Below are 57,671 nucleotides of genomic sequence, written 5' to 3'. Positions count from 1 at the left end.
GATTGGCGTTGATATTCAGGGAAGATTCTCCTCGGATAGTCACTCGGGTGGACCCGCCGATACCGGAGGAAGAGTTGGTAATCTGGACACCCGCCACTCGGCCGCTGAGGGAGTTGATGACGTTGGTCTCTCTGGCTTCAGTGAATTGACTTCCGTCCACTGCTTGTACTGAGTAGCCCAATGCTTTGGTTTCTCTCTCCACACCCAAGGCAGTGACCACTACTTCATTGAGAGCTACGCCTTCAGATAAGGTGATATTGATGATGGAAGAAGCACCAACTGCAATCTCTTTGGTCTCAAATCCTACGAAGGAAAATACCAAAGTCTCGCCAATGCTGGCGGGAATGGCATAGGTTCCATCCACGTCAGTCACCGTGCCACGGCTGGTACCTTTGACCAGCACAGTCGCGCCGGGCATAGGTTCGTTTTTCACATCACTTACTTTTCCTGTGACCCGAGCTTGCTGGGCGAAGGAAAAATTGAGGACAAGCAGCATACATGCTGTCAGTATCCCCTGCCAAATGCTTTTTTGAGCAATCATGTTAAGGTAGAAGTTTGAAATAGGTAAACTTTTTGGTTAAAAATTTTACCAAAGCTATACACCCACTGTTCCCTCGGGATTACTCATCTTTTACCAAAAAATGAATTAATTCAATGTTAAAACACTAAAAAATAGCTCAAATAAACCCGAAAGGCATTTTTACAACATTAACTCATCTTAACACATGAATAAACAGTCTTTATTAAACCAATCCACCAATCCAAAAAGTGTAGAAATAGTAAACAAAAGCATTCATCAAATCAGACTGGATTTTGCATTTAGCTCTGCAAAAAAGTTTGACATAAAGCAAGGTCACCCAACTTTCTCCAGCAAATACACTCTGAGCATAGCCCTGGACACAAACCCCAGGCTGGAATACAGCCTTAAAGCAGGAGTATTATCCGGATAAAGGTGCAAAAACGGAGTTTTGCCTCGCTGCTGAATTCGCTGAAGGATAAAGGGCATGACTTTCCTCGAAATCCCTTGCCCCGCAAAATCAGGATGGGTACAGACTGCACTCACTTCGGTGAAGGGGCTCGGGCTCAATCTGGAACCCGCCATGGACACCAATTTCCCATTGGAGAAAAAGCCAAAATAATCTCCAAAATCAATCGTCTTGGACAAAAACGGACCCGGCTTGGTGAGTTGAGTCAGGGCCAACATCTCAGGGATGTGACTTTCATTTAGATGATGGATTTGAGAGTTTGGTTCGATCTGGGAAAAATCCCGCTCGCAGACCATCTGTAGCAGTTCATGATCGTTGTGAACAGCCCATTTTTCATCCAAAACCAAATGCCCTGGAGGAAAAAGGATTACCCGTTGGCCTGGCTCGAGGAAGTCGTATAGCTCATCCAGATTTTCAGGCTCATACGCAGGCATCCCGGCAAAAAATCCCATATCCTGATTGATCAGTCGAACTCGGTCCGTGCCAAAAGAAAGAATTTGGCTTCCCGTATTTAGGGCATTCCAGATGGGATTATCGAGGGGATGAGGCATGTTTTCGGAGAAATTCAGAAGGCTAAATGCAGAAAGCTGAATCTTAAGACTGCTGACTGCGAAAGTAAAAAGCTAAAACCAAAAAGCTGAATCTTGTTGAAAAAATTCATTATCAAATCAGGACAAGTCTATTTTTCCGGAGATAGTCTATTCTTGATTTTCTAAACCACACTAGTCACACTGAAGCACATAGCCTTGATGTTGGGTTTTTCTATGTTTTCTATGTGTCTTTTGTCGTTCTTTAATTTCATTAGCACTAGCTTCTTCGAGCCTCTGTGGCAAACCAACCTTTACAAGAGATTAAACCCTCCCTTGACCAGCACCACAGTAGTAGAATCAAGCGCTTTTTCAGGTTCGATCGCCAAATAATGCTTGCCTTTAGCACCGGGAATGACTTTTACTTTTTCCAACACAAATCCGCTTTCAGTCTTAGCTTTCTGGATCAAAATATAGCGATCCTGATCCACCTCGAGTACCGACTCCTCAGGCACGGCCAAAGACTCTTGCGGATCCAGCTGAATCCTCGCCTGTAAAAACATCCCCGGAGTCAGTTTGGACTCCTGCTTTTCATCTACCAGGTGCGCATGCACATTGATCTGGCGCTGGGCATTGATCGACTGTCCTACGACATAGATTTTGGCTTCCATGATTTCACCCGGCCTGTCAGGACTGGTAAACTCCACCTTTTGTCCGGGGTGAACGCTACTCGCATCTTTTTCAAACAGCACCAATTCCACATGAATATGCTCTCGACTTAACAGCGAAACGGCCTTGCCCGCGGCAGGCAGAAACTGCCCCGGCACCACAAAGACATCCTCCACAAACCCGCTGATCGGCGAGGAGACTGCTACTTTCGTTCTAATCGTCTCGGGCGTAAGCTGATCCGCATTGATCTGAATCAATGAAAGCTGCTTTTTCAAACTCTCGGACTTGGCCAGGGCAGATTGGTAATCGGCTTCTGCTTTCAGGAAATTTTTCTGTGCTGAAATCTGCTCCGACGCCAAGGTTCGCTGACGCTCAAATTCAGCTTTGAGGTAGTTTAGCTGGCTTTTGGTCTCCAGGTAATCCTGCTGCAATCGGATAAAATCAGGATTTTCCAACGTGAAAAGCACCTCGCCTTTTCGGACCGCCTGCCCTTCGAGCAATTTCAAATCCTGGACATAGCCTCCGTAATAGGCCGCAATCTCCCGCATGCCTTCGACAGGAATCTGAATCGAACCCTGTACGGAAATTTCTTCGGAAAATTCCCCCGTATGCAGTGGACCCCATTCCATTTTCATGGTGCGAAATTGTTCCTCCGTAAGGACAATGTCCCGTGAATCTTCCGGAGCTTCTGTCACCTGAATGCCGTTTTCAGAAGACTCATTTTTGGAACAAGACATCGCAACTACTAGCGCGATGACACCTGGAAGTATGATTGTATAGGGCTGAGAAGTCTTCATCAGAAAGCTAGGTAAAGTAGTTCGAGTTGATTGAGTTGATAGTCCAGCCGGGCCTGCAGGTATTGTAGCGTGATGGTCCGGGAGTTTTCTACGAGTTGGACATATTGGAGAAAATCGATCTCCCCCTCCTGAAAGGATCGGCTGGCTTGGTTGCGAAGTTGATCGGCAAGGACTCTGCCTTCAGTCTCATAATAGTAGATGATCTGCTGGTTTTGATCCAGTCGCTTTTGGATAGCGGCATAGTTGGTTTCCAATCGGGAGCGAAAATTTTCCGACTCCAGATCGATCTGTTCCTGCGTAATTTTTCCGGCTTTGATTTTGGCAGATTGTGATCCGAAAAAGAGCGGAATCCCTACGCCCACTTCAAATCCGGGATAGACTTTTGAACCAGCCGCCAAGTTGCTTCCCCGGAAAAGATCTACATTGAAATTGGGCAAGAGTGAATTTTGCTGGACTTTGGTCTGATAAAAGGCCTGCATTTTGGCAGCTTCAAAAAGGGAAAATCCGGGATGAGTTTCCAGGTCGGTGTTCACCGCGAGCTTGATTTCTTCGGTAGAAATTTCCACCTCACCCTCCAGCTGAAGCAGACTTCTGAGTTGTTCCAAGGCTGTGGATTTGCCACGTTGGGCTTCTGATTTTCGGATATTGATTTCCCGCAGTTTGCTATCCGCAGTGAGTTTTTCCAGAAGATTCGACTCTCCGGTTTCCAGTCTTCGGTTTGCTGCTTTGGCAAACGAACCATACAAACTGTCCAGGAAATTGTAATTTTTCTCCAATTCGGACCAATAGGCTGCTGTCACGAAAGCCGTACTCACTTCCTTTTTCAAGGCCCGCAAATCCATTGCTAGGCGGGCTTCTTCCTGCTGTTGCCCTGAGCGAAGAGCATTTTTTTGAGCCCCATAAACGGTCGGGAAAGCAAAGCTCTGATTGATACCCCAAACCCTATTGAATACGCCGTTTTCGGCGATATCATTTTGATCCTGACGGTGAAAAACCGTGGTTTTGGGTACATCCCAAGCCGAACGAGTCAAGGCAGTGGCTGATTCCAAGCGTTTTTGCGAAGCTAGAATACCCGGATTTTGCTTTTCGGCGAGCTGAAGTGCTTCCTCCAAGGTCATTGGGGTCCTTTGCTGTGCAAAAGAAACCGCAAAGGGACTGAGCAAAAACAAAATCAGGAATGACGCTACTTTGGGAGCTTTAAACCCTCCCTTTTTGTCGGAATTAAACAAGACATACAATACCGGCAAAACGACCAAGGTCAACAGGGTGGCTGAAATCAATCCACCCACGACGACTGTAGCCAAAGGCCGCTGCACTTCGGCCCCTGCCGAACCCGAAACTGCCATCGGCAAGAAGCCTAAAGCGGCAGCTGAAGCTGTCAGCAATACCGGACGAAGCCGCTCCTTTGCCCCCACGATGACCAAGTCCTTAATGGATGTGTACTTATCTTTCATGGATTTGAAATGTTCGATCATGACGATCCCGTTGAGCACCGCGATCCCAAAAAGCGCGATAAAGCCCACGCCAGCGGAAATACTGAACGGCATATCTCTCAACCAAAGCAGCAGGATACCTCCGATCGCCGAAAACGGAATCGCCGTGTAAATCATAAAAGCATCCCTACTTGAGGAAAAAGCAAAATACAAGAGCACGAAAATCAACACCAAGGCCACCGGAACGGCGATCAAAAGCCGATTTCGAGCTTGCTGCAGGTTTTCAAATTGCCCTCCATAGTCCACCCGATAGCCTTCTGGAATGGAAATCTGATTTTTGACTATGGCCTGAATATCGTCCACCACGGATTGTAAATCACGGTTTCGCACATTGACACCGACGACGACACGGCGCTGGGTATTGTCCCGGGAAATTTTTGCAGGGCCCTTGGTGTAGGTGATTTTGGCCAATTCAGAAAGTGGAACGCTTCCACCTGAGGGAAGCTGAATGGCTGCATTTTCAAGGTTTTCGATGTCTTTTCTGTAAGGTGCATCAAAGCGTACCACGAGATCAAACTGCTTTTCTCCTTCAAAGACTGTCCCCGCACTGAGCCCTGCAAAACCCATGGTCACCACTTGATTGAGGTCTTCGACATTCAGTCCAAACTTGGCGATTTTAGCCCGGTCGTACTCAATCTTCATCTGAGGAAGCCCATCCACTTTTTCCAAAATGATATCCGCAGCTCCTTCCACTCCCTGGATCGCTGCCTCAATTTCTTGGGCAGTTTTCAACAGTACCTCGAGATCTTCCCCAAAGACTTTGATCGCCAAGTCTGCCCGCACACCCGTGATGAGTTCATTGAAACGCATCTCAATCGGCTGGGTAAATTCATAATCCAAGCCCGGAATGGCTTCCAAAGCCTTTTTGAACTCTTCTGCCAATTCGTCTTTGGTCTCGACCGTCGTCCATTCACTCGGCGGATGCAAGGTCACGATCACGTCACTTTCCTCCATGGACATAGGATCGGTGGGAATTTCGGCAGCGCCGATTCGGGTCACCACTTGCTTTACCTCGGGAAACTTCATCAGAATCCGCTCAATCTCGGTGATGGTCTCCACCGTGTTGGTCAGTGTAGTTCCGGTTTTCAAAACCGGCTGAATCACAAAATCCCCTTCATCCAGCGTCGGCACAAATTCTGAACCCATGGAAGAAAAGAGCCAGAAAGCCCCAACCAAAATCAAACTTGCTGCTGTGAGTACTGCTTTGGTATGTTTCAATGCCCAATTGATCGTAGGCTCATAGATTTTATTAAGAAAATTGATCAGAAGCACCGACACATTCCGTGGTCCGGGAGCCTCGGATTTGAGAAAAAGAGAGGAAACAACCGGTACATAGGTCAAGCCCAAAATCATCGCACCGATCAAGGCAAAGCTGAACACTTCCGCCATAGGACGGAACATTTTCCCCTCTACACCTGAAAGTGACAGAATCGGAATGAATACAATGATGATGATGATCTGCCCAAAAATGGCCGAATGCATCATTTTGGATGCTCCGGTAAAGGAAATCTTGTCCTTTTCGGCTTGCTTTTCGCTTCGGGTAAGCCCAGCTAGAGTCGAGGAGGATTTGGTAAACTGGTAGGCGATGTATTCTACGATGATCACTGCCCCATCTATAATAATTCCGAAGTCAATCGCACCCAAACTCATCAGATTGGCATCAACTCCGAAGATGTACATCATCGAAAGGGCAAAAAGCAAACTCAAAGGAATCACCGAAGCGACCACCAAGCCGGATCGGAAATTGCCCAAAAGTAAGACCACCACAAACACTACGATCAGACAGCCCAACACCAAGTTTTCGGTAATGGTAAAGGTGGTTCGAGCGATCAATTCGGAGCGATCCAAAAATCCGTTGATAAATACGCCTTCCGGAAGTGTATTCTCCATTTCAGCAATTCGCTCTTTGACTCGGTCAATGGTGCCTTTACCATCTGCACCTTTGAGCATCATGACTTGTCCGAGGACTTTTTCCCCTTCGGCATTGGCTGTAATCGCTCCAAATCGGTTGGCATGGCCAAACTGAACTTTGGCAATATCCCGGATGTAAATCGGACTGCCGTTTCTTACTTCAAGAACGATATTTTCGATATCCTCCAGGGTTTTTACCTGACCTTCACCCCGGATAAAAAAACTCTCATTGGTCTTTTCGATATAGCTTCCTCCGGCAATGGAGTTGTTTTTGGCCAAGACTTCATAGACTTGAGCCAAATTCACATTCATGGCCTTGAGGCGCTCGGGATTGATGGCTACTTCATATTCCTTAAGAAAACCGCCCCAAGTATTAACCTCAATCACCCCCTCGATGCCGGAGAGGTTTCTCCGTACCACCCAATCCTGAATTGTACGAAGATCAGTGGTACTGTAACGGTCTTCATAACCCGGCTTGACATCGATGATGTATTGATAGATTTCTCCCAAGCCAGTCGAAATCGGCCCCATAAAAGGCTGTCCAAAACCCTCAGGAATTTTTTCCTCGGCAATTTTCAAGCGCTCGGCAATCAGCTGACGGGGCAAGTAGGTGCCCATATCTTCCTCGAAAACAATCGTCACTACCGAAAGGCCAAACTTGGAGATGGAGCGGATTTCCTTTACTCCCGGGAGGTTAGCCATTTCCAATTCGACGGGGTAAGTCAGGAATTTTTCCACATCCTCTGTTGCCAGGTTGCGGGAAGTGGTGATGACCTGCACCTGATTGTTGGTCACATCGGGCACCGCACCGATGGGCAGATGGGATAGGGCATAGATGCCAAAACCCGTCCATGCGGTGATAAAAATGAAAATGAGGAGTTTGTGGGAAATGCTCCACTGAATGATCCGATCCAGCATGAATCCTAGTCTAGGTGAGGGACAAATGTCCAAAACCCAGCTTAGGACTGCCTTAGGCGATTCTTAAGATTGGCTTAAGATTGGGAAGGAAAATCCAATCGAAAGGTGCTTCCTACGTCTTTTTTACTGACCACAGACAGCTTGATTTGAGATTCTTGCGCTAATTTTTTCACAATGGCCAAGCCCAATCCCGTGCCGGGAATCCCCTGATCCAAAGCTTCTTTTTCCCTAAAAAACGGATCAAAAATCTGCTCCAAATGCGCCTCTGCGATACCGGAACCCGAATCGGCAACTTCGATATAGGGGAAAGCTCCGGATTTGCCCACGCGAAGAAATATATCTGAATCCTCAGGAGAATATTTAATGGCATTGTGCAGCAAATTGTCCAAGATCATCTCCAAGGATTTCTCGTTGGTGGTGATATAGATCGGCAAGCTGACCTGAGATTGAAAAGTGATTTTCCGTTTTTGCTCAGAGGAAATCTGATCCGCTTTTTCCTCCAAAAAGGTAATCAACTCCAGCTCTTCTCTGACCAGATTCTTGGCATTTTCCACCCGTGCCAAAGCCAACAGCTGATCGATCATCGCACTCATCCGATCGATGGTACCGAGTGCCGTCTGGATTTTTTGCTCGTATTCTCCTGAGGTTCTTGGCTTGCGAATCAATACCTCCAAGGTACCTCGAAGTACCGAAAGCGGAGTCCGAAGTTCATGGGATGCATCCGAAGTAAACTGTTTTTCCCGCTTCATCGCCTGCTCCAATCGCCCAAGTAGGTCATTGATTGAGCGGGTGAGTTGTCCGATTTCATCCTCCAGTTCGGGCTCGGGTACTCGCTCGTTGAGGTTTTTTTGGGTGATCTGATTCGTTTTTTCGATGATTTCCTGAATCGGCTCAATACTTTTTCCGGCCAGATAGCGCATAGTCAGGTAGAGTGAGATCAAGATCATCGGATAAAAAACCAGCAACACATTCCGAAGATTATCCAGCAATTCGCGCGTATCATCGAATGACTTGGCTAATAACAAATACCCTTCGTGCTTTCCTGCATTGTAGAGTGGAATTTGCCTGGTCCGGACTTCACTCGCACCGATCTTTTGCGTCCAGGCTTCATTTTTCAGGGATTTTTCCGGGGAAAAGCTCAGGTGATTTTCGCGCAGGTTGGGCGATCGATCCTTGGATTTCCCCTCCAAATCTACGATTTCAATAAAAATCGGATTGAGCTGGATTTGGCTGTGTTCCATTTCCTCCCATTCGTCCATGTGGAGAAACCGGATTTCTCCATTGACCAGGAAAATCTGATCCTTGTGCTTATCTGTTTCGAGTTGGAGCTCGTAGTCGATGTTGCGTACCACAGTGAAGCTCGCCACGAGGTAAATCAATACAAAGACGATCAGGATGATCAGCGCCGTGACCCATGTCAGCCTTCTGGCGATCCGCTCTTTGTAGGCCGTCCTCATCCTTCCTTTGCCATGTAACCCACCCCTCGGATGGTTTGGATGTAGTCCTCATCCCGATTGAGATGTAGTTTTTTGCGCAGCGAATTGATAAAGACATCGATCACGCCGGTGTTGTAATCAAAGTGAATATCCCACACGCTTTCGATGATGCGGGTGCGACGACAAACCTTGTTTTTGTTCCTGACCAAGTACTCCAGCAAAGCAAACTCTTTTTGCGTCAGCTGCACTTCTTCTCCATCCCGCATGACCAAGTGCTTGTCTGGGAAAATCTGAATAGGTCCCAAGGTCAGTTTTTCCTCTGAGGAGGTCTTTCCACGTAGCTGCACCCGAATCCGCATCAGCAATTCCTCAAAGTGAAACGGCTTTTTGATGTAATCATTTGCCCCGGTCTGCAGACCGAAAATGGTCTCATCCAGCGTGTCTTTGGCGGTGAGAAAAATGATCGGAGTCTGGGGAAAGTCCTTTCGAAACTGACGGGTCAACTCGATGCCGCTGATCCCAGGCACCATCCAATCCAAGAGTAGCAAATCGTAATTCCCGGAAAGAGCAAGATCTAGTCCGACTTTTCCGTTGTCCGCCACATCCACGGCAAAAGCCTCCTCCTCCAATCCTTGCTTGAGGAAATTGGAAATTCCGGGTTCGTCTTCGACTACTAAGATTCGCATGGTGCAAGATAATTTTTTTCATCGCAGGGGTTTAAAAAAAGATTAGCCACAAAGACAGAAAGACGCTAAAGGTGTTCAGTTTTCAGTGGCAGTTGGCAAGGAAGCATGGGAGTAGGGAAGTTAGGAGGTATGGAAGTAATTGAAAAGTCAGACTACTAAAAAGATGCATTTCACTTAGACTAACACAGCGAATTGTCTACGTTCTACAGAGGGAAAAACTCTGTGAATCTGTGGCCATATCTTAAAAACCCTTCGCGCCTTCGTGGCAAAAGGAAAAAATCTTTGCGCCCTCATATTTCTCCTTTGAGAACTTTGCGGCAAAAAAAAGGCTCCCTGCAACCAGAAAGCCCTTTTCGAAAAATCGAACCTTACTTTTAAGCCATCTCAGCTTCTGCGACAGAAGCAACTTTTCTCGCTTTGCTTGGCTTTTTCTTTTTCTTCTTTTTGTTCAACCAAATCAGCGTACCGGTAATCGGCAAAGAAGTCGCGATCAAGCAACCCACAAACCACAAAAACTTGGTAAACTGCCCGAAAATCTCCCCGGTATGCAGCGCCTTCACGGATCTTCCGATCTGCTGACGAACAGGCAAATCTCCAAACAGATTGGCTTCTTTCACTTCTAAATTTTCAGGATTTAACTTCAGCTGATCCGCTCCAGCCCGGGCAAAGAAACCGGTTCGGGACTTGCTGATCGACACCTCTCCTCCCGGCTTTTCAGGCAAGGTAATCCGCACATTTCCGGCATAATTGAGGTTTTTGTTTGCTGCAAGCAGAATCTCATCCAAGGACAAAACGTAAGTGGGTTGAGCAGCCTCTTCCGAAGGTATTTCTTCTTTTTTTGCCTGTTCAGGACTTGGACCTTTCTTCTCTTCCTTTGGAGCTTGATAAGTATCCCAGGTCTTTTGCCAGCCCGTCTTATACCACTGGTAGGACCAAAATGGACCAGTCACCGCCATGATAAAGAGTGCTCCCAAGGAGTAAAACGCCAAGGTATTGTGTAGGTCATGATTGACTCGCTTCCAATTACCAGACCATTTCACTTTCAAACCCTGCTTCCAATTTTTGACTTTCTGAGGGACCCAGATTACCATACCGGTGATGACTCCCAAGAGAAAAAGTAAGGTAGCCACCCCGTTGATGAAGCGGCCCAATTCCTGATTGGTCATGCTTTCCAGGATCGGCTTTTCGATCTTGTCCAGAAGCAACCAACGATGTAGGGAAAACATGTAACCCATAAATTCCTCTGCGCTGGTTTTTTCGACATTATCAGCCAAAATATTACCTGAATAAGGATCTACAAAAAGAGTAGCCGGTCTTTCCTGACCCTCTTTTTTCACGGAAAACTGCACCGTTCTTCCCTCCTGCTGAAATACATTCACCCCGACAATCTGTCCATCCACTTGACTTTCTACCGAAATTTTCAGCTCATCCAGTGATTGTGGAGTTCCTTGTTTTTCCACAAAATATCGCTCTGAATCAAAAAATTCCCTGATTTCGGTATTGTACACATAAATCGTCCCACTCAGACAAACGGCAATCACAATCAGTCCACAGGTCAATCCTGCATAGAGGTGAATATCATTGAGAAACTTACGGACGGGCTTCCACATAGACTCTTATTTTTATCTGGAACAAATCTAAACAAGAGTTTTTTATTATTTAGAAATGATCTAAAAAAATATTTGAGTGGTAAAAAAATTTTACAAGATTTCCTGAAACCAGTTGTCCTTTTGCACCCCACTTGGACTTTTGCCAAAAAAAATCAGGATTATTCCATGATTAAGGAATACTTTAGAATTACCGTTACCAGGCTCAGGTAAAATGGCCTGATTTGGTATCTTTCTGCAAAATTCCAGTGTATAAAATGCCCATGAGAAAATGCCTCACCCAAGGAAAAGATTATCCAGGGCATTCTCCCGATGAAAGATCGGGACAGGCTAGGTGGCAAATGAAAATCAAATTATAAACAGATGAAATGCCCATGAGTAAATGCTTCTCACACAGGGGAATGATTATCCGGGGCATTCCATCTGGCCATTAAAAATCAAATTATAAACAGATGAAATGCCCATGAGTAAATGCTTCTCACACAGGGGGATGATTATCCGGGGCATTCCATCTGACCTTAAAAAATCAAATTATAAACAGATGAAATCCCACTCGCTTCTTTATTTGATTCTATGCTTTCTCACCTTTTCAGCCTGTAGTGAACAACATTCAGGACCTGATCCCCGACTCAATCAACCTGAAGATTTCAAGAAACTCCTTGATGCCCATGGAGATTGGGCGAAATGGATAAGCGCTAGATCATTTTCTTTCGCCATGGTCCATGAGACGACTTTGGAATGGGAAAACCATTATTTAGACCTTCAAACTGGAAAAGTAAGGATCGATGCGGATTTGTATCAGGCCGGAAATGATGGAGAAAAAGTCTGGGTAAGTCCCAACAGACAGTCTTTTCCAGGGCAGTCCGTTCGATTTTATCACAATCTCTACTCCACTTTCCTGAGCATCCCTTACGTACTCACAGATACCACGGTCACCGTGACTAAAATCCCCAACCGGGTTTTCAACGGAATTTCATTTGAAACGCTGGAAGCCAAGGTAAAAAACGGGGCACTGATCGGGCCATCAGACCGCTACACCTTACTGATCGATCCTGAGACTGGCCGATTGGCATGGGTATTATTTTCGGTGAAATTTTTTGACCGAAACAATCAGATTGAGGAAGCCTTGTATTACGAAGATTATCGGGATGCCAATGGATTGGTTTTCCCGAGGGTGATCACCGGATACCAGACCGAAAATGACTCCTCCAGACGAATCAGATATCAAACCAGTTTTTCAGATGTGTTTTTGGTAGAAAAATCACTCGAAAAAGATCTTTTTGAGATGCCAAAGACCGGAGTGACAACAAATTGAAGTGATTATTTGTGAAGTAGTTTGATTTGCACTTCGGTATGGAGTTGGGAATCATTTCCGCCCGAAAAAGTACCTTGAACAGGCAGGGTTCGCTTTGGATCCGGGTGAGTAGCCAAAGGGATATAGCTATGGTCTGTAAACAATCCCAAACTAGGATCCATCCCAACCCATCCGGCTCCGGGGAGATAGACCTCTAGCCATGCGTGCAGCTCGTGGCCGTCTTCCAAGTCGGGATTGAAGGCATAGCCCGAAACAAATCTCGTGGCCAGTCCCAATTCCCGAAGCATTTCCATTTGCATCAGAGCCAGGTCTCTGCAAGAGCCTTTCCGCTGTCCAAATGTAAATTCGGCGGGCCAGATACTTTCTTCATGCCGAATCTCATGGCTCCAATTTTGGTATATAACCTGAGTGAGGCGAACCAAAAAATCAACCAAACCTTGAGAAGAATCGCGGATTTCCAAAAGAAAATCCCGAAAGCCAGATCTTTCCTCTTCTTGCAAAAAAGGAATCAAAAAAGCTGTTTTTTCTTCATAATTGAATTGGAACAAGGGACTTTGCCACCCTCCATCCTCGAAGCTTTTATCCAGAATAAACCCAAAGGGATTGAATGATTGGAGTTTGAAAATCCATTCCCCACTGATTTCCAACAGACTCCATTCCCCGGTAAACCAGCATTGCTTATACCAATTACCCGCAAGATCTTGGCGAAAATTCAAGCCCTCGGGATGAGGCTGAACCCGAAATTTTTGATGTTCGATTCTAAAATAGGGTCTATGCTGCGGAACCAAATAGAGCTTGTGAATCCCCAAAGTCACAGGATCGGAATACGTGTACCGGGTATGATGCCAAATCTGAATCAGCATGATCAGGAGTCTTTTGAAAGGAACTCAAACTTTTCAAAGGCACCATTCAACACCTCTGAGGGCAACTCTGCGATGGCATTCTTGAGCCGATTGTTCCAAAAGGCAGAAACATGTTCGAGTTCTTTCTGCTTAAATCGCTTCTCTTGGGTAAAATACTCCCCGTCCTTCAGGACTACCGTGTCAATGGGATAATCCACATCGTTGGCAGAAATCCGGGTGGCATCAAAAGCCAAAAAGGCACATTTCAAAGCATATTCCAGGGAATCGTCGTAATGAAGTGAGCGCTTGAGTACCGGATGCCCAAAGCCCGTATTCCCGATGATGACGAACGGAGTACCTTTTCGTATCTCGATCCAATTTCCCTGTGGATAAAGCAGGTACATTTTGGGCTCCGGATCATCCTCCAATTGCCCTCCGATTATAGAAAACAGATTGAACTGAAAGCCCGCCTCTTCCAGGAAGTGTTTATCTTCCTTGGCTACGATTTTCACCTGATTCCCAAATTCATTGACTGCCTGATACAGCTTGGTAAAGGAATCGTCCTGCTTGGCGATTACTTCTGAAAAGTAGGTAATTGCTTTGTCCCTGACTGACCGAAGACCGGAAGTCATGATAAAAAACGAGTGTTTTTTTCGATTGACAGTATATACTTTTTTGGATGTGGTGGTCTCATTGCCGGAGGTAATCCGGGTATCCGAGAGGCCCACCAATCCTTGTTTGGTTTTGATGCCCAGGCAAAAGGTCATGGGTACGGGAGGGTTAGGTAATGAAATTGTCCTTAAGACGGAAATAAGTACTGTCTATCAGATCGGAAATATGGTTGATTTTCAGTTGAAGTGTATCCAAATATTCATGAAGGCCTACAGAAATTATATCATCGACATCTGAGTACTCCAACCGGGAACGAAGTTCGCCTATAGATTTTTCTGCGGAATTTTTGAATCCCTCCGAAGAACTACCCGAAATACAATGTAAGCACCGTTCGGCTTCCTTGAGGCAATAGTATATGGATCTTGGGAAATACTTGTTTAGAACCAAAAACTCAACTATTCCCGAAGGATCAATATTTCCATATAGCCTACGGTAAGTATTGAATCCTGTCACCGACTTGAGCAAAGCCATCCAATGGAGAAAGTCCAAAGGGGAACCCACTTCGATGGGAGAAGGCAGTAAAATATGGTATTTGACATCCAAAATCCGGGAAGTCTTGTCCGCCCGCTCCAACAATTGGCCCAATTGGCGAAAATACCAGCCCTCTGTTCTGGCCACCGTCGAATCTGCCAAGCCGTAAAGCAGCAAAATCTGGTTTTTCACCATTTCAAAAAACTGCCGGGGATCTTCCTTCTTCCATACCTTCTTTTCCATGCCTGTTTGCAGCATGTAATAGAGCTCATTGACTTTTTCCCAGGTTTCTTTGCTTAGATTTTCCCGAATGATCCGGGCATTTTCCCGTGCCTTATTGACCGAGGAAAGCATGGAATTGGGATTCTCTCCATCAAAAGTCAAAAAGTACATGACCTGATGGCGCTCATATCCTTGGTATTTTTTCAGATAAAGTTCCAAATCTCCCGTCGCCGCAACCAAGGGTTCCCATTGTTCCTTGAGATCCTGGGGTAGGTCTTGCATCAGATTGAAATTGACATCAATGAACCGGGCATAATTCTCTGCCCTTTCCAGGTATCGACCTAACCAGTATATGTGACTTGCTACTCTGCTCAGCATATTTCAAATCGTTAATTGTACAAAACCCAAGTATCCTTGCTCCCTCCTCCCTGTGAACTATTGACCACCAAGGAACCTTCCTTGAGCGCCACTCGAGTCAAGGCGCCCGGAATTACCTCAATCTCTTTTCCATAAAGAATGTACGGCCTGAGGTCTACATGCCTTCCTGCGATTCCATTCTCTGTCAGGCAGGGTACGGTTGAAAGAGAAAGAGTGGGTTGGGCAATGTAATTTTCCGGGTTTTCTGAAATCAGTTTTTTAAATCGCCCGTGTTCTTCTTTGGTGGATTTTGGTCCGATCAGCATCCCATAACCTCCTGCGGCATTGGTTTCTTTGACCACCAATTGATCAATATGATCCAGGACATACTTGCGGTCATTTTCCTCACGGCATAGGTAGGTGGGAACATTGTGTAGGATAGGCTCCTCACCCAAGTAATACTTGATGATTCGAGGGACATAGGCATAGACTGCCTTGTCATCCGCAACGCCGGTTCCGGGAGCGTTTGCAAAAGCCACATTCCCAGCTTTGTACGCCTCAAAAATTCCTGGCACCCCCAGCATGGATTTGGGATTGAAGGTAAGCGGATCAATAAATGCATCATCTATCCGTCGATAGATCACATCGATTTGTTCCAGCCCTTTGGTGGTCTGCATGTACACCTTTTTGTCTTTGACCAACAAGTCTACGCCATTGACCAATTCGACGCCCATTTGGAGCGCCAGGTAAGAATGTTCGAAATAAGCCGAATTGTAAATCCCCGGTGTCAATACCCCTACCACAGGTTTGGGTTTGTCGCTCAAAAACTGAAGCATCTTCAGCAGCTTCGCGGGATAATCCGAAACCGGCATTACCCCTTCGTCATTGAACAATTGGGGATACGCCCGCTTGATGATTTCACGGCTTTCGAGCATATAGCTGACTCCGGATGGACAGCGTAGATTATCCTCGAGAATATAATATTCCCCGTCCTTGTCCCGGACCAAATCCGTTCCGGTAATATGGCACCAGATTCCTTTGGGAGGAGTCAGCCCCATGCAAGGCTTCAAATAATCCTTAGAGTTCAAAATCAACTCAGGAGGCACGACCTTATCTTTTAGGATTTTCTGGTCATTATATACATCCTGTAAAAAAAGGTTGAGTGCATGGACGCGTTGCTTGAGTCCGGCCTCCAGCTTTTTCCACTCTGAATTGGGGAGAATTCTGGGAATGATGTCCAAATGGAGAATTTTCTCCAGCCCCTGATTGTCATGGTAGACATTGAAGGTCATCCCCATTGCCTTTTGAGTTTTGTTGGCTGAGAATTGGAGCTGATTCATTTTCTTGGAAGAAACTTTACTCAAAAACTGGTAAAACTCCCGATAATGTGGCCTAATTGCTCCCTCTTTGGTAAACATTTCATCGTAATGCTCCTGACTGGAATATCCTTCTGTTTTCATAGGCTTCTCATTTTTCTCACAGTAAGATAGAAAAGAAACCTGAAAATAAAATTTTATCAAAAATTTGAGTATTTACGATTCATTTATTCACCCGTAATCCCCATTTATTAAATAAAAATCAAAAAAATCGCAAATTTTTATGCATAACCTCCGATCAGATTATCCCCAACACTTCCCTGATTTTTTGCTCTTCAGACTCTGAATTGACCATAATCATCAGCTGATCACCTGATTTGAGTTCGGTCGATCCATTGGGAGTGATGTATTTCTGATTTCTGCTGACCAAAACGATTAAGGCGGTCTTTGGAAAACTCAAGTCGAGGATTTTTTTTCCGTCCACCACCGAATCTTGAGGAAGTACGATCTCTACCAAGGCATTTTTGAAGCCGTCAGACAGTTCGATATCCAGGAGACTTTTTCTTTTCAAACGCTCCGGAACTGCAAGGTGGAGCCATTTGGCCACTTTGGCCAAGGAAGTTGCCTGTAAAGACACCGAGGCAATCACGATAAAGAAGACGATGTTGAATATCTGATTGCTTTTGTCAATCCCGGCGATAAGCGGGAAAGTGGCAAATACGATCGGTACGGCCCCCCTCAGTCCTACCCAACTGATGAATAGCTTTTCTCGGGTATTGTATTTGAAAAAAATAAGCGACACCCATACCCCCAAGGGTCTGGCCACAAAGATCAGAAACATGGCAATCAGGAATCCAATCCCCACCACGGGCAGTACCTCACTGGGAAATACCAACAATCCCAAGGTAATAAACATGACGATCTGCATCAACCAAGCGACCCCATCAAAAAACCGGATGTAACTTTTGTAATGTAGAATACGGGACTGGTTCATGGTGATGCCGGCAAGATAAACAGCCAAGAATCCATTTCCCCCGATACGATCGGTCAACGCATAGATCATAGCCACCAATCCCAGCATCAAGACAGGATATAATCCTTCGTATTCCAAATTGATTTTATTGACCAGAAAAACGCATATTTTACCCAATCCATAACCCGCAAGTGCCCCCAAAATCATCTGTTTGAAAAACAAAGGCACCAAATCAACCGGCGTAAATCCTTCCAGACTAAGCCAAGTCGTCAGTCCAATGGTCAAAAAATAAGCCATGGGATCATTGCTCCCGGATTCCAACTCGAGAAGCGGACGAAGATTTCCTTTCAAACCGATGCTTTTGTTTCTGAGTATGGAAAAAACAGCCGCTGCATCGGTTGAGGACACAATTGCCCCCAATAGAATCCCTTCCTTGAGGGAGAAATCCCCCACCCAAGTGGCAAAAATCCCAACTGAAAGGGCGGTCAATAAGACACCCAAGGTGGAAAGTACGATTCCGGGGCCCATGACGGGCTTGATGGATTCCCACTTGGTATCCAATCCACCCGAAAAAAGGATGTATGTCAGGGCCACTACTCCCAAAAACTGGGCGGCAAAAGGATCATTAAAGGTGATTTTTCCCAGACCATCTGTGCCTGCCAACATTCCTACCCCAAGAAAAAGTAACAAGACGGGAATACCGGCTCTACCTGCTGTCTTGCTGGCGATAATGCTCATGATGAGCAAAAAGGAACTGATTAAAATGATATTTTCCGGGGTAATGAGCATGGTAAAAAGGTATATTAAAAGCGCTCTGGGATTCTAAAGCATTAAAAAGTTAAAAAATTACGAAAGGAATTTGGTTCCCTGTCTCTAAAAAAAAACAGGGCTGAGTTCCTATTTAGGAGCGTACCTCTTCCTGATTGAGAATAAATTGATCGATTACTCCCACAATCTCTTCGTAGGCATACATATCTGAAGGCTTTGAAATGAACAAGTTAGCATTCAGCTTCTCGGCAGCTTCCCGATCGGATTTTGATGAGGAGGTAGTCAGCATGATCACCGGAATATTTTTTGTTTTTTCCTGTGACTTGATCATTGACAGCACTTCGATGCCGTTTTTGATAGGAAGGTTAATATCCAACAAGACTAAGTCAGGAAGCTGTACTTCCGAAAACCTTCCGGATTGAGCCATGTACTCCATCGCATCTTTCCCGGTTTTCACCACCTTGATTTCATTTTGGACCGTCAGGGCTTCCAGGGCTTCCGTGGTCAAAAGAATATCTCCTTCATTGTCTTCGACCAAGAGAATTTGAATTTTCCTCATTTAGATAAATTTTAAACATTAAACCCCGAACGAGCATCCTCATCAGGGACTATACCTACTGCTTGAAGACTGGATTAGCCTTGCAAATCTTTGTCCGGGAAGCTACTACTCCACACCAGTTTCACACCATCATTTCCTTAAAGTAAAACTAAATACCGTACCTACTCCAGGAGTGGATTCGACGCTTATTTTCCCTCCGAGATTCTCCACCAGTTTTTTCACAATTGCCAGCCCGATACCTGTTCCGGCATATTGATCTTTGGTGTGCAACCTCTGAAAAATCACGAAGATTTTATCGAGGCTATCCGCTTCGATTCCTATTCCGTTGTCCTGAACTTTAAACTCCCAATGGGTTGGAAATTCAATACAGGAGATTTTCACCTCCGGCGGTACCCCCTCCTTACTATATTTCACAGCATTGCTGATCAGATTTTGGAAGATTTGAAAAAGAGGGGTTTTTGAACCTAACACCACAGGCATCTCGCCCCAAAAGACCGCTGCCTGCTTACTTTCGATCAGCTGAGCCTGTAGGGTGCAGACCTCTTCCAATACGGATTGGATGGAGACTTCTCCTACTTCATCATTCATCCTTCCCACACGGGAAAACTCCAAAAGATCCAGAATAATCTGCCGCATTCTTTTGGCACCATCCACCGCAAAATGAATGTACCTGTTGGCCTTTTCATCCAATTGGTTTTTGTATTTGATCTCCAACTGGGACAAAAAGCTGGACACCATGCGCAACGGCTCTTGCAAATCATGGGATGCGACGTAGGCAAACTGCTCCAATTCGGCATTGGAAATAGCCAATTCTCTTGCACGAGCTTCGAGTTTCTCATTGAGTTCGCGGAGTGAATTTTCATACATTTTCCGCTCAGTGATATCGGTGATTGCTCCGACCAACCTCAAGGGACTCCCCTGATGATCCCGAATGATCATTCCCCGATCGGTAACAAATGCATAGGTTCCATCATGTCTTCTAAACCGGTATTCGTTGTAAATGTGGGCATTGTGAACATCCTGAATGGCGTTTTCAACGACCTCAAGAGTTCTTTCCAAGTCCTCAGGATGAATGTGTCGTTCCCAAGTATCGTATGAAATCTCTCGCGGATCGTAAGTAAATCCAAACAAATTTTTGTAACCAGGCCCCCAGTAGAGCTTGTCTGCCCTAACGTCCCAATCCCATATGGCATCATTGGTCACTTCCGAAACCCGTTCAAATCGCTCATTGGACTGCCTGATTAACTCTTCGCTTGTCTTTCGAAGGGTAACATCTTTCAAATACACCGAGAGTCCAATTTCCGAAGGGTAGATAGATATCTCCAGCCATTTGCCCAAAAGCTGAAAATACTGCTCATAACGAAGCACTTTACCTATCTCTATAGCCTCACGAAGTTTGCCTAGAGTGATATTTTCTTGGGTCAATGGAATCAAACTCCACACACTGCTTCCCACCCGCTCCTCTTTGGTACCTCCAAAAAGTTGGGCGGCCACTTGGTTCCAATAGGTGATGGTCCCCATCTTGTCCACGGATAGGAAGGCATCACCGATACTTTCTAAGATGGCGTTTTTTTGCTCGAAAGATTTTTCCAGCTCAATCTGAGCGATTTTCAGATCGGTGATATCCTGGATAATCCCAAATACCCTCTTGCATTGTCCATCCCGAAACTCTGCTTGTCCTTGGGTTCGGATCCAGATTTTTTTCCCTTTGGCGGTAATTATGGGAAGCTCTAGATCATACGGTTCTCCGGTATCCTGGCATCGGTAAAAAACTTCGGTAATCACAGGAATAGCCTCCGGAGCATAAAAACTGATTCCTCCCTGCACAGTGGGCAAATAATCGTTGGCCACTTCATGGATTTCTTTGGTCACAGCGCTCCAAAATTGGGTCTCCTTCCGCACATCTACATCCCAAAATCCGATTCTCGCCATCTTATTGGCTCGCTCCAACAGATCCTCGAGCTCCTTCTCCTCTGTGATGTTCTTTGCTACCGAATAGATAAGCTCCTCCTCGTAGACCACTGTATTGTTCCAGTCCAGCCAAAGGGTCTGTCCTTCTTTGGTAATAAATCGATTGATGAACTGCGCCTGACGATTTCCTTCTCTCATCTTCTGAAGCTCAGATTCAGAACTTTGATGATCCTCTGGATGAAGAAAATAATCTATTCTGTTTGCCAGAAGCTCTTCTTCAGAATAACCGAGCAGCTGAGTCCCCCCCTTGTTGATTTTCTTGAACTTCCCGTCAAAACCCCAGATACAAATGATATCCTGAGCGGTATCAAAGATCTGGGAAAGCTCATCCTGTACCTTTTTTCGATGAATTTCAGCACCCAGCATATCAGTCATCGGCTCGAAAACCTCAACTGCCGAATTCACTGCTCCATTTTTTTGATCTGTGGCAAAAACGATCACGCCGATCACTTCCTGACTGTAATGAAGCGGAAGCCCGAACGCAGTGGATAGTCCTGAACTTAAGACCAGTTCTTTTCGAGGAAACTCTTCCTCTGAACAGGACTCATCGATTTGAAGATTTCGATTGGCCTCCCAGATTTTTCCGGGCAGCCCTTCACCAGGTTTAAAACTTTGGATATGGGAAGAAATTTCCATAAACCTTTTTCCCTTGTCAGTTTGGGCAAATCGGGCCACCAAATTGACCTTTGTCCGATCGGCATTAACCAACCAAACCTCTGCCCCATCGAGTTCTTTGAACTGGACCAGTTTTTCCAAACTTCGATCCAAGGCCAAATTAAACCGTTCTTCCTCTCCAAAGATCAGCATGATTTGTGAAACCAGCTCTCGCTTCTGCTCCTCTACTTTTTGGGCTGTGACATCTCGTTGGATCGAAATCCAATGGGTAAACCACCCTTTTGAATCTGCCAAGGGACTGATCGAGAAATTATTCCAAAACTCCTCCCCGTTTTTCTTGTAATTGATAACAGTCACCTCACAAGATTGCCAAGCTTCCATAGCCTTTCGGAGATGGGCAAACTCCGGGGAATTCGTCTTGGGGCCATGCAAGATGCGGGGATTTTTTCCTAAAATCTCCTCCTCCGAATAGCCGGTCATCCTGGTAAATGCCTCATTGACATAGATAATTCTGGGCCCGGGCGATGAAAAAGGCTCTGCCTCAGTAATAATTACCGCATCATTGGCATTGGTAATCACACTTTCGAGAAGCTTGAGCCTCAATTCCTCTTTAAGCTGCTGAGTCACATCGTGCATTAAGACTAAGGAGACTCGCCGCCCTTTATAGGTGATCATTTGGGCATTGATCTCGACATCCAGTGGGTTTCCAGCCTTGTCAATGTGGCGAGAAATCCCATAATATAGCCTGACACCTTCGTACTCTACCCAGTTTTCGGTTTTGGATTGCTCTTTAAACTTTGGCACTTCTTCTTTCGGGCGCATGTCATAGACTGACATATTTAAAAACTCTTCCCGGGTATAGCCATAGATTTCACAGGCACATTCATTCACATCCAGAATTTGAGCAGTTTCCAAATCCCAGATGAGCATGGCTCCCGGATTATTTTCGAAAAGGTATTTGTACTGCTGTTCGGAGGATTTGAGATCGGTCTCGGTCTTGATGAGTTCTGAAATATTTGAACTATTGACGATGATACCGCCGATATGAGGATCATCCAGCAGGTTTGTCCCCACAGATTTGAGCCAGATGTATTCCCCGTCTTTTTTACGAAACCTGTAAGGTTGTGAGTACACTTTCTTGACCGTAAAAACCTGTTGAAAGGAGGCATACAACTGCGGCACATCGTCTGGATGAATCAATGAAAAAGCCTGTAGCCCCTTCAGTTCCTCCAAGCTGTAACCCAAAAAAGAGGAATACGAAGGACTGTTGAAAATATATTCACCGTTGGAATTGAGCACTGCAATCATCTCCACCCCTTCACTGATGAGCTTCTCAAATCTGATTTCGGAATCCTGCAACTTCAGTTGAGCTTCTTTTTCCTGAGTCACATCCAAAATGATCGAATCCCAAATCAGGGTACCATCCAAAAGCTTTCGGGGATTTCCGCTGGCTCTATGCCAATATACACTTCCATCAGGATGGAAAAATCTCCATTCAGACTCCCAAGTAGTGAGATTTTTTGCGGATTGGATTATGGATTCTTTGACCTGTGAGACATGCCTTGGATCGATGTGATCCCAGATTTTGGATACATCCTCCATTGCCTCTTTTTGGCTTACCCCACAGTAGGTCTTGACTCCTTCAGACACATACAGAATCCGGTCCTTCCCTTCTGGACTCAACTCATAACGGAGTACTATTCCCGGAATATTTCGGGTTAAATTCTGGACTTGGATTTCAAGATTTTTAAGTTCGGTGATATCGGTGACCGAAGTAACCTTATATTCCTCTCCCTCGGGAGTAGTCAGTTTATCAGCAAAAATCCTGACCGTTAGGATCTTTCCGGTTTTGTGAAGTACTTCTACCTCAGACGGGGGCTCCTGTCCTTTGGAAAAAAAATCCCCATGCAGGCGGCTCATCCACTCATGGTATTTGGAGTCCAACACCAATGTGAAATGCTTTCCAAGCAGCTCTTCTCTCGTGTACCCATAAATGCTGCAATATTCCCGATTGACTTCTACAAAAAGCCCCTCTCTATTGGTGATGCAGATCCCCATAGATACCGAATTGAACATCGTGCTGAGAAGGCTATTTGACTGAATCAAGGCCAAATCAACGAAAAATTGATCCATACATCGGATTCCCAGCCCAATTTTGGCTATTTCCTCTCCCGTCACATAATGGGGCAATACCGTCACCTCACATTTTTTGAATAGATTTTTGGAGCAGGGAAATGGGATTTCTACTGAAAAACTTTCTCCTTTGAACCCTCTATTCAGGCAGGAAATAAAGTCTTCTTTGTAGGCTGGAAGCATCAAGTCAGGCAAATAATCCCCCTTGACAACCGCCAATCCCAGACCCTCGGAGATTTTGGCGAGTTGCTCAGCCGGTGTATCCTCCAGACAATAGTCCGGGGACACCTGAATAAACACCATCGTGTTTATTTTTTGTGTTGTTTTCATAAGTGGGGAGATAAGCCCAATGGTTCATTTCTTGCCCGAGGCAAACTGTACCTGAGTAACTTGATAGCAGGGCACAGTGAATACGGATCTACTTGATCTTGGGGCTTCGATGGGGTGATAAAGCCGACCAACTCAAATGATTTCGATACAAATTAGCTATTGTATCAGCTGCGAGACTTTAGCGTTTCTCTCTTTTATTGGAATGACCGGTTTTTGTATATAAAGTGTAAAATACAGTAGGTAATCAGTGATTTATTCAGTATTCCCGGAAATTTAATTCCAACTAAATCCTCTCGGTTTTGAGTAAGAGGCTTACTAACCCGAGCATCAACTCCTATCCAAACTTTTATTCTGATCTTTTAAGGTGACAAATCAATCTGGTTGGTTTTGGCAATCACTACTTCCTTTGGAAAGAGTGAAACTTATTCAGAAGGCTTAATCCTATTAAGCGGCATATTTTGGATTCATCAGCTGTCCGGTTTTGCTAAGGTGAATCTGAAAACACTGCCCTGTCCGGGAATGGATTCGGCCCAGATTTCGCCATCATGCTGTTCGACAATCCGTTGACAGGTAGCAAGCCCCATCCCGGTACCGGCAAATTCCTGCCTCGTATGCAACCGTTTGAACATCTGAAAGATGGATTTGGCATGCTCCGGTTCAAAGCCTATTCCATTATCCCTTACGGCAAACTCCCAATGATTTTCCAGCTCCATGGCGCTAAGGGTAATTTGGGGTGGGATTTCTGGCTTTCGGTATTTCAGGGAATTTCCAAGAAGATTTCGGATCAAGAGCTCAAATGGCACTTTCCTTACCCATAGGTTTGGCAGAGAACTGAAAAAAACCCGTCCGCCTGATTCCTCCAAAGAAGTTGAATAATAATCCAAAACTGTCTGAACAATCGAATTGGTATCCACCCATTCCTTAGGAGTATCCAAATTTCCCAACTGACTGTATTCCAGCAATTCTGAAATCAGGGTATTCATCCGCTGTGAGGCATCCACGGCAAATTGAATGTATTGCCGCCCTTTGTCATCCAAAATGGGATCGTATTTTCTATGAAGGAGTTGAAGGAAATTGATCACCATCCGGAGAGGTTCCTTCAAATCATGGGAGGCCACCGAAGCAAAACGCTGAAGCTCCACATTTTTATCCTTCAGCGCCTCTCGGGCATCCACGATATCCTGAATCAGACGTCCCTCCGGAATAATCGCAAAGACCTTTCCCTCCTCATTGAAAATAGGCTTTAGATTAAACAAGATGGTTACGGGTCTCTTATCTCTATCCCAGACCGCTACTTCATATTGTACAAACTCACCTTTTGCGGCCATTTGAATAGCATCTTGGAGCTGTTTTTGAGTCTGCGGAGAAACTTGCCACCAATGACAATCCCAGAATTTCTTCCCCACAACATCTTCCTGACGCAGTCCACCAAAATCCAGGGCGGTTTGATTCGCTTCCAGCAGGTTCCCCTCCAGATCCAAAAATCCGATAAACTGAAAGGTGGAATTGAAAATCCCCTTAAACTTCCGCTCACTTTCCAGCAAGGTCTGTTTATAGATTTTTTCTGCCGAAATATCCTTCATGGCTACCACTGCCCCGAGAAACTCGTGATTTTCGGTATAAATCGGACTGCCGGAGCAGCTGATGTGCCGGATATCACCGGAGGAATGTCTTATGGCAAACTCCCGGTTTTCGAATTTCTCACCCTTCCAGGCACGATAAAGTGGAACATCTTCCTTACTCAAATGGGCGCTCAAGTCTGGAGTTAGCAATTGATAATATTCCGGCCATTCATCCGGAGAAATATTTTTTGATTCCAGTCCATGAAATTCCAGAGTGGCCTTGTTGAACCGATTCAACTGGCCATCTGCATTTGCCACCACGATGCCCACATCGATGGTATCCAAAACTGCCTCTGTAAATGCATTTTTGGCACTCAGCTCATATTCGAGCTCTTTGAACTTGGAAATCTCCGTATGGGTGCCATACATCTTTTCAGGCTTTCCGTCTGCTGTCCAGGTCATCACTTTGCCCCGATCCAGCACCCAAACCCAGTGCCCATCCTTATGTCGCATTCGGCACTCGCATTCGTAGTAATCCGAGGCTTTACTGAAACAAGCCTGAAGTTTTTGGTTCGACTGTTCCAAGTCATCCGGATGGGCATACTTCATCCAAGTATCGATCGATACCGGACTGATTTCCTCAAGCTGATAGCCAATAATGTTTGCCCAGGTTTCATTAAACACTGTTTCACCGGTTTGAACATTCCACTCCCAAGTACCGGCCTGAGTGCCTTCGATGACGTACTCAAATCGCTCTTTCTGTACCTTTAGGTCGGCGAAGTATTTTTTTCTTGGGGTAATATTTTCTATTTGAGCGATGAAATACCTGAAATGGCCATCCTCCTCCCAAACGGCGGTACCATTCAGATTGATCCACACAATTTCTCCCGATTTGGTAATATATCGCTTCTCAATCGTGTACGACTCTATTTCCCTATTTCTCAAGCGCTTGGCCTGTTCCAAATCAGCAAAAAGGTCCTCGGGGTGGGTAATTTCCTGGAAAGTCAGATTGATCAATTCCTCCGGCGTGTATCCCAGCATCTTACACAAGCTCGAATTGACCCGAATCCACCTTCCGGAATCGTCAACCAAGCCCATTCCAATGGCTGCGTTATCGAACGAGGTCTGAAAGTCTTGAGTATCCTTTTGGGCCAGTTCGAATTGAATACGCTGCTGTTGCTTCTCCAGACTAAGTTTTTGTTGCTTCTGACCAAGGAAATAATTCGCCACCAACAAAACCAGGGAGATTACAAACAATACAATAAAGCCAATGTAATTGAATCTAGCCTTAGCGAAGTAATCGCGGGTAAATTGGTCTCTTTCTGCCAAAAGATCTTTGAGCATCTGCTGATAAGCCAGCTCCAACACTGCGGATCGGCTTTGAATCTCATCGGTTTCGGCTTGTATTTTCTGCTGAGCTACTTCGACGCTGAATTGATCAAAGTAAGCCAAATGCCTATCCAATTGCTCCAATCGGGATTCAAGAGCGAGAAACAGGTTAGTGTAATTAGCTTCAAATTGAGGGAATTGCTTCATTCCCATCCGAAGGGAATCAAGTTCATTTGCCAATTCTGATTTGAGCCGGATATAATTTGATCTGGATGCTGGACTTAAAAGAGACTGAAATTTCCTTTTTTCAAGTACAAGGTCATAATGGGTTTTAAACAGAGAATTGAGGCTATTGATCTCCAATTCGGTTTGAAAACTATAGGTGGCAAGCTTGTCCTGACTGGAAAAATTTATAGTAAAGAATATTGAACTGATCAGAATGATCAGCAAAGAGACCATGAGAAACGACTTATTGGAACTCGACTCCGGCATTTTTGGGTGATAAGCGGTCTAGGACTGGGATTAAGCAACAGAAAGGTAAATATTAAAAAGAACATCTTTGAAAAGTGATTTCCGGAATTTTGACAAAAATTGAACTTTTCGAAGATTTGTGTAAATAAAATGCTTTGAGCTTCAAAAAAAGAGAGACGAGAATCTTTTTTATCACTTCCCAAGATCAATAACAATAACTCCTCTTTTAAATAGTAAGAAAAAAATGAGGGCTCAACGTTCTGACAAAAATCATCAGAAAGTTGAGCCCTGGATGGTTGAGGCTTATTGATAAGCCTGGTTGTGAAAAGCTTAGGAAATGGTAGATCCGCTTGCCGTACCCTCATGCGGTAAGAGCAATTTCAACTTGCCGTCTTTGTCTTCTGCCATCAAAATCATCCCCTCCGAGTCGATTCCCATCATTTTTCTCGGAGCAAGATTGATCAGCATGGTCACCTGCTTTCCGATCAAAAACTCCGGCTCGAAATGCTCCGCCACTCCACTTAGGACAGTACGATGTCCCAAGCCGATATCCACTTTCAGCTTAAGAAGTTTTTTGGACTTGGGCATACGCTCCGCTTCCAACACCGTCACGACTCGCATATCGAGTTTGGCAAAATCATCGTAAGTGATCAGTTCTTTCATCGGTGTCACCGGTGCATTGGCAGCTTCGTTCATTTTCTTCGCATCCAGGAGTTTTTGGACTTGTTTTTCTACGGTCTCGTCTTCGATTTTTTCAAAAAGAAGGCCCATTTGGCCGAGGGATCGACTTGACCGTATCAGCTCAGCATTTCCGGCCTCAGCCCATGTGCCGCCTTCCATTCCGAAAAGATCGAAAAGCTTTTGCGCAGTATGAGGCAAGAAAGGCTCTGATACGATCGCCAGATTCGCGGCGATATTCAAGGCAATATTCAAAATGGTTTTAGTCCGAGGCTCGTCGGTTTTGATCTCTTTCCAGGGCTCGGTATCGGCGAGGTATTTATTTCCCATTCGGGCCAAATCCATCACGATTGACAAAGCTTCCCGGAATCGGTATCGCTCGATCGAAGCCTCGATTTTTGCAGGAAAAGCCTCCAATTCCTTCAGCACTTCCTGGTCAATTCCTCTCAATTCCCCTCTTTCAGGAACAATTCCATTGAAGAACTTTTGTGTCAGCACCACGGCTCGATTCACAAAATTGCCATAGATAGCGACCAACTCGGAGTTGTTTCGACCTTGGAAATCTTTCCAGGTGAAGTCGTTGTCCTTGGTTTCGGGAGCGTTGGCAGTCAGTACATAGCGGAGTACGTCCTGTTTCCCCGGGAACTCCTGCAAATATTCGTGGAGCCACACGGCCCAGTTGCGGGAAGTGGAGATCTTGTCTCCTTCCAGATTTAAAAACTCATTCGCGGGCACATTTTCCGGAAGCACGTAGCCTCCGTGTGTTTTCAGGATGGCCGGGAAAATGATGCAGTGAAAGACGATGTTGTCCTTACCGATAAAGTGCACCAACTTGGTATCCTGATCTTTCCAATAAGGTTGCCAGTCAATTCCTTTTTCAGCCGCCCATTCTTTGGTCGAAGAGATGTATCCGATCGGCGCATCAAACCACACATAGAGCACTTTGCCCTGGGCATCATTCAAAGGAACCGGAATTCCCCAGTCCAAATCTCGGGTCATGGAACGGGCCTGAAGTCCGTCACCGGCTTCCAGCCAAGATCTGCACTGTCCGAGTACGTTATTTTTCCAATCCTCGGCATGATCTTCCAAAATCCATTTTTTGAGAAAATTTTGGTAGCGAGCCAAGTCCAAAAACCAATGTTTGGTTTCCTTCAGGACGGGAGTCCTGCCACTGAGTTTGGATTTTGGGTTGATCAGGTCAGTTGGGCTCAGCGAGGTACCGCATTTCTCACATTGATCTCCATAAGCATGCTCATTTCCGCATTTTGGGCAAGTACCTTCGATGTAGCGGTCTGCCAGAAACTGACCAGCTTCCTCATCAAAATATTGCTCAGTGGTCTGTTCCAGAAACTCACCTTTTTTATACAAATCGGTAAAAAATCCCTGAGCGGTCTCGTGGTGAATCTTGGCAGAGGTTCGGGAATAATGATCAAAACTGATCCCGAATTCACGGAAACTCTCCTTCATCATTGCATGGTAGTGATCGACTACTTGCTGAGGCGTTTTGCCTTCCTTTCCAGCCTTGATGGTGATGGCTACGCCGTGCTCATCCGAACCACAGATAAAGGCTACGTCCCGACCTTGAGACCGGAGGTAGCGGACATAAATATCCGCAGGCACATAGCACCCTGCCAAGTGGCCGATATGCAAGGGGCCGTTGGCATAGGGAAGTGCGGAAGTAATCGTGTATCGCTTGAAATTTTTATTGCTCATGGGTAAAATCAGATGGGAGACCAAAGACAGAAGACCGAAGCTGGATTTACTTTGCCCTCTAAAACCGAGGCCAAAGATAGGAAAATCGACCGAAGGAGATTCTAGGCATTGATAAATTCGGCTCGGGCTTCTTCGGTCAAAATCCCATGGTAAATAATACTAATCGCCTGATCGTAAATATCCGAAGGAGGGATTTTGATCCCTTTTTGAATGGGGTCGGGAAATTGACTGTAAAACTTCGGATCCAACAGCGACTGAACTGCCGCCGCATAGAGCATCACGATCAGACTGATATTGATTCTCGAATTGACCAAGCCCTGCGCGATGCCCTGCTCGATCAGTTTGGCAAATCTCAGGTAAGCCGATTCGTTGATATAATCAGTCATCGCAGACCAGATTTCAGGAGCATGCTCTCTCAGATCTTCGAAAAGATCGGGATTGATTGGGGCCAAATGGGTAGCAATGACCGTGAGTGAAGACTTCAGCTTGAGCGGAAAAGAAAGGTGGCGATTGTCCAGGATGGCCTCCACTTTGGCTGTCATTTTGGTTTTCAGGATTTCAAAGCAGGCAGCCAGAAGCTCTAGTTTTCCCGGAAAATACTTATAGAGTGTCTTTTTACTCATTCCCAAATCCTGAGCAATATCATCCATGGTGGTCTGACGATAGCCCTTTTGCAGAAAATGCCGATAGGCTACATCCAGAATTTTACCTTCTATACCCAGTTTTTTACTCATAGTATGGCAAAGATAAAAAGGGAAATGAATTTAGGATTTCGGATTGTGGATTGCGGAATTGCTGCATTTCCAGTTATCCCCGCTTCGCAACCCCCATACTTCCTCCCAAAAACTTTCCAATCTCGGCTCAATCCTTCTAATTTTACCCTGCTTAATTTTTACCAAACATGACGCACGCGGAAGCTTCCTTACGAATTGCCCAACTGACCAAAGAAATCAATCACCACAATCAGCTCTACTATCAGGAAAGCCGAACGGAGATCTCTGATTACGAATTTGATCAGCTACTCGAGGAATTGATCCGGCTGGAAACCCAGTTTCCGGATCTCTTGCAATCCGACAGTCCCAGTCAACGGGTGGGTGGTACGGTCACCAAGGAATTTCAGACGGTGGAGCACGAATACCGAATGCTTTCTTTGGGCAACAGCTATTCCATCGAAGAACTCCGGGCTTTTGACGATCGAGTGGCCAAAGGGTTGGGACATCGGAATTACGAGTACTTCTGCGAAATGAAATTTGACGGAGTGGCAATCTCTTTGGTCTATGAAAATGGAAAGCTGGTACGAGCTGTCACCCGAGGCGACGGTTTCAAAGGGGATGAGGTTACCGCCAATGTCCGAACCATCCGAAATATTCCACTGACCATCCAAGCAGCAAATGTTCCCGCCAAATTTGAAGTTCGCGGGGAGATTTTTTTACCGCTGAAAGAATTTGAAAAAATCAACGCGGAGCGGGAAGCCAAGGGCGAAGCGCTGATGGCCAATCCCAGAAATGCTGCTTCCGGAACGCTAAAAATGCAGGACAGCGGGGTGGTCGCCAAGCGTAGATTGAACTGCTACTTTTACCAGCTCCTCGGTGATGAAATCGGAGTATCCAAACACGACGAAGCCATCCATCTGATCGAGAGTTGGGGCTTCAATGTGTCTCCCACCTATCAAAAAGCCTCCACCATCGAAGAAGTCCTGAACTACATCGAAGACTGGAGAGAAAAGCGGTTCCTCTTGCCCTTGGATACGGATGGAGTGGTGCTGAAAATCAACGATTACGATCAGCGCGAAGAGCTCGGCTTCACCGCCAAAAATCCCCGCTGGGCTATTGCCTACAAATACAAAGCGGAAAGTGCCGAAACGGAATTGCTGTCGATCACCTACCAAGTCGGTCGAACCGGGGCGATCACACCAGTAGCCAATTTGGCTCCAGTCCAACTTGCCGGCACTACCGTCAAGCGGGCTTCCCTCCACAATGCCAATGAGATCTTACGACTGGACCTTCACGAGCGGGATTTTGTCTTTGTCGAAAAAGGAGGAGAAATCATCCCAAAAATCACCGCGGTCAATCCTTCAAGAAGAAAACACGGCGCTCCTCCCATCCAGTACATCACTACCTGCCCGGAATGCGGCACCGGTTTGATCCGAAAAGAGGGGGAAGCCAAACATTATTGCCCAAATGCGGTGGGCTGCCCTCCCCAGGTTTTGGGTAAAATCGAGCACTTTGTTCACAAGCGGGCTATGGACATTGATTCGCTGGGCACGGAGCGAATCCGTGCCCTGATCGATCAGGGTTTTATCAGCACCTATGCGGATATCTATGATTTGGATCAAAAACAGGCCGATTTGCTCGGCTTGGAAATGAGTCAGGATCAGTATGAGCGCGAGGCAACTGGCCTGCTTTACATCAATTTGGATAAGGCTCTTTTCGCCCTGACCGAAGGGATTTCCTTCAAGCAAATTCAGGACTTTCTATTGGAAAATACCCACCTCCCGCTTCGGGATCGGTTAAGAGCATTCCAAGCTCAGATTCGGGCCTGGAAAAAGAAAGTACCCGCCAACGTGGGTATGGTGGACTTTTTACTCCAAAATCTCGATCAGCACACCGACCTGATGAAAGTCGAAGATTATGTGCCTGTGGCGGTAGTTTTGGAGATTTTCCTGGGTAGAAGAGTAAGCTTTGAAAAAATTCTCGAAGGCAGCAAAAAGCACGGCACGGTTCACATGATTCTACTCGAACTGGACCTTGACTTGCCCTCAGAAATCCAGGAACGAATCAAAAAACTCAAAGCCAACACCTTCCAAGAAGGCGTCATCTCCAATATGATGGAAGGGATTTTCAAGTCCAAAGAGCAGCCTTTTGAGAAAGTTCTCTTTGCCTTGGGGATCCGGAATATCGGAGAAAATACTGCGGTATTGCTCGCAAGGCACTTTGGAAGCATTGAAAAACTTCAGGAGGCTAGTGCTGAGCAGCTTTTGGAAATCAACGGTGTCGGAGAAACGCTCGTGCACAGCATTCGGGAGTTTTTTACACAGCCCGAAAACCTGAACAGCATCGCCCGGCTCAAGAGTCATGGGCTCAAGTTTGAAATCGAGCAATCCGAAACCGTTCAGCTAGGCAATGCTCTAGAGGGAAAACGAATTTTGGCTTCCGGTAAGTTGCAGCATTTCAAGCGGGATGAGATCGTTGACTTTGTGCAGGCGCACGGAGGACAGTACATTTCTTCCGTTTCCAAAAATCTCGACTTTATCATCGAAGGAGAAGAAATGGGCCCGAGCAAAAAGGAAAAGGCTCAAAAACTGGGGATTCCACTGATTTCGGAGGAGGAGTTTTTGAGGATGATTGGAGAATAGAAGCAAGAGAAGCAATTGGGGAAGGACTATTTCGATGAACAATTGGAGCGGATCCGGGAGATCAGGGTGAGCAATATAACCAAGAAATACAACCTTTTCTCGAAAAATTTCAAATGCCAGCTAAGCCTACTTGTAAGAAGGCGGATTTACTGAAAAAGAAAAATCTTGGATTGACCATTTAGCACCAAATAGCCTTCGTTTCCTTCCTGAAAAGCCTAAAGTCCTATCCCCTTGCCAATCCTATCCTTTCGATAAGTTGTATCTGGTAATTTGAAAAGTGCACAAACTATAAAACTGAACCACCCAGCATAAATCGGATTATTATTCGTTTTTAAGCATGAAAAATTAAATTTTATTTCGAAATAAGGCTTTCTGAAAAAAATTATTTGAATTAAATCACGGTCTGATAAAATTTTGCGTACACTTACATCGAAATGAAAAGACAACGATTAGCAATCCTTCTTTTAACCAACTGGCTGCTTGGATTGCTACTTATTTTTTGTTTCCCGACTCAAGTTCAGGCTACTGAAAATGAAAAGGGATTTTATATCCTGGATGAAGGAGGTTCCAATCTCGCTGAATCCATCCAACTTCCTGAAGCTCCCAGTTTTGACCTTGATCTAAAAACTCCATTTCATTCGGTTCAATACCTGTTTCATTGGGAGCAAATTCCGGTTTGTGTGCAGATGCTTCATCCGCAGCGACATGACCACCAGCCACTTTTCGACGTCAAGTCTACCTTCATTCATTTTTTTTATACCTGGTAGGAGAAGCTGATTTACGCTCTTTGTAAACTCAATTATCAGCTTCTTTATTTCACAATAATCATGGAAATCACCATTTCTGGGATGTTTTACACCTCCCTTGGATTGCTGTTAGTCAGCTTTCCTTATTTATTCTATATCTATAAATCCAGACAAAAGGAAAAAAATAACGCAGTCAGCTTTCAGGAATTCACCCTTACCGAGGGACTGCATTTGGATAAAATTCAGTCCTGGAGAAATCACTATACCCTGGGTTTGGACAGCCAACAAAACATATTGGTGTACTGCAAGCATGGGCAATTTCCGGTGCAAACAAGTGTACGCCTAGATGCGGTAGATCATGTCAGCCTGGACTCTCATTATCGGGAAGTCAGAGCTGGAAATGAACGCCGACAAAAGTTGGAATACCTCGATTTGGTCATTCATTTCAAGGATCCGTCCAAACCATCCAAAAGTATCCCGATCTATGACGAAGATGAGGTTCAAGACTTGGCGGATGAGTATGCCATCGCGAAAAAATGGCTCACTTACCTCAAGCATCATCTTTCAAAGGATCAAAGTGGCCGTCCCAGATTGCAATGGGCTGGGTAAGAACAGTTTGAGTAATATGATAGAATTTGCCGTTTGATTCATTTGGGACTTGTCTTTTGGGCAGGTCCCATCTTATTTGTAGCCCTAAATATTTTAATCCCATCATATTGCTAATTTTAGATAAAATCTGTCCAAACCTTGGAACTCCTGATTATTCTCCTGCTTGTGCTTCTCAACGGCGTTTTTGCCATGTCCGAATTGGCATTGGTTTCATCCAGAAAATTCAAACTTGAAAGTCTCAAAAAGCAAGGTAAGGCAGGCGCTAAGGCAGCCCTTGATTTAGCGGAAAATCCAGGCAGGTTTTTGTCTACCGTACAGATTGGTATTACCTTGATCGGGGTTTTATTGGGCGTTTATAGCGGAGAAAATCTCACAGAGGACGCTGCAAACCTCATTTCCAAGGTCCATTTTTTGCAACCGTATTCAGGTCCCTTGGCCGTAGGGTTGGTCGTGATCTTGATTACTTATCTCTCGATCGTTTTGGGTGAATTAGTCCCCAAGCGAATCGGGATGACTTTTCCGGAGCCCATCGCAATGTTTTTGGCTAAGCCGATGAATATTTTATCCAAAATCACCAGCCCTTTTGTCTGGTTGTTGACTTTTTCAAATGACTTGCTTCTAAAAGTTTTTGGAATCAAAAATCGGACTGACAGCAAAATTTCCGAAGAGGAACTGAAAGCACTGATCAAAGAAAGTGCAGAAGGTGGTGAAATCATGGATATTGAGCAGGATATTGTCGAGCGCGTTTTCGAATTAGGTGACCGGAGAGTCAATACCTTGCTGACCCACCGAAGCGAAATCGTTTACTTCTCTGTGGGTGATACCGAATCAATTGTCCGAAAAAAAATCAAAGAAGAAAAGCATTCGGCTTACCCCCTTTGTGCGGGAAATGACTTGGATAATGTAATCGGCTTAGTCTTGGTCAAAGACCTCTTTGACATATTGGAGGAGGATACTTTTGATTTGAAAAAAGTAGCTAAAAAGCCACTTTTTCTCAATGAAAGCATGTTTGCCTATCAGGCACTGGAACTTTTCAAAGAAAAGGGATTGCACTATGGTATCGTGATCGACGAATATGGGGTCACTGTGGGGATCATCACCATGGATGATGTAATGGATGCCTTGGTAGGAGACTCCACCGAGCAAGGTCAGGAAGAATACCAAATCGTGGCACGGGATGAAAATAGCTGGCTAGTGGATGGACAATACCCAATAATTGATTTTCTAAAGTTTTTTGGGATAGAATACCCGATCAAAACAAAAAATTTCACAACACTGGCAGGACTCATCCTTCATCGGTCTCATTCCATCCCTGAGGTAGGTGACAGTGTAATCTTTGAAAACCTCAAATTGGAAGTGGTCGATAAAGATGGACAACGGATTGATAAAGTCCTGGTATCCAAAAATTAACGCAGGATATTGGCGAAAATGCAATTGAAAAATTAGTGGGTTCTTGATTTTTTGGGCTATCACAGAATATGGGAAGCAGGTCCGATGAGCGGAATGAAAGAATACCCCTATTCTGAACCTCAACACCAATGAGAAATCGGTAAGGTTTAGACCAAGAGATTCACTTATGTTTTTTCAATTCTTGGAATATTGGGAAAGAGGCAATTTTTACATTTCTGGAGGCCCAAAAACAATCCTAGCCCTTATCTTTGCACCCCTACCAACAGTAAAACCATGAACGCATTCAAAGGCACCGGAGTCGCATTGATCACTCCTTTTCATGACGATCACAGGATAGACTTTGACAGTCTGAAGCAACTGATCGATCATGTAGTTTCCGGCGGGGTAGATTATTTGGTGGTGCTCGGCACTACCGGAGAGGCTGCCACACTAACATCTGCCGAAAAGAAACAGGTGCTAAAAGCCTGTCTGGAATACAATGACGGTCGGGTTCCGGTGGTATTGGGAATCGGAGGGAATAACACCCAGGCAGTTTTGGATGAAATCGAATCTACTGACTTCTATGGAGTGGCAGCTATTCTTTCGGTGAGCCCCTATTATAATAAGCCCAGTCAAGCGGGCATTATTGCCCACTACACCGCCATTGCAGACGCTTCTCCGGCACCGGTGATCTTATACAACATCCCCGGCCGTACCATGTCCAATATGACTGCCTCCACTACGCTCAAGCTATCTCATCATCCGAATATCATCGGAATGAAGGAAGCCAGTGGCAATTTGGAACAGTGCATGCAAATAGCTGCTGGAATGCCCAAGGACTTTCTTCTCCTATCGGGAGATGATTTGTTGACCAAGGCAATGATGAGTATCGGCGGAAGCGGCGTGATCTCCGTTTTGGCCAATGCCTTTCCTTTGACCTTCAAGACATTGACTCACGGAGATTCAGTTTCTGCGTTGGAGGCTTGCTTTTCCTTGCTAGATCTCAATGGATTGATGTACACAGAAGGCAATCCGGTAGGCATCAAAAACCTGCTTTTGCACATGGGGATCATCAGCAGTGACCAGGTCAGATTACCCATGCTACGGGCCAGTCTGGAGCTCAGCAATCAGATCAAATCGGCATACCAAAAGTAATTCCGATGAATCCCCTTTCCATTTCCCAACTTACCGAGCAGATCCGGCTTACGCTGGAGAGTCACCTGCAGCCGGTGTATTGGGTAATCGGGGAATTGGCTGACTTCCGCCAAGCTCCACAAGGGCATGTCTATTTTGAGCTGGTAGAAAAGCAGGGGAACCAAGTCCTCGCAAAAATCAAGGCAAACCTTTGGCAGTTTAATTACCGATCGGTTGCCGCGAAGTTTGAAAGCGTCACTGGTTCGACTCTGAAGAATGGCATGAAGGTACTTGCCCAAGTGGCAGTCAATTATCACCCTGTATATGGCCTTAGCGTCAATGTCAAGGACATCGATCCTTCCTTTTCACTGGGGGAAAGAGCCCGTTTGCGACAGGAAACGATTGACCGGCTTACCAAAGAAGGGCTAATTAGACTGAATGCAAGGTTTTCGCTGCCTCCGGTAATTCAGAAAATTGCCGTAATATCCAGTGCTACAGCTGCCGGTTACGGAGATTTTGTAAATCAACTGGAAAACAACCCTTACGGCTATCAGTTAAGCCATCAGCTCTTTAATTCCCTGATGCAAGGAAATGAGGCTGTATCAAGCCTGATTTCGGCCTTTGAGCAAGTGGAACTTCAGCTTGAAAAAGGAAAATTTGAAGCGGTCATTCTGATCCGGGGAGGTGGGGCTCAGCTGGATTTGGATTGCTTCGATGATTATCGACTGGGAGCCAAAATCGCCAACTTCCCGATTCCCGTTTTTACAGGAATTGGCCATGAGCGAGACGAGACAGTGGCAGACTTGGTGGCGCATTCCCGACTGAAAACCCCAACAGCTGTTGCAGAATTTCTGTTGTCCGGATTTCGGGAATTTGAGGAAAATCTCAGTCTTATCCTCCAGCGATTAGATCGGACCACACGCTCCAAACTAAAAGAGGAGGAAGGAAAGATTCAGCAATTATCACTTCGCACCAAATCACTCGCCGGCAACCGGTTGGGTCTCGAAAATGAAAGGGTGAAAACTTTTGCCAAACGGACCGAGCAAGCAGCCAAGAATTTGATTCGTCAAGAATGGATTGCTCTTGAGAGTCACGAGAAAAACCTGAAAAAGGGGATTGACCATTTTCTCAAACTTCAAGTCGATAGGCTAAACCATGTAGAAACATTGATCCATCAAATGGATCCTATGCTTCTCATCAAAAAAGGGTATACCCGAACCGAAGCAAAAGGAAAACCGGTTCACCTTGTGGATCTTTCTCCGGGAGATCAACTCACTACCTACACCATTGACCAAAAAATCAGCAGTACTATTACCCAAATTGAAGAAAAATGAGTGACCTAACCTACACCCAGGCCATGCAGCGCCTGGAAGCCATATTGACTCAACTTGAGGAAGGAAACAAGACCGTCGATGAACTTTCATCTTTGGTCAAAGAAGCTGCAGAATTGGTAAAGCACTGCCGATCAAAGCTTAGAAGTACTGAAGCCGATATCCAGCAGGCTTTTGAGGGAGCCTAATCCGGGGAATCGAAGCAATCGGTATTCGTTCTCTTCGCATCATGGCATATTTGTTGTTTTTATTTTCCTATCCATCAAACAGCGGAATACCAGCTCATTAGATCCATGAAACCCTTATTTCACATTTGCTTGATCACCTTTATTTTTCTGGCAATTCAGTCAAGCCAAGGACAAAACTTCTACAAGGAAAGAATCTCAAGAGACAACATTTTGACCCTGGGAGTCGGGCCCTCCTTTGCTTACCTTGATAATGGTGGCCAATACCGAGACTTGAATTTTGAAATTAAGCCCGCTTTCTCTCTAGGTCTGACCAAAAAACTTAGTCCCATGGTGGAATTGAGGACAACGACCGGTGTCCAATGGATCAGTAGCGGGGGGAATCCCCCGACCACTATCCGGGATAAATGGTTTTTTGACAATGCTGCATTCACCGCCAAGGGGCAGGCCTATTTTTTTGATATGATGCCCAGCTTTTACCTGATTCCATATGCCAATCACATGCATAGGAGTAAGGTAAATCTGTATGGAGGGGCAGGACTCGGAGTAATGCAGGTATTCACGCAACAGACCAAATCGTTTAATTCGGAAGAAGACCCTACCCGTCATACAATCACAACCGGTTACGTTCCGGTGAGAGCCGGATTGAGTTTGCGCATAGGTCCTTACTCGGATTTGGCAGGGGAAGGTACTATGCTATGGACTTTCACGGACAATCTGGATGGGAATGTGGGAAACAACCGGTTTGGCGACCATCTATTTCAGGCACAACTTGTTTTTCGCCGGTATTTTGTACCAAAAACTCAAGAATAAAAAGAAATTTAAGTTTACAAAAAAAAGGCGAGAAATCGCCTTTTTTTTGTGTGATTGTATTAGTCCTTAAGGATATACGGAACTTTGCAAGTAACGTTCTTCAAAGGTTAAATGAACCTGAAAAAGCCAATTCCTTGAATTCTTCTGTCATCGGTCGCCTGTGCTGAGCACCTTACCGACGAAAGTCGGGAAGTTCGAAGCATCAGACCCAAAATCAGGGGAACAATCGTATTCCTGCAAAATAGCTTCCAATCTGATTGTTCTTTAAGCATCAAACCACCTGCAAAAATTTTCGCTCGATGGTAATCAACATATTTTGCATGATGCCTGGTATACGAATCAGAAAGTAATCCTTGTTCCCTTTTTCGATTACCTCTCCTACCATGTCCTGAAGCGGTCCGCCCATAACTTTCACCTTTTCTCCCGGTTCGATCTCCGTACCGTCTGTTTCCACAGCTACACCGGTAGTCACTACGCGTTTGATGATATCCAACTCTTCATCCCGAATGGTGGCGTGCTGCCCTGAAAAATGAACAAACTTCACTGCCCCCGGCACCTGAAGACACTCCCAAAGTTGGTTTCGGTGTGTTTTTACAAATACATATCCATTGAAAAGTGGGCGCTGAACCTTTTTCTTTCGGTCAGACCATTGCCGCAACTCTTCCACTATTGGTAAGTAAACCTCCCACCCGCGTTCTTTTAGCCGATCGGCCACTTTCTTTTCCGAACGCGACGCGGTGTACATGACATACCATTTTAATTCCTGCATCTCTCAAAATTTTTGGGAAGGCGAAGTTAAGAAATGCCCTTGGCTTATCCCCTTTAAAAAAGTAAAAACCCCCGAAGCATTGCTTCGGAGGTTTTGTCAAAAAAAACCACCAACCTTAATCAATCATGCGTTGAACTTTCGGATTCTCATTGTAAGCTTATCCGCCAGCAGGTACATGACTGGTACGATCACTAACGTAATGACTGTGGCAAAGGTTAGCCCAAATATTACAGTCCAGGCCATCGGCCCCCAGAAGGCTGCATTATCGCCTCCCACATAAAACTGTGGATCAAAATCACTCAACAACGTACTGAAATTGATATTCATACCGATTGCCAAAGGGATCAATCCCAACACAGTGGTAATAGCGGTAAGCAACACGGGGCGGAGACGGGTTTTTCCAGACTCGATAATACTTCCCAATAGGTCCTGGTATTCCAAATATTCACCGGGCTTGATGCCTTTTTCCTCCCGCTTCCGAGCCCTTACCAAGTCGGTGTAGTCAATCAATACGATGGCGTTGTTGACCACTACACCGGCCAGGGATATAATTCCAATGCCAGTCATGATCACCACAAAATCCATATTGAATATGACCAATCCCAAAAACACCCCGATCGTGCTAAACAATACGGAAGTCATGATAATAAACGGACTGATCACCGAATTGAACTGCGCCACAATGATCAGAAATATCAGAGAAACAGCGATACCCAAAGCTCTGAGCAAAAACGCCTGAGATTTGGCTTGCTCTTCTTGTTCACCGGTATATTTCACGGTAATCCCCTCCGGAATTTCATAATTCGCCATTAGGGATTTGATCTGATTGTTGATTTCGGTAGGATTGTATCCATCCAACACATTGGAAAATACCGTCACTGCTTTTTCCAAATCTTTTCGCTTCACAGACCCATAGGTAGATCCATATTCGATATTGGCCACAGCTGATATCGGAACCTCCCGCTTATCTCCAAACTTGTCCCTGAAACCGATTTTCTTATTGACAAGAGTCCCGATATCGTATCGATAATTCTCATCCAATCGAAGCTGAATAGGATAATCTTCCTCTCCTTCTTTGAATTTGGAAACTTCCAATCCAAAAAGTGAAGTCCTCAATTCCGTAGCAATAGTCGAAGTAGAAAGCCCAAATCTCCGGGCTTTTTCCCGATCAATCTGGATGACCACTTCAGGACTTCCCAAGGACAAATCCGTTTTCAATTCTTCCAAGCCCGGGATGGAGTTCGACTCAAGATAAAGCTTGGTCTCCTCCACAAATTCAATTAATTGCTCGAAGTTCTCTCCGACAAACTCAATATTGACCGGATTTCCAACCGGTGGCCCATTGCGCTGCTTATTGACCGTGATCAGCACTCCGGGATATTTTTCCACCAAGTCACGGATGGTTTCCATAGCCTCATTGGTATTGATACCCTGACGATCAATATAGTCCACAAATCCAATGGTGATTTTAGCTTTGTGCGGTGTAGCTTGTGTACTTGGCCCCTCTGTGGGATCGCTTGTGCCTTGCCCTACCTGGGTAATGACCGACTCGATAATCCCCCCAAAAGGCTCCAGTACTCCCATCATTTCATCCTCCATCACATCTACAAATGCATTGGTGGATTCGATACTCGTCCCAATCGGAAACTCGACAAATACGTTGATCAATTGGGGTTGATTATCCGGGAAAAAGAGCACTTTGGGCGATCTGATTCCCAACAGAACAAGGGAGAAAATCAACAATACAAAGGTACCACCGAAGATGAAATAAGGTCTTTTTCCATCCAAGGCAAAACCAAGAGTAGCCTCATATGCATTTTCCAACTTCACCAAAAATTCCATTTGGAACCATCTGATGGCTTTTCTCAACAGGAAGACATTGAACAGCGTAAGCAATGAGGCCACCAAGGAAAGTGAGCCGAATGCAGTCCAGCCTAACAGGTAGAAAATCGTCGCTAAAACCAAGAAAGTCCCTGAAATCAGGATAAACCGCTGTTTTGGTTTTTCCTTAGTCATGTCTTCTATTTTCATAAACATGGAAGTCATCACCGGATTGATCACCAAGGCGACAAAAAGTGAAGAGGAAAGCACGATAATCAGCGTAATGGGAAGGTATTTCATAAACTCTCCCACGATATCCTGCCAAAACGCCAAAGGAAGAAAAGCTGCCAAGGTAGTCGCTGTAGACGTAATAATCGGCCAAGCCACCTCTCCCACGCCTTCTTTGGCAGCCTGCATCGTAGGCTTACCTTCCTGCATGAGTCGGTAGATATTCTCCACGACCACGATCCCGTTGTCCACCAACATCCCCAAAGCCAAAATCAAGGAGAAAAGCACCATCAGGTTGAGGGTGATCCCAAAGGCATTGAGGATCAGGAAGGAAATAAACATGGATAAGGGTATCGCCGAACCCACAAAAAGGGCATTCCGGAATCCCATGAAAAACATCAGGACCAATACCACCAAGATAATCCCGAAAATGATCGAGTTTTCCAAATCACTGACCTGGGTCCGGGTTTGCTTGCTTTGATCATTGGTAATGGATATTTCCAGATCCTTTGGAAATCGGTTGGCCTTGGTCTTCTCAATGATCGTCTTGATTTTGTCTGCCGCATCCAGCAGGTTTTCTCCGCTTCTTTTGGTCACATTGATGGTGACTACCGGTAGATTTTTGCTACGGGCATAGGAGGTTCGGTCCTTAAAGGTGTCTTTTACCTGAGCAACATCTCGGAGATAAACAATTTTTTGCTGGTCAGTCTTGATGATCACATCCAGCAATTCGTCTGGAGATGAAAACTCCCCGTCTACCCTGAGCGTCCGCTCGAAGTCTCCGCTTTTGATACTTCCTCCTGAAATGGTCAGGTTTTCTGCCTGAATTGCCCCGGAAATATCTCCGAAGCTAACCCCGACTGCTTCCATTTTGTAGGGATCGACATTGATCTGAATTTCGCGTTCCACAGTCCCCGCAAGGTCTGCTTTGGAGATTTCAGGGAGTTTTTCGATCGCATCTTCCAGGTATTCTCCAAACTTTTTCAATTCCTGCTCGGAATACGGTCCGGAGATGTTGACGTTCATGATCGGAAAATCAGACGTATTGACTTCCAATACATTGGGCTCCTGATCCAAATCTGTCGGAAGTTCACTTTTTGCCTTATCCACCGCATCTTTCACGTCTTGGATAGCCTTGGAAATCTGTACTCCAGGAGTAAACTCAATCACAATGGATGAAAAGTCCTGCACTGAAGTGGACTTGATATCCTTCACATTGTTGAGACCTTTCAGCTCTTTCTCTATGGGCCGGGTGATCAGGTTTTCCATATCCACCGGAGAGTTGCCGGGATAAGGCGTACCTACATAAACTGTAGGTATGACTATCTCCGGAAAGCTTTCCTTGGGCATGGTGCGGTAAGCTCCAAGACCCAACACCGTAATAATAAGAGTCAAAATGACCACGGAGGTGGAATTGTCCACACTGAAGCTGGACAATCCAAACTCGCGGATGGTTTTGGATTTTTGAAAATCTGTCATGGTTTAGAGCTGTGAAATATTCACACTAAAATTATCCCCTACTTCACGGAAACCTTTATCAACTAAGGTCTCAACTCCGGTCAATCCCTCTACGATTTCGGTTTCCGCACCGAAGGTATAGCCCCGTTTCACGTATTTCTTTTTCGCGATTCCGTTTTCCACGATAAATAGGTAGTCTCCTCTGTTGTCTGCCAGAATCAAATGGGCCGGCACGATGACGCTTTCCTTGTTTTTGTAATCCTGAATTTTCAAAACCGAAATCATATTCGGCTTTACTTCGGGAATATTAGGGAGGAATACCTCTACTTTAAATGTCCTGTTGTTCGGATTGATAATGGATCCGATGGCAGAGACTTTGGTCTTCAAAGATCTGTTGATAGAAGGAAATGATACTTCTACCGAATCCCCCTTGGATAAGACACCCACGTAGGATTCAGAAATGTCTGCCTCAATAAACAGGTCACTTTCACCCACAAACTGGAACATGGTCATTCCCGGCTGTACCAATTCACCCAATCTCACCCTGACGGTTTCGACAGTACCATTGAAAGGTGCACGAACTTCGGTCTTGGACAATTGGGTTTTCATCGAAGCCAGACTTTTCTCCAATCCTTCCTTGCGGTTTTTCGCTTCCAGGTATTGGATTTCTGTACCTATTTTCTGGTTCCAGAGCCGCTCCTGCTTTTCAAAGACAGTCCTGGCCAATGCCAGATTATTCTCCATTTCTTCAATGTTTCTTTGGATCGATTCGGCATCAATGGTGGCCAGGATTTGCCCTTTGCTCACTCGCATCCCCTCAATGGCGGGAACCTCAAGAATCCTACCGGCCGTCTCGGCACTGATGTTTACATTCTTTTTGGATAGCACAGAACCCGTGACTTCCACGTAGTGGGTAAATTCGCCCTTTTTGGCCGCCGCAGTCGTGATCAGCAAAGACTTTTTATTGGCGTTTGCGAATTCGGGATCCTCTTTGGCAATCTCTGCTTCGAGAGTTTTGATCTGAGTATTCAGGGCAGAAAGCTGGCTTTTAAGCTTTTCCAACTCAGCTTTCTTTGCATCTACACCTTCGTTGGTAGCACAGGCAGCCACCAAAACGGAAAATGCCAACAGAGGTAAAAATTTGATTACAGGTTTCATAGAAATGAATTGAGATTTTGCAAGCGTTGGTTTAGTTAGTCAAATCGGCCTTCAATAGACCAAGGGCTTTTTCAAGATTTACTTTGGAGATTAAACTATCGTAGAGTGATCCCAAATAATTGATCTCTGCTTCGATCAGGGCAGCATCGGCTTCTACTACTTCCAAATTGGAGCCAACGCCTTCCTGATACTTGATCCGAGCGATCTCAAAAACCTCTTTAGCCAATTCCAAATTCTCTTTTTGGACCTCCAGAATGTAAAGATCATTTCTGAGGTTTGACTTGGCAGTGTATAGTTCGTTTTTGAAATTCTCTTTCAGATACATCCGTTGGTTTTCAAGCTGGGAGATTTGAATCCGGTTTTTTTGAATTCGGGCGGATTTGGCCAACCCGTCAAAAATCGGAACACTCATGCTGACCCCGATCAGGGAGGATCCAAACCAATTGTTACTATTGAATACCGTCTGAAGCTCATTTCCCGCCCCATTTCGTCTCATATTTCCCACGAGATTAATCTTCGGCATGTATTGCGCGTGGTTGTTTTTCAAATCCAGACCTGTGAGTTCGATTTGGGTGGCAATCTGCTCCAATTCGATCCGATCTCTTCCTTGATCGCTCATCAGCTGCATGACATCTTCTTGAGCATTGATCTCTTTGAGTGATTCCTGAATGAGAATATCGTATTCAATAGGCATTCCCATTTGGACTTTGAGAATCTGCTTACTGATCTCCAATGCCGTTTGACTTCTTTGAACTTGCGTGTAAATGTTGTTACGCTGAACCTGAATTCTCGAAACGTCGATTTTCTCCGCAAACCCTGCTTCGTACAATGCTTTGGTTTCCTTCAACAGCGTGTCAATTCGGCCAAGGTTGGCTACCGCCAATCGGATTCTTTCCTGATTGACCAAAACACCGAAATACGCCTTCTTCACATTTTCAACCACATCGTTTTCAGCTTTTTGAAGGTCTTTGTTTGTCAACTCTTCCAAGGTTCTTGCCGCTCTCAGGCCTACAAAAAAGGAACCGTCGAAGATCATCTGATTAAGATTGACTCCCAAGCCGGACGAGTAACTCACTCCGAATCTAGCAGGCAACACATCACTCGGATTGGTGGGGTCTCCAAAAGGAGGCTGATTGGGAAGAAAAACTACAGGAATTTTGGGATTATAGTCAAAATTGTAAGAACCGGTGAGCTGAGGCAAGCCCTGTGCGGTGGTCTCTTTGATGGTTGCTTTTGAAATCAGCAATTCCAACCGGGCATTTTTGGTTGCGGCATTATTCTCCAGGGCATATTCCAAAGCCTCGTTCAGGTTGAGTTCAACCACTTGCTGAGCTTGGGCTAAAGAAAAACTACTCCAAAGAATAAAAGCACCTAACAGGTATTTCTTCATAAATAATCGGGTTTTCAATTCAATAATTCTTTTTGGGATTGGTAAGCCTGCCTCCCCTTTTCCGTAAAAATTCCATGTAAGAAATGGTCCATCAATACCAGCTGTTCTTCCACAAAATTGTATTCCGGATTGGTAAAATTGGCCGGATCAAATGCAGAGGTTATCTGGTTCATCCTCACCTTGGCCAAAATCTGAGAATCAATTTCAGGCCTGAAATACCCCAATTCTTTGCCCTTTTCGAGAACATTGACCAGGTCCATCTGAATGATGCATTCCTTAAATTCTTCAAACATTTTCCAAGACTCCGGAAAATACTTTTGGACCTCCAGGATTACCATGGGATTGATGGAAGAAAGTCGTTCTCGCATCATCTTGGAAGTTTGCACCAGGTGCTCAATCACCCCATCTTCAGATTCCAAAATGAACGTCAGGCGCTTTCTGTCCTCATCCAGAATATTGGAAAATACCGCCCTGACCAAATCTCGCTTATCCGAAAACTCCTGATAAATGGTCTTTTTGGAAATCCCAGCCTGCCTCGCGATGTCTTCCATCGTGATGGCTCGGACACCGAAACGGGCAAATTGTTCTGTCGCTATTTCTAAAATTCTCTCTCTAGTCTCCAAGGCTTCTCTCGAATTTGGAAACAAAACTATGGAAACTTTTGATTGGTTCAAAGTTTCCAAGGTTTTTATGAAGAATTTTATTTTTGATTTTTAGATCAAACCTGTACAAAATCGAACAAAAGATGAAAATGTCCATGTAAGACAAAATTTTATTCTAAAATCAAAAAAATTGAGATCTTGAATTCCCGGAATTGAATTAAATTCCGTACAAAATTTCTAAGTCAATGGATTTCCTTGATCATCGCTCTGGAAAGTGGGCCTACCAAAAATCAGGACAAGGGCCGGAGATTTTTTTGATATTCCACGGATTTGGGCAAACCCATCAGGACATGGGAGCTTTTGATCAGATCAGAAAACCGGGTCAGACCTTTTTGTTCTTCGACATGTTTTACCATGGACGCAGCCAATGGACCGATGTGGGATCACCTTTAGATCGATTGAAGTGGAGAGAATTTATCCGGGAACTCCAGCTAAAGGAAAGTTTCCAAGAATTTCACCTGATCGGATACAGCATGGGCGGAAAATTTGCTTTGCTGACCTATGAGCTCCTGCCCAAATCGGTCAAAAGCCTGACCCTTTTGGCTCCCGACGGGATCAAAACAGGCCTTTGGTACAGCATGAGCAGCTATCCCAATTATTTCCATGTGCTTTTTAAACGAGTGGTGTTTCGCCCCAATCGCTTTTTTGGGATGGTAGAGGGACTCAATGCAGTGGGATTGGTGGAAAAAAGCTTGGTGAAATTTGTCAAAACCCAGATGGAAACCCGATCCAAACGTGCTCAGGCCTATTTTGTCTGGAAAGTATTTGGCGGCATCCAACTTCAACTGGGGAAAATCATCCGACAGTCCAGAAGCAAACCCATTCCCATGACCTTGTTTATTGGGGAATTTGACAAAATGGTCACCGCTGAAAATCTCGAGCGCTTCAGTTCCAAAATCCCCCATCTGCGAAAGATCATCCTGCCCGTCGGCCACGGAGGCCTGATCGAAGCAGCCGCAAATTTTCTGGCATCCAAAAAAATCTCCCAGCCAATCCCTTAAAATGAATGAGCGCTTATGAATTAGGCTATTCCAATTCTTTTCTTCAAAAAAAGCAAGCCTCCTCTTAGCGCAGGAGTAATTTTTCAATCTCTCAATTTTCAAATCTTTCAATCCGCCAATTTTCCAATCGATCTCAAATCCTTACCTTTGCATCTTACCAGCCCAAGGACATGATTTTCTTCTTTGAATCCCCTCAGAAACTCATCTACGGAGTTCAAGTTCCCCACCCGCTCAGCACTGAAGACCTCTCAAAACTCACCTGGCTTTTTGGCGAAGCCCAACTGATCTCAGGTGAAAAAGTAGCCGGAAAATACTCCGGACCGAGAAAAGAAATGATCACTCCCTGGTCCACCAATGCCGTAGAAATCACGGTCAACATGGGAATTCAGGGCATTCAGCGCATCGAAGAGTTTTTTCCGATGAGCGAAGGAGACCAAATTGACCCTATGCTCCAAAAAGCATACGAGGGACTCGATCAGGAAATCTACGACATCCATCTCCAGCCCGAACCGATCAAGGCCATCACGGATATTGCTTCCTACAACAAGTCGGAAGGTCTTGCGCTAAGTCAGGAAGAAGTGGATTACCTGGAAAATGTCTCTCAGCAACTTGGCCGCCCACTCACCGATTCTGAAGTATTCGGCTTTTCCCAAGTCAACTCTGAGCATTGCCGACATAAAATCTTCAATGGCACCTTTGTCATCGACGGCGAGGAAAAGCCAATGACGCTTTTTCAACTCATCAAAGAAACTTCCAAACGTCATCCCAACCGGATCGCTTCCGCATACAAGGACAACGTGGCTTTTGTCCAAGGCCCGAGAGTTCAGCAATTCGCTCCGAAAACCCAGCATCAGGCAGACTTTTTTGAGCCACGCGAAATCGACACGGTCATTTCCTTGAAGGCGGAAACCCATAACTTCCCCACTACTGTAGAGCCCTTCAACGGTGCCGCGACAGGATCGGGAGGTGAAATCCGCGACCGCTTGGCGGGAGGTACTGCATCCATTCCTTTGGCAGGTACGGCCGTGTACATGACTTCTTATTCCCGTTCCGAAAAAGGAAGAAGTTGGGAGAAAAACTTAGCAGAGCGCCCTTGGCTGTATCAAACCCCGATGGACATTCTCATCAAAGCATCCAACGGCGCTTCTGACTTCGGAAATAAATTTGGACAGCCGCTGATTGCCGGTTCCGTTTTGACCTTTGAGCACGAAGAAGGCGACAAGCAATACGGCTTCGACAAGGTAATCATGCTCGCAGGCGGCATCGGCTTCACCAATGCCAACTACACCAAAAAAGGCGAACCAAAGGCTGGTGACCAAATCGTGATCATGGGTGGTGACAACTACCGCATCGGGATGGGCGGTTCGGCGGTATCTTCATTGAATACAGGCGAACTCTCCAACGCCATCGAGCTCAACGCCATCCAGCGCTCCAATCCGGAGATGCAAAAGCGGGTATCCAACGTGATCCGGGCCATGGCCGAAAGCGAAAACAACCCGATCATCTCCATCCACGACCACGGAGCGGGTGGTCACTTGAACTGCCTTTCCGAACTCGTGGAAAGCACTGGAGGCACCATCCACATCGACCAACTTCCAGTTGGGGATCCTACCCTTTCGGCCAAGGAGATCATCGGCAACGAATCTCAGGAGCGTATGGGCTTGGTCGTGGGTAAAGAAAACATCGAAACCCTCAAGCAACTTTCCGAGCGTGAGCGTGCGCCTTTCTATGTGGTGGGCGAGACGACCGGAGATATGCACTTCACCTTTGAAAACCAAAAGACGGGCGAAAAGCCGGTGGATTGGGATTTGGCCTACATGTTTGGCTCCTCACCCAAGACCGTCTTGGAGGACCAAAGCGGAAAGGGTTCCACTTTTGCCGAGGCAGATTACGAAGCCGGAAAACTAACAGAATACATCAAGGAAGTCCTTCAGCTTGAAGCGGTAGCCTGTAAAGATTGGCTCACCAACAAAGTGGACCGCTCCGTAACCGGAAGAGTAGCTACGCAGCAGACTGTGGGTGAAATCCAACTTCCATTGAATGACGTAGCCGTGATGGCCCTGGACTTTACCGGAAACAAAGGGATTGCCACCTCCATCGGACATGCTCCGGTAGCAGCTTTGGCCAATCCGGAAGCGGGAAGCCGGTTATCGATCGCCGAGGCATTGACCAACTTGGTGTTTGCACCGGTTCAGGACGGACTGAAAGGCGTTTCTCTCTCTGCCAACTGGATGTGGCCAGCGAAAAACAAAGGCGAAAACGACCGCCTCTATCGTGCAGTGAAGGCTGTTTCTGACTTTGCCATTGAGCTGGGAGTAAATATTCCTACCGGAAAGGATTCCCTGTCCATGACTCAGAAATACCCTGACGGAAAAGTGGTGTACTCTCCGGGCACGGTGATTATCTCAACTGTAGGCGAATGCTCCGACATTACCAAAACTGTCAAAGCAGCCCTTTTGCCGAAGGCAGAAAGCAAAGTATTATACCTCGATTTCTCCCAGGATTCCGCCAAACTCGCGGGTTCTTCACTATACCAAATCCTTAACAAGGTTGGAAAAGAAACTCCAACCGTTGCCGATTCGGCCTATTTCGCGAAGGCTTTCGAGACAGTTCAGGAGTTGATTTCTAAAGGCTTGATCTTGTCAGGTCACGATATTTCCTCCGGTGGTATCATCACCGCCTTACTGGAAATGTGCTTCCCAAGTCAGACAGTCGGCCTTGCCGTGAAAGAATCCCGTTTGGGCGAAACGGATGTGGTGAAAGCCCTTTTTGCCGAAAATCCGGGTATCCTGATCCAGGTTGCCAACGATCACCAAGTAGTAGACTTGCTTGCGAAAGCAGAAATCGACTTTGTAGAATTAGCGGAAGTGACTTTGGATGGAAAAGTAAATCTGGAATCTCAAAGCTTGGACGTTGCCGAGTTGAGAGATTTATGGTTTAAGTCTTCCTATCTGCTTGACAGAAAACAAAGCGGAGAAAAGCTTGCCAAAGACCGATTTGAAAATTACAAAAACCAATCCCTGAGCTATGATTTTGCTCCGGGGTGGGTAGGGAAATTTGAAACCCTTGGGGTCGATCCTTTCAGAACCACCAAAGGAAAAGCCAAGGCAGCCATTATTCGTGAAAAAGGGGTGAATGGTGACCGTGAAATGGCTTACTCCTTGTGGCTCGCAGGTTTTGAGGTGAAGGACGTACACATGACCGACCTGATTTCCGGTAGAGAAGACCTCAGCGATGTGCAGATGATCGTTTTCGTAGGTGGCTTCTCCAACTCCGACGTACTAGGATCGGCCAAAGGCTGGGCAGGTGCTTTCCTCTACAATCCAAAAGCCAAGCAGGCACTCGACAACTTCTACGCGAGACCTGACACCCTTTCACTCGGAGTGTGCAACGGTTGCCAGCTGATGATCGAGCTCGGCCTGGTGACTCCTGACCACGATCAAAAGCCAAAAATGCTACACAATGCCAGCCATAAGTTTGAGTCCTGCTTTGTGAATGTAACTGTACCGGAAAATACTTCCGTGATGCTCGGCAGCCTCAGCGGACAGCGCCTGGGCGTTTGGGTGGCCCATGGTGAAGGTAAATTCCAACTTCCAAAAGGTGAAAACGCCTATCAATTCGCCATGAAGTACAGCTACGCCGCCTACCCGGGCAACCCCAACGGTTCGGACTTTGCGACAGCGGGTATCGCCTCCGAAGACGGACGTCACCTGGCTATCATGCCGCATATCGAGCGAAGCCTGAAGCCTTGGAACTGGGCGCATTACCCAAGCGAGCGAAACGACGATTTCACCCCATGGTTGGAGGCGTTTGTGAATGCGAGAAGGTGGGTGGAAAACAAGATTTGAGATTTCTGATTTGAAATTTGAGATTTATGGATCCCTTCTAGTGCAAACTGGAAGGGATTTTTGCTCTAGGTATTTGAACCCGAAATATTCATTAGACTTCCTATTCCGAGCTTAAAATGCTTCAAAATCAATCGCCTTGCTGCATGTAGCTCATTCGTTAAATGCTTGATTTTCTTGCATTTTGAACTCTTCCCGAAATGCTTCGGAACAGGCAACTGCGGATTCTAATGCATAATGCGGGTTAAATTTTTTCAAGAAATTTGGGGGTAGATAAAAACCGACCAACCTACTTCAAATTTAAATCACTCAAAACCATTGATTTTGACAACAAAAATTCCCAAATTGGGAATTATTTGCGTTTTTAAAATGTAACTAGATGGAGCGCATTTTTTCCAAAGAGACATTAAGAGATTATTGGATTCAGCATCCTGAGCTGGAACAACATCTCAAAGTATGGTACGAAACTGTCACCAAATCCTCATGGAAAAATCCAAACGATGTCAAAGCCACATTTGCGAATGCTAGTATCTTAAAAGAGGGAAGAGTAGTTTTTAACATTAAAGGAAATTCTTTTCGGCTCGTAACCCGAATTAACTATGAAAAACAATGGGTATTCATCCGATTTATAGGTACTCATCAAGAATATGATAAAAAGACGCCAACACCATTTGAAATGGAAATCAAACCGATAAAAACAGAAGCCGACTACAAAAGAGCTCTAAAAAGACTGGAGGTAATTTTTGATGCACCGGTGGGGAGTTCAGAAAGTGATGAAGCGGATATTTTGGCCTTGTTGATCGAGAATTATGAAAACAAGCATTTCCCGATCGAAGCACCGGATCCAATTGAAGCCATAAAGATTCGAATGGAGCAACTTTCTTTAAAGCAAAATGACTTGGCAGATGCAATGGGAGGTAGCAATCGTGTCTCTGAAATACTCAATCGAAAAAGAAAACTAACTCTGGAAATGGTGAGGAACTTAACCGGAAAGCTTAATCTTTCTGCTGAAGTATTGATCCAAGACTATAAGCTTACTGTCTAATTTCCGGAGTGATTCACTTGGAGTTCTATGTTCTATATTTCTGAGTTTTATAATAAGATTTTCGCAAAAAATAATCCCAAATTTAAAAATCCCTTCTAGTGCAAACTGGAAGGGATTTTTTTCTGATTCCCTCTCCTCATTTTTCCAATTATGCGAACTGGTACAGAATTGGATACAATTTAGGCCTGTGATTTTCACCTAGACACAAAACCCAAATCCTCCTGCACTATGAACTTCAGGATTTCTCTGTTTCTTCTGTTGATCCTTGGACTTACCTTTTCTGCAAAAGGACAAAATCAGGAAGCTACCATCAACGAGCAAATCAAAAACGAGCGGGATGCCCAGCTCAAAGACCTAAATGATAAGCTCAAAACCAATGAGGAACTCATCAGCAAGCTCACCGAAAAACTGGCCGCCACCGACTCCAAAACTGCCACCGATAAAGAAAAAATCAAGGATTTGGAGACACTCCAACTGGCTTTGGATGACCGGCTGAGAATCCTCGAAGAAACTCCCAAGACCAAAATCAACCTCAACGGACAATTGGCATTCACCGAACTGCTCAGCATTCAGCGTGACATTCAGCCGGTGGATTTGTTTTTGACTTCCCAGACTTTCTTCACCCAACTCGGAAACATTGGCAAAATTCAACAGTACAATGGGTTTAATGCCTGGAAAGCTGAATACGACAAATGGTATAAAAAACAAGGTCAGGAAGATCCCCTGATCAATGTACTCAATACCTCGATCAACCTGATCAGCACGGCATCCTCGGCGGTCCCCCTGTACGGAACGATGGTCAATACGGCGATTTCAGGGGTAAGCAGCTTGGTCACGACCATGGGAAAGAAGGAAAAAGATCTCTATGAACGTACACCCCAAATGCTGCTTTTGCTCAATGTGACCAGCCAATTTGAACAGCAAAAATCCATCATCGATCACGAATGGACCCTGATCAACAAAGAATTGGAGCAACTTCAAAAAGAAAACACCGAGCTGCTGCAAGAGCAAATGTCCTATTATGGAATCAGCATGGAGCGATACGAAAGCAGATATCTCAAAGCAACCCTTGACAGTGATCGGGAGGCCTTCAAAAATGAATGCCGAAAAATCATCTCAGACAAGCTATCCGGACTGGACAAAAATCCTTCAAGCAAAGGAAAATGGCTCGGACAGGTGGAAACCTACATGTATAAAGTACAATCGCTACGGCTTCGATTTGGTCAGTTGACCACCCGGATGATGGCCAATATCGAGCAATACGAAAATCTGATTTCCGTTTATTCTGATGCAACCCAATTCCCGGCAGAATTCACCTCCAAAATCAACAGCCTCAACAGCCCACTCAACTCTCTGAAAAATAAATTCTATTCCTCCTTCAATCCTGCCCGATACATCGAGGATTCGGCAGTCATGTATATCGAGAGGAATTGATTGGAGATTGGAGATTTGAGATGAATCAGGCCCCATTTGCCAGCGCAGATGGGGTTTTTCATTTCAGGTTTACCTGATTCGAACCCAGGCATAGCGGGGGTTGAATCCGACCTTTTGATTCATTGATAAAATCCTCTAAATTCTAAATCTTAAAAGTCTAATTTAACAAAATGAACCGACGTCCATTTCTGCATAAACTTGGCCTTCTTGGCACTTCCCTCATGACCATGCCTTTTATTTCCTATGGGAAAATGGATTTCCCAAAATCCACCCGAGTCAAATTCATCACTGCTTCAGATGGGCACTGGGGCCAACCCAACACCGATTTTGAAACCTCCCACCGAAACCTGATCGATGCGATTCACCGGGAAAAAGACGTGGATTTTGTGGTATTCAACGGAGATCTGATTCACGACGAACCCAAGTTTCTCCCGGAAGTCATGCAGGTCTATGAGCAATTGCAGATGCCCTGGTATGCCACTCGGGGCAATCACGACCGGGTAAGTGAAGCCGTGTTTCAGGAGGTGATGCATCAGCCTACCAACTTCTCCTTTATTCATAAAAATGACATCGGGATCATTCTTCTTGATTCATCTAATAGTTCAGGAGACTACCTCTGTGCCAATTTGGATTTTGCGAGCGTGGTATTGGAAGAGTATCGGAGACTATCGCATGTATTTCTTTTCATCCACATCTCTCAAAACGACTGGACTAGACATGGCGTGGAATGCAGGGATTTCCTGGACTTGGTCACGTCTTATCCCAATGTACGGGCGACTTTCCACGGGCATGACCACGATGTGGACGGACAGATGATCTATAAGAAGAAACCTTTCCTATGGTCAGGACATTTTGGAGGAAGCTGGGGCAATCCCTTTCCTTCCTATCGGGTCTGCGAAATCGGGGAAGATGGCAAAGCGATTACCTACCTCAAGACAGTAAAAGATGGGATGATTTTGAATGGGCATAATCTGTAAGCTAGAAGACCGAGGACACAAGACCGAAGAAGGCCAAATCCGTCTTTTTTCGGTCATTTCTTTTTTTTAAAAAGTACGAGTAAAGCTCCATTTACTCATAAACTTAAAGGTAATAAAGTCGGGTTTGATACCACGCTAAGCGGAGTTTGATACTCCGCTTTTCTATCTTGGTAAATTTGCAGTTCCCTCTACGAACTCAGTGGTAAAAAACTCAATTTCAAGACTTCCTTCCTATTGGACTTTTTAATTACCCAAACCTAAATCCTTTGAGAATTACCGTCTTTGTGGCCTCTAATTAAACTTAGTGCACTTGGTGGTAACTTGTGGGATTTGCAGTTCCCTCTACGAACTCAGTGGTGAAAAACTCAATTTCAAGACTTCATTCCTATCGGACTTTTTAATTACCCAAACCTAAATCCTTTGAGACTTACCGTCTTTGTGGCCTCTTAATAAACTTAGTACACTTGGTGGTAACTTGGGGGATTTGCAATTCCCTCTGCGAACTCAGTGGTAAAAAACTCAATTTCAAGACTTCCTTCTTATCGGACTTTTTAATTACCCAAACCTAAATCCTTTGAGACTTTCCGTCTTTGTGGCCTCTAAATAAACTTAGTACACTTGGTGGTAACTTGGGGGATTTGCAATTCCCTCTGCGAACTCAGTGGTAAAAAACTCAATTTCAAGACTTCCTCCTTATCGGACTTTTTAATTACCCAAACCTAAATCCTTTGAGAATTACCGTCTTTGTGGCCTCTAAATAAACTTAGTGCACTTGGTGGTAAAAAATAACCCTACTTCTCATACTCAATCTTCACAATTCGCCAGGTCATCTGCATCGTGGGTGTCTGAACCACCGCCTCCTCACCTTCCTCCTTTTTGAGTAGGGCTTGGGCCATCGGTGAGTCAATCGAGATATAATCCCTCCGCTCAAAAATCTCCTCCCCGCCCACGATTCGAAAGCGGATCTTTTGCTTTTTGGCATTTTCGATCTCGACCCAAGCGCCAAACATCACTTTCCCTTCCTGATAGGGAGTGTAAGGAATGACTTTCAGGTTGTCCAGCATTTTTCGAAGGTAATGCACGCGTCGGTCGATTTCACGAAGGCGCTTTTTATTGTAGGTATAATCGGCGTTTTCCGAGCGATCCCCCAAGCTCGCCGCCCAAGCGACTTTTTGAGTAGTCTCCGGACGCTCCACCTTCCAGAGGTGGTCCAACTCAGCTTTTAACTTTTCAAGGCCTTCTGCCGTAATCCACAGGGTTTTCATTTCTCTAATTCAGGTTTTGAGAGCAAATGGGTTAAAAGAGTCACAACAAAAGCTAATTAGCATTTTCGCTCCAAAAAACGTTCAATTAGGTCAAAATCGCAATCGGTAACAGAATTTGAGAGCAAACAGAATTGAATCCAAAACCGGTTAAAATTTAAAAACAACCTGATTCCGTCTTTTTCTCACCTACCATTCATTTCCCTTTTTTAGTTCCTGAACCCTCTTCAGGATTCCTTCATTTAAAAATTCCCCTAACTTGGAACAGGAATTCTATTCGCTCAAACCTACCCCATAACCTATGCAGTACCGCACCTTAGGCAAAACCGGCCTAGACGTTTCGATTCTTGGCTTTGGCGCTTCTCCCATGGGCAATGTCTTTGACCCGGTGGATGAAAAAGAAGCCATCGCTGCGGTCCATCTTGCCTTGGATCATGGCGTCAATTTCGTGGATGTATCCCCGTTTTATGGATTGACTTTGGCAGAAAGCCGACTGGGAAAAGCCCTGGAAGGAAGGCGAAAAGAAATCATCCTTGCCTCCAAATGCGGCCGCTACGACTTACAGGACTTTGACTTTTCCCGAAAAAAAATCCTCCAAAGCATCGACGAATCCCTGACTCGGCTCAAAACCGACTACCTCGACCTTTTCCAACTTCACGACATCGAGTTTGTGGACAAACGAATCATCCTCGAAGAAGCCGTACCGGCGATTCAGGAGGTGGTTCAGTCCGGAAAGGCGCGATTTTGGGGCATTACGGGACTTCCTGTCCGCTACTTAGCCCAAATTGCCCGAGAAACCAATCCCGACACCGTTTTGTCTTGGGCGCATTACAACCTGCTGGAGGACGAGATCAACGACGAACTTGTGCCTCTTTCTCAGGAAATGGGCTTTGGCTTGATGAATGCCGCCCCGCTGATGCAGCGGATCCTTTCGGAAGCTTCCCTCCCGCCTTGGCATCGCTCTCCGGCTGAGGTCAAAGCCATGCAACCCATCTTATTGGACCTTTGCAAAAGCTATGGATTATCCCTGAGTCAGGTGGCGCTGCGGTTTGCCATGGATCATCCCCTGATCGCTACGACCATCGTCGGCATGTGCGAAGTCCACGTGGTGCAACAAAACCTGGAAGCCGTGGACTTGGAAATCCCCGAAGAACTCTTGGAGAAAATCCTAACACTTGTCGAGCCTGTCAAAAACAGGATGTGGTTTGAGGGGAAGGAGGAGAATAATATTTGATTTCGGATTTGGGATTTCGAATTTGATCGGATGCGGGATGACCGAAGACCGAAACGGGGACCAACTCCCCTTTTATTCCAAAAGAAATTCTGGAAAACCGAACCTAATCAAAGGGGGCTGGGGGGATTTGAATTGCGGATTTCGGATTTGGGATTTGGGATTTAAAATGAATACCGATGACCGGAGACGGAAGCCCCATGTATGATGACTTAAAACCCAATACACCGACTCCGAAGGAGTCCAACCTTGAATAGCCCAGGGTGCAACCCTGGGTCAAAAAGTGACAACCATAAAAAGCGCTGGCGTAGGATCTCAATGGGATTCCAGAATTCGATGCCAGCAAGAGGAACACGATATCCCGTCAGGAATGAATGGTTCGGATTTCTTGATTCGATGTTCGACATGTCATTCCCTGAAATAGGTTGACCGTTTTTAAATCTGAATCAAGATGCTAAAAACGGGAAAAAGGATCAAATCGAAGCGTACTTTTTCGGAAGA

38 protein-coding genes and 1 pseudogene (1 of these 39 running past the window's edge) are annotated in these 57,671 nt (G+C 45.4%); 16 read left to right on the top strand and 23 right to left on the bottom strand.

Annotated elements, in window-relative coordinates; genetic code table 11:
* From CLV31_RS19950 to CLV31_RS19920, 7 genes are all read right to left on the bottom strand, one after another.
* Window positions 1-541, bottom strand: partial view of a SusC/RagA family TonB-linked outer membrane protein gene (locus CLV31_RS19950; protein WP_111394852.1) — the 5' end (the start) only. The gene continues 2,675 nt to the left of window position 1, outside the view; only the first 541 of its 3,216 coding nucleotides appear in the window; it begins with the start codon at window positions 539-541; its stop codon lies beyond the left edge, outside the window.
* 312 nt (window positions 542-853) lie between these two features.
* Window positions 854-1,537 carry a GNAT family N-acetyltransferase gene (locus CLV31_RS19945; protein WP_111394851.1) on the bottom strand — a complete coding sequence of 228 codons (684 nt, stop codon included), beginning with the start codon at window positions 1,535-1,537 and terminating at the stop codon, window positions 854-856.
* A 290-nt stretch (window positions 1,538-1,827) separates the two neighbouring features.
* A complete protein-coding gene (locus tag CLV31_RS19940; RefSeq protein WP_111394850.1) occupies window positions 1,828-2,979 on the bottom strand; it encodes an efflux RND transporter periplasmic adaptor subunit in 1,152 nt (383 codons plus the stop codon).
* Window positions 2,979-7,301, bottom strand: a complete 4,323-nt coding sequence (locus CLV31_RS19935) for a CusA/CzcA family heavy metal efflux RND transporter (RefSeq protein WP_111394849.1) — start codon at window positions 7,299-7,301, stop codon at window positions 2,979-2,981. The genes CLV31_RS19940 and CLV31_RS19935 overlap by 1 nt, the downstream gene beginning before the upstream one ends.
* A gap of 74 nt (window positions 7,302-7,375) precedes the next feature.
* Window positions 7,376-8,758: a sensor histidine kinase gene (locus CLV31_RS19930; RefSeq protein WP_111394848.1), complete on the bottom strand. Its 1,383-nt coding sequence runs from the start codon at window positions 8,756-8,758 to the stop codon at window positions 7,376-7,378.
* Complete coding sequence (locus tag CLV31_RS19925) at window positions 8,755-9,423, bottom strand: response regulator transcription factor (RefSeq protein ID WP_111394847.1); 669 nt, start codon at window positions 9,421-9,423, stop codon at window positions 8,755-8,757. The genes CLV31_RS19930 and CLV31_RS19925 overlap by 4 nt, the downstream gene beginning before the upstream one ends.
* 374 nt (window positions 9,424-9,797) lie before the next feature.
* On the bottom strand, window positions 9,798-11,033 hold the full coding sequence (locus CLV31_RS19920; protein WP_111394846.1) for a PepSY-associated TM helix domain-containing protein: 1,236 nt from the start codon (window positions 11,031-11,033) through the stop codon (window positions 9,798-9,800).
* Window positions 11,034-11,571: 538 nt separating this feature from the next.
* On the opposite strand from CLV31_RS19920, the gene CLV31_RS19915 reads away from it, so the two are divergent.
* Entirely contained in the window at window positions 11,572-12,345 is a 774-nt protein-coding gene (locus CLV31_RS19915; protein ID WP_146250942.1) for a hypothetical protein, read from the top strand.
* Window positions 12,346-12,350: 5 nt separating this feature from the next.
* Here CLV31_RS19915 and CLV31_RS19910 read toward each other — a convergent pair whose 3' ends face one another.
* From CLV31_RS19910 to CLV31_RS19865, 10 genes are all read right to left on the bottom strand, one after another.
* The gene (locus tag CLV31_RS19910; protein WP_111394844.1) at window positions 12,351-13,208 is read right to left on the bottom strand and encodes a transglutaminase family protein; all 858 of its coding nucleotides are present in this window, start codon (window positions 13,206-13,208) and stop codon (window positions 12,351-12,353) included.
* A gap of 2 nt (window positions 13,209-13,210) precedes the next feature.
* On the bottom strand, window positions 13,211-13,954 hold the full coding sequence (locus tag CLV31_RS19905) for a peptidase (RefSeq protein ID WP_111394843.1): 744 nt from the start codon (window positions 13,952-13,954) through the stop codon (window positions 13,211-13,213).
* Between the two features lie 13 nt (window positions 13,955-13,967).
* Window positions 13,968-14,930, bottom strand: a complete 963-nt coding sequence (locus CLV31_RS19900) for an alpha-E domain-containing protein (RefSeq protein ID WP_111394842.1) — start codon at window positions 14,928-14,930, stop codon at window positions 13,968-13,970.
* Window positions 14,931-14,941: 11 nt separating this feature from the next.
* On the bottom strand, window positions 14,942-16,369 hold the full coding sequence (locus tag CLV31_RS19895) for a circularly permuted type 2 ATP-grasp protein (RefSeq protein ID WP_111394841.1): 1,428 nt from the start codon (window positions 16,367-16,369) through the stop codon (window positions 14,942-14,944).
* A gap of 154 nt (window positions 16,370-16,523) precedes the next feature.
* Window positions 16,524-17,987 (bottom strand): potassium/proton antiporter, encoded by a 1,464-nt coding sequence (locus tag CLV31_RS19890; protein WP_111394840.1) that lies wholly within the window; start codon window positions 17,985-17,987, stop codon window positions 16,524-16,526.
* A 112-nt stretch (window positions 17,988-18,099) separates the two neighbouring features.
* A complete protein-coding gene (locus CLV31_RS19885) occupies window positions 18,100-18,525 on the bottom strand; it encodes a response regulator (protein WP_111394839.1) in 426 nt (141 codons plus the stop codon).
* A gap of 129 nt (window positions 18,526-18,654) precedes the next feature.
* The gene (locus CLV31_RS19880) at window positions 18,655-23,574 is read right to left on the bottom strand and encodes a PAS domain S-box protein (RefSeq protein WP_111394838.1); all 4,920 of its coding nucleotides are present in this window, start codon (window positions 23,572-23,574) and stop codon (window positions 18,655-18,657) included.
* A gap of 467 nt (window positions 23,575-24,041) precedes the next feature.
* Entirely contained in the window at window positions 24,042-26,957 is a 2,916-nt protein-coding gene (locus CLV31_RS19875) for a PAS domain S-box protein (protein ID WP_111394837.1), read from the bottom strand.
* 309 nt (window positions 26,958-27,266) lie between these two features.
* The gene (gene metG / locus CLV31_RS19870; RefSeq protein ID WP_111394836.1) at window positions 27,267-29,327 is read right to left on the bottom strand and encodes a methionine--tRNA ligase; all 2,061 of its coding nucleotides are present in this window, start codon (window positions 29,325-29,327) and stop codon (window positions 27,267-27,269) included.
* Between the two features lie 101 nt (window positions 29,328-29,428).
* Window positions 29,429-30,061, bottom strand: coding sequence for a TetR/AcrR family transcriptional regulator (locus tag CLV31_RS19865; RefSeq protein WP_111394835.1), 633 nt, complete (start codon window positions 30,059-30,061; stop codon window positions 29,429-29,431).
* A gap of 167 nt (window positions 30,062-30,228) precedes the next feature.
* On the opposite strand from CLV31_RS19865, the gene ligA reads away from it, so the two are divergent.
* The 8 genes from ligA (at window position 30,229) to CLV31_RS19825 (ending at window position 38,889) form a co-directional block, all read left to right on the top strand.
* Complete coding sequence (ligA, locus tag CLV31_RS19860; protein ID WP_111394834.1) at window positions 30,229-32,682, top strand: NAD-dependent DNA ligase LigA; 2,454 nt, start codon at window positions 30,229-30,231, stop codon at window positions 32,680-32,682.
* 434 nt (window positions 32,683-33,116) lie between these two features.
* A complete protein-coding gene (locus CLV31_RS19855; protein ID WP_111394833.1) occupies window positions 33,117-33,449 on the top strand; it encodes a hypothetical protein in 333 nt (110 codons plus the stop codon).
* 60 nt (window positions 33,450-33,509) lie between these two features.
* Complete coding sequence (locus CLV31_RS19850; RefSeq protein ID WP_111394832.1) at window positions 33,510-34,037, top strand: hypothetical protein; 528 nt, start codon at window positions 33,510-33,512, stop codon at window positions 34,035-34,037.
* Window positions 34,038-34,175: 138 nt separating this feature from the next.
* Window positions 34,176-35,447, top strand: coding sequence for a hemolysin family protein (locus CLV31_RS19845; protein WP_111394831.1), 1,272 nt, complete (start codon window positions 34,176-34,178; stop codon window positions 35,445-35,447).
* 273 nt (window positions 35,448-35,720) lie between these two features.
* Window positions 35,721-36,581: a 4-hydroxy-tetrahydrodipicolinate synthase gene (gene dapA / locus CLV31_RS19840; RefSeq protein ID WP_111394830.1), complete on the top strand. Its 861-nt coding sequence runs from the start codon at window positions 35,721-35,723 to the stop codon at window positions 36,579-36,581.
* A gap of 5 nt (window positions 36,582-36,586) precedes the next feature.
* Window positions 36,587-37,894, top strand: a complete 1,308-nt coding sequence (gene xseA / locus CLV31_RS19835; RefSeq protein ID WP_111394829.1) for an exodeoxyribonuclease VII large subunit — start codon at window positions 36,587-36,589, stop codon at window positions 37,892-37,894.
* The gene (gene xseB, locus CLV31_RS19830) at window positions 37,891-38,079 is read left to right on the top strand and encodes an exodeoxyribonuclease VII small subunit (RefSeq protein ID WP_111394828.1); all 189 of its coding nucleotides are present in this window, start codon (window positions 37,891-37,893) and stop codon (window positions 38,077-38,079) included. The genes xseA and xseB overlap by 4 nt, the downstream gene beginning before the upstream one ends.
* Window positions 38,080-38,184: 105 nt before the next feature.
* Complete coding sequence (locus CLV31_RS19825) at window positions 38,185-38,889, top strand: hypothetical protein (protein ID WP_111394827.1); 705 nt, start codon at window positions 38,185-38,187, stop codon at window positions 38,887-38,889.
* A 271-nt stretch (window positions 38,890-39,160) separates the two neighbouring features.
* Here CLV31_RS19825 and CLV31_RS19820 read toward each other — a convergent pair whose 3' ends face one another.
* From CLV31_RS19820 to CLV31_RS19800, 5 genes are all read right to left on the bottom strand, one after another.
* Complete coding sequence (locus CLV31_RS19820; protein WP_111394826.1) at window positions 39,161-39,658, bottom strand: UpxY family transcription antiterminator; 498 nt, start codon at window positions 39,656-39,658, stop codon at window positions 39,161-39,163.
* 123 nt (window positions 39,659-39,781) lie between these two features.
* Window positions 39,782-43,186 (bottom strand): efflux RND transporter permease subunit, encoded by a 3,405-nt coding sequence (locus CLV31_RS19815; RefSeq protein WP_111394825.1) that lies wholly within the window; start codon window positions 43,184-43,186, stop codon window positions 39,782-39,784.
* 3 nt (window positions 43,187-43,189) lie between these two features.
* Window positions 43,190-44,323, bottom strand: a complete 1,134-nt coding sequence (locus tag CLV31_RS19810; RefSeq protein ID WP_111394824.1) for an efflux RND transporter periplasmic adaptor subunit — start codon at window positions 44,321-44,323, stop codon at window positions 43,190-43,192.
* Between the two features lie 31 nt (window positions 44,324-44,354).
* On the bottom strand, window positions 44,355-45,713 hold the full coding sequence (locus tag CLV31_RS19805; RefSeq protein ID WP_111394823.1) for a TolC family protein: 1,359 nt from the start codon (window positions 45,711-45,713) through the stop codon (window positions 44,355-44,357).
* Window positions 45,714-45,727: 14 nt separating this feature from the next.
* Window positions 45,728-46,387 (bottom strand): TetR/AcrR family transcriptional regulator, encoded by a 660-nt coding sequence (locus tag CLV31_RS19800; protein ID WP_245943453.1) that lies wholly within the window; start codon window positions 46,385-46,387, stop codon window positions 45,728-45,730.
* 173 nt (window positions 46,388-46,560) lie between these two features.
* Between CLV31_RS19800 and CLV31_RS19795 the strand changes: the two genes are divergently transcribed.
* From CLV31_RS19795 to CLV31_RS19770, 6 genes and pseudogenes are all read left to right on the top strand, one after another.
* On the top strand, window positions 46,561-47,376 hold the full coding sequence (locus CLV31_RS19795) for an alpha/beta fold hydrolase (RefSeq protein WP_111394821.1): 816 nt from the start codon (window positions 46,561-46,563) through the stop codon (window positions 47,374-47,376).
* A gap of 170 nt (window positions 47,377-47,546) precedes the next feature.
* Entirely contained in the window at window positions 47,547-51,224 is a 3,678-nt protein-coding gene (gene purL / locus CLV31_RS19790; protein ID WP_111394820.1) for a phosphoribosylformylglycinamidine synthase, read from the top strand.
* Between the two features lie 376 nt (window positions 51,225-51,600).
* Window positions 51,601-51,816, top strand: a pseudogene (locus CLV31_RS22145) (type II toxin-antitoxin system HigB family toxin); the annotation flags it as partial.
* An 81-nt stretch (window positions 51,817-51,897) separates the two neighbouring features.
* Window positions 51,898-52,266, top strand: a complete 369-nt coding sequence (locus CLV31_RS22140; protein WP_111394819.1) for a helix-turn-helix domain-containing protein — start codon at window positions 51,898-51,900, stop codon at window positions 52,264-52,266.
* Between the two features lie 228 nt (window positions 52,267-52,494).
* The gene (locus CLV31_RS19775; protein WP_111394818.1) at window positions 52,495-53,700 is read left to right on the top strand and encodes a hypothetical protein; all 1,206 of its coding nucleotides are present in this window, start codon (window positions 52,495-52,497) and stop codon (window positions 53,698-53,700) included.
* A 170-nt stretch (window positions 53,701-53,870) separates the two neighbouring features.
* Entirely contained in the window at window positions 53,871-54,677 is an 807-nt protein-coding gene (locus tag CLV31_RS19770; RefSeq protein WP_245943452.1) for a metallophosphoesterase family protein, read from the top strand.
* Between the two features lie 791 nt (window positions 54,678-55,468).
* Here the strand turns inward: CLV31_RS19770 and greB are convergent.
* Window positions 55,469-55,942, bottom strand: coding sequence for a transcription elongation factor GreB (greB, locus tag CLV31_RS19765; protein WP_111394817.1), 474 nt, complete (start codon window positions 55,940-55,942; stop codon window positions 55,469-55,471).
* A gap of 298 nt (window positions 55,943-56,240) precedes the next feature.
* Here greB and CLV31_RS19760 point away from each other — a divergent pair, with 298 nt between their 5' ends.
* Complete coding sequence (locus CLV31_RS19760; protein ID WP_111394816.1) at window positions 56,241-57,173, top strand: aldo/keto reductase; 933 nt, start codon at window positions 56,241-56,243, stop codon at window positions 57,171-57,173.
* Window positions 57,174-57,671 lie beyond the last annotated feature (498 nt).

Source organism: Algoriphagus aquaeductus, assembly GCF_003253485.1.
GTDB lineage: Bacteria > Bacteroidota > Bacteroidia > Cytophagales > Cyclobacteriaceae > Algoriphagus > Algoriphagus aquaeductus.
Note: the sequence above shows the minus strand (reverse complement) of the source record. Positions and strands in the feature narration are given on the sequence as shown.

Bases quoted from the DNA above. Each gene is read 5' to 3' on its own strand.
- CLV31_RS19935 (WP_111394849.1), bottom strand. From the start codon at position 7,301: ATGCTGGATCGGATCATTCAGTGGAGCATTTCCCACAAACTCCTCATT.
- CLV31_RS19915 (WP_146250942.1), top strand. From the start codon at position 11,572: ATGAAATCCCACTCGCTTCTTTATTTGATTCTATGCTTTCTCACCTTT.
- CLV31_RS19945 (WP_111394851.1), bottom strand. From the start codon at position 1,537: ATGCCTCATCCCCTCGATAATCCCATCTGGAATGCCCTAAATACGGGA.
- ligA (WP_111394834.1), top strand. From the start codon at position 30,229: ATGACGCACGCGGAAGCTTCCTTACGAATTGCCCAACTGACCAAAGAA.
- CLV31_RS19825 (WP_111394827.1), top strand. From the start codon at position 38,185: ATGAAACCCTTATTTCACATTTGCTTGATCACCTTTATTTTTCTGGCA.
- CLV31_RS19770 (WP_245943452.1), top strand. From the start codon at position 53,871: ATGAACCGACGTCCATTTCTGCATAAACTTGGCCTTCTTGGCACTTCC.
- xseB (WP_111394828.1), top strand. From the start codon at position 37,891: ATGAGTGACCTAACCTACACCCAGGCCATGCAGCGCCTGGAAGCCATA.
- CLV31_RS19805 (WP_111394823.1), bottom strand. From the start codon at position 45,713: ATGAAGAAATACCTGTTAGGTGCTTTTATTCTTTGGAGTAGTTTTTCT.
- CLV31_RS19905 (WP_111394843.1), bottom strand. From the start codon at position 13,954: ATGACCTTTTGCCTGGGCATCAAAACCAAACAAGGATTGGTGGGCCTC.
- greB (WP_111394817.1), bottom strand. From the start codon at position 55,942: ATGAAAACCCTGTGGATTACGGCAGAAGGCCTTGAAAAGTTAAAAGCT.
- CLV31_RS19890 (WP_111394840.1), bottom strand. From the start codon at position 17,987: ATGCTCATTACCCCGGAAAATATCATTTTAATCAGTTCCTTTTTGCTC.
- CLV31_RS19930 (WP_111394848.1), bottom strand. From the start codon at position 8,758: ATGAGGACGGCCTACAAAGAGCGGATCGCCAGAAGGCTGACATGGGTC.
- xseA (WP_111394829.1), top strand. From the start codon at position 36,587: ATGAATCCCCTTTCCATTTCCCAACTTACCGAGCAGATCCGGCTTACG.
- CLV31_RS19760 (WP_111394816.1), top strand. From the start codon at position 56,241: ATGCAGTACCGCACCTTAGGCAAAACCGGCCTAGACGTTTCGATTCTT.
- CLV31_RS19875 (WP_111394837.1), bottom strand. From the start codon at position 26,957: ATGCCGGAGTCGAGTTCCAATAAGTCGTTTCTCATGGTCTCTTTGCTG.
- purL (WP_111394820.1), top strand. From the start codon at position 47,547: ATGATTTTCTTCTTTGAATCCCCTCAGAAACTCATCTACGGAGTTCAA.
- CLV31_RS19910 (WP_111394844.1), bottom strand. From the start codon at position 13,208: ATGCTGATTCAGATTTGGCATCATACCCGGTACACGTATTCCGATCCT.
- CLV31_RS19850 (WP_111394832.1), top strand. From the start codon at position 33,510: ATGGAAATCACCATTTCTGGGATGTTTTACACCTCCCTTGGATTGCTG.
- metG (WP_111394836.1), bottom strand. From the start codon at position 29,327: ATGAGCAATAAAAATTTCAAGCGATACACGATTACTTCCGCACTTCCC.
- dapA (WP_111394830.1), top strand. From the start codon at position 35,721: ATGAACGCATTCAAAGGCACCGGAGTCGCATTGATCACTCCTTTTCAT.
- CLV31_RS19865 (WP_111394835.1), bottom strand. From the start codon at position 30,061: ATGAGTAAAAAACTGGGTATAGAAGGTAAAATTCTGGATGTAGCCTAT.
- CLV31_RS19810 (WP_111394824.1), bottom strand. From the start codon at position 44,323: ATGAAACCTGTAATCAAATTTTTACCTCTGTTGGCATTTTCCGTTTTG.
- CLV31_RS19895 (WP_111394841.1), bottom strand. From the start codon at position 16,369: ATGAAAACAGAAGGATATTCCAGTCAGGAGCATTACGATGAAATGTTT.
- CLV31_RS19885 (WP_111394839.1), bottom strand. From the start codon at position 18,525: ATGAGGAAAATTCAAATTCTCTTGGTCGAAGACAATGAAGGAGATATT.
- CLV31_RS19775 (WP_111394818.1), top strand. From the start codon at position 52,495: ATGAACTTCAGGATTTCTCTGTTTCTTCTGTTGATCCTTGGACTTACC.
- CLV31_RS19925 (WP_111394847.1), bottom strand. From the start codon at position 9,423: ATGCGAATCTTAGTAGTCGAAGACGAACCCGGAATTTCCAATTTCCTC.
- CLV31_RS19815 (WP_111394825.1), bottom strand. From the start codon at position 43,186: ATGACAGATTTTCAAAAATCCAAAACCATCCGCGAGTTTGGATTGTCC.
- CLV31_RS19820 (WP_111394826.1), bottom strand. From the start codon at position 39,658: ATGCAGGAATTAAAATGGTATGTCATGTACACCGCGTCGCGTTCGGAA.
- CLV31_RS19900 (WP_111394842.1), bottom strand. From the start codon at position 14,930: ATGCTGAGCAGAGTAGCAAGTCACATATACTGGTTAGGTCGATACCTG.
- CLV31_RS19940 (WP_111394850.1), bottom strand. From the start codon at position 2,979: ATGAAGACTTCTCAGCCCTATACAATCATACTTCCAGGTGTCATCGCG.
- CLV31_RS19795 (WP_111394821.1), top strand. From the start codon at position 46,561: ATGGATTTCCTTGATCATCGCTCTGGAAAGTGGGCCTACCAAAAATCA.
- CLV31_RS22140 (WP_111394819.1), top strand. From the start codon at position 51,898: ATGGAAATCAAACCGATAAAAACAGAAGCCGACTACAAAAGAGCTCTA.
- CLV31_RS19855 (WP_111394833.1), top strand. From the start codon at position 33,117: ATGAAAAGACAACGATTAGCAATCCTTCTTTTAACCAACTGGCTGCTT.
- CLV31_RS19880 (WP_111394838.1), bottom strand. From the start codon at position 23,574: ATGAAAACAACACAAAAAATAAACACGATGGTGTTTATTCAGGTGTCC.
- CLV31_RS19920 (WP_111394846.1), bottom strand. From the start codon at position 11,033: ATGTGGAAGCCCGTCCGTAAGTTTCTCAATGATATTCACCTCTATGCA.